This window comes from Micromonospora sp. LHW51205 (assembly GCF_003315815.1).
In the GTDB taxonomy this organism is placed as follows: domain Bacteria; phylum Actinomycetota; class Actinomycetes; order Mycobacteriales; family Micromonosporaceae; genus Micromonospora; species Micromonospora chalcea.
The window spans coordinates 456,838-511,604 of sequence record NZ_QMEZ01000001.1 but is presented as its reverse complement, the minus strand read 5'-3'; the positions used below and the strand labels follow the sequence as shown (position 1 = coordinate 511,604).

The following is a 54,767-nucleotide window of genomic DNA, read 5'->3' as shown; positions in this document are numbered from 1 at the left end:
CCGGACGTCGAGGCCGCGAAGGCGATCGCCGCCCAGCTCTGACGCCCGCGCCGAACCCGGTGGACGGGGTCGGCCGGAGTATGGCTATTATTAGTCCGCGCACCGCCCGGGCAACCGCAAGCGGCGAGCATGGTGGCTGTAGCTCAGTTGGCAGAGCACCGGGTTGTGGTCCCGGTTGTCGTGGGTTCAATTCCCATCAGTCACCCCGATAGTGGATCTGCTCCACTGCCTGATCACGCCCCCTCCTTCGAGGGGGCGTGAGTCGTTTCAGGGGCACCGCAGGGGAGTCGTGGCCCCGCCAGTGCGCGTCTCCCCTGCGGAAGGCGTTCGAACTCCGGCTGGAAATCGACGCGATGTGCTTCCTGCCCGGAGAAGCACGCCTACACTGGGGTGGTACATAGAGCCGATCAGTCCGCGGATGTGGTCGGAAGTCGGGCCGAGGACTCCCGGGGCAGACCGGGACCTCGGCCCCGCGCATGTTCACAGTCAGTGCAGCTCGATCTCGGACATCCTCAGTGTGGGCGTCAGCGGAGCGAGCAGCTGTTGCCCATGAGCTGAGCCGTGTGCGCTGCTGACCGCGCCGGCAACGATGTCCGGCAGCCACAGCAGCGGATCACTCTGCGGTCCGTACGGCCGCACGAAGTCAATCTTGATCCGTCCTGAGATGATCCGCCGCCGCTTGAACTGAGCAATGGCAGCGGTGTCCTTGGCGTTGAGCGACGCCGTGCGGGTCTCGATGCTCGCGTGTTCCACGCCTGCCCGGTCGAGTTGCCACAACATCTGCTCCATGCACAGCCGCCGGGCGCGTTCCTGCCGGGAGCTGTCCATGCCGGTTCCCATGACCACCACATGGACCGCTGCAGTCATGGACGCCACGGCCTGGACCATCTTGCGCCGTTCGCCGTCGGTCGCGTCCCGGTAGTGAACGCGGGCCCGGGGCGTCGGAGCCAGCCTGGCAGCGTCGAACCTGACCATCTCGACCTCGCCGGTCTGTATCACCGCCGCTGCGAGCACGTAGATGCCGCTGCGGTCGGGCCGCTGACGCATCGACTCGTCGAGCCAGGCCGCGCTGCTCATCTGACCACCTCAACGACCGGCTGACGGAAGGTCCATGGCGCGCCCGGCCATGAGGGGAACGAGCGCGGTCCCGACAAGACATGGCCTGTGTGTCTCCTCACGACGAAGCCCCCTCCTTCCGGAGGGGGCTTCGTCGTGAGCGGGGTTCAGGGGGTCGGCTCGACGCTCGGCGTACCGGCGTCCGGCGTGGTGTCGGGGTCCGGGGTGTCGGCGGCCGGCGGCTCGTACGGCAGGGCGCTGCCCTTGACGTACTCCTCCCAGCTCATGTTCCAGTCGGTCCAGCCGTTGCCGTTCTGGAGCTTGCGCTCGGTGCCCTTCACCGTGATCGGGTCACCGATCCGGGTGTTGGCGAACAGCCAGTTGCCTTCCTTCATCGAGACGTTGACGCAGCCGTGCGACACGTTCGACCGGCCCTGCACGCCCTCGGACCAGGGCGCGGCGTGGATGAACTCGCCGCCCCAGGTGAGCCGCTGGGCGTAGTCGATCTCGGTGCGGTAGCCCTCCTCCGGGCCCAGCTCCTCCATGGTGTCGAAGACCGTGTGCCGGAGCTTCTCCATCACCACCATCGTGCCGCTGGACGAGGGGGTGCTCTTCTTGCCCAGGCTCACCGGGATGGTCTTGACCACCTTGCCGTCGCGGGTCACAGTCATCCGCTTGGTGCGGTTGTCAACCGTCATCACGAACGACGGGCCGATCTTGACGTCGACGGTGAGGTCGGACCGGCCGTACCAGCCGCCGCCGAGCGGCAGCCCGCCCGCCTGCACCTTGTAGCTGACGGTGCTGTTCGGCTTCCAGAACGTCTTGGGCCGGTAGCGCACCTCGGTCGGGCTCACCCAGTGCCAGATGCCCTCCTGGGCCGGCTTGGCGGTGACGATCATCCGGCGCTGCACGTCGTCGCGGTAGTCCTCCGGGATGGCCCGGCCGAACTTCACGATCAGCGGCATGGCCACGCCGACGACCTGGTTGTCGCCGAGGAAGCTGGTGACCCGGACCTGCTTGGCCGGCTTCGCCATGGTGGTGAACGTGCTGGTGGCGGTCGCGGGCTTGCCGTCGTCGCCGGTCGCCGTCACGGTCGCGGTGTACGTCTGCCCGTACTCCAGGGCGCCGGCCGGCAGCCAGCTCTTGCCGTCCGCGGCGACCGCGCCGTCAACGGCCTTGCCGGCGGAGTCCTTCACCTCGACTGTCGTCTCCTGCGCCTCGGTCGTGGTGAAGACGATGGCGGTGGAGGCGGGCACATCCTTGGCGTCGGCGGCGGGCTCGCTGATCGTGGCGGCGGCCTTCGGGGCCTTCTCGCCACCGTCGCCGCCGCCCTGCCAGCTCGACGGCTTGCCGCCACCGCCGCCGGTGCAGGCGGAGGTCAGGGCCAACGCGGCGGCGAGCACCCCGGCCGCCAGCGCGCGGCGGCGGCCGACGCGCGGGGCGCTCCCGCCCCTGATCGGTTCGTCCTGGCCAGCTCGCATGATTCCCTCACAAGTGATGCCGTTCGGCGTCGTCTCAGGTCAGACGCGCCGGAGCGCTTACGCGTTGCCGGGCGTGAACCGGAACACCCCGCCGGGATGTAACGATTCCACGGCCGCCCGGCGCTTCGTCGGAGGTGGCGTGTCCGACCACGGTACGCCGGTCAGAACGGGGCGGGCTGCCCGCCCTCCGGCACCGGCAGCGCGCTGCCGGCGACGAACTCCGACCAGCTCAAGCTCCAGGCAGTCCAGCCGTTACCCGGCGCGAGGCGCCGCTCGGTGCCCTTCACCGTGATCGGATCACCGACGAGCGTCTTGCCGAACAGCCACCGCCCGTCGGCCATCGACACGTTGACGCAGCCGTGCGAGACGTTCCGGCGCCCCTGCACGCCCTCGGACCAGGGCGCGGCGTGGATGTACTCGCCGCCCCAGGTGATCCGCTGGGCGAAGTCGATCTCGGTGACGTACCGGTTGGCCGGGTCCGGCTCGCTGCGGGTGTCGAAGACGGTGGACTCCTTCTTCTCCATCACCACCATCGTGCCGCTGGAGGAGGGGGTGCTCTTCTTGCCCAGGCTCACCGGCAGCGTACGGATCACCGTGCCGTTCTCGGAGACCGTCATCCGCTTCGTTGCGTTGTCGACGGTCATCTCGAACGCGCGGCCGATCTTCGCGGTGGCGCTCCGGTCGATGTTGCCGTAGCGGCCGTTGCTCAGCGGGATCCCGGCCAGCGCCAGCCGGACGGTGATCGTGGTGCCGGTCTTCCAGTACTCCGGGGCGCGGTAGTACGCCTGCGTGCCGTTGTCGACCCAGTGCCAGGCGCCGGGCTGCGGCGGGTCCGTCTGCACGAACATCCGCTTCTGCACGGCGGCCCGGTCCTTCTTCGGGATGCCCGGGGAGAACTCGGCGACCACCGGCATGGCCACGCCGTACGTCTTGTCGCTGAACAGGTAGAGCCCGGAGCCGATCATCGACTTCGGCTTGGCCATCGTGGTGAACGTGCTGGTGCCCTCGTACGTCTGGCCGTCGTTGCCGGCGCCGGTGACGGTGGCGGTGTACTTCGTGCCGTACTTCAGCGCGGCCGACGGCACCCAGCTGGACCCGTCCCGTCGCATCCGTCCGGCGACGGCGGTGCCGTCGGCGGTGGCGAGCACCACCTTCGACACGGTGCCGCCGCCCGGGATGCGGGCGCTGATCTCGGTGCTGACCGGCCGGCTCGCCGCGCCGTCGGCCGGGCTGACAGTCAGCGCCGCCGCGGGGGCGCCGCCAGTCGGGGCGGCGCTCGGGTCGGCGGGCGCCGAGGCCGAGACGCCGCCGACCTGCTGCTGGCCGGGCTCGAACGCCGGCTTCTTCCCCTCGTCGCCGCCGCCGCACCCGGTCAGTGCCAGCGACGCCGTGAGGACCAGGGCGCCCACCGTCGCCCCGGCCCGCGAGAACCTGCCCATGCCCACCCCTGTCCTCACATGCCTGGCGGACATCGTGCCGTATCGACGCCATCTGACCCGCCCCGGCGCTGAACAGTCTGACCGTTTTAGTCGCTTTCGCCGGTTAAGCTCGTCCGAAGGGGGGACCCCGGTACCGGATTGGAACCCGGCTCCGCGGGCGTGCTAATCTTCTTCCCGTTGTCAGCGAGCGCCGCTAGCTCAACTGGCAGAGCAGCGGACTCTTAATCCGCGGGTTCGGGGTTCGAGTCCCTGGCGGCGCACCAACGAGCAAGGCCCTGAGCAGGCGTTCCACGCCGCTCGGGGCCTTTTTCGCGTACGCCGCCCGCCGGGGCCGCGGGGCGATCGTCCGTGGGTGGAACACCATCGGTGTCAAACGGGCCGGGAGGCACCCATGACGTTCCACCGAGCGCGGCCAGCCTGGTGGCGGGGTGGAACCGGCCCGTCGGGGCGCCTTGTGCCGCCGACCTAAGCTGATCATGGTCGTGCGACCACGATGGACGGTCGGGCGACGATGATGAGAATGGGAGAAGACGTGAAAGCCTTCCGACGGCCGCGGATCCGCAGCCTCGTCGCCGCCACCTCGGTCGCGGGCGCCCTGGTGCTCGGTCTGGGCGTGCCCGCGTACGCGGACTACTCGAGCCCGACCTACCCGACCCTGAAGGCCTGCAACGAAGCCCGGCCCAAGTACCAGTCGTCGTGGACGAAGCCGCAGGCGTGCCGCCCCATGTACAACTGGGACGGCACGAAGGTGATCGGGTACGCGTTCCTGGTGATCACCCGGGCCTAGTAGCCCGGAGCGCCCGGGCCGGGTCGCCCGTCGGACTGCCAGGGGCAGCGCCGGCGGGCGACCGCCGCCGTCGGCATCCGACCGCGGCAGCCGAAGCCAGGGAGGCGCCGTGCCCGCTGAGACCACCGGGAGCCCGGACACGGTCCTCGTCTGCATCAGGGGCAACTCCGGCTCGGGCAAGAGCAGCATCGCCCGTGAGCTACGACACCGGCACGGCCGGGGATGCGCCCTCGTCGAACAGGACTACCTGCGCCGCGTCGTCCTGCGCGAACGGGACACGCCCGGCGGCGTCGCGCCCGCCCTGATCGAGCAGACCGTCCGGTTCGCGCTCGACCACGGCTACCACGTGGTCCTGGAGGGCATCCTGTACACCGGCCGCTACCGCGACATGCTGACCTCGCTGCGGGACGGCCACCGGGGGCGGTCGCTGTTCTGCTACCTCGACGTGTCGCTGGCCGAGACGCTGCGCCGGCATCTGACCCGCCCGCAGGCCAGTGACTTCACCGCCGAGCAGATGAGCGGCTGGTACGCCGCGCACGACATCCTGGGCTGGCCCGGCGAACTCGTCCTCCCGGAGAGCACCGGCTTGGAGCAGGCGGTCGAGACGATCGCGGCCGCCGCCGGGCTGCCCCAGCATTAGGCGGCGGCGCTTGACCTTGCGGTTACTGAAGGGGGCAGGCTGGGATCATGTTGTCGATCAGCGAGTTCAGCCAGATGTGTCACCTGTCGCCGCAGGCGCTGCGCTTCTACCACGCCGAAGGGCTGCTCGTGCCCGCCGAGGTCGACGACCGGACCGGCCACCGCTCGTACGCCTTCGAGCAGGTGGAACGCGCCATGCTGATCACCCTGCTGCGGGACACCGGGATGAGCGTGAAGCTCGTCCGGCGTGCCCTCGACGAACCGGACCAGGCGCTCGCCCTGCTCGATCGGCACAGCGACGAGGTCAGCCGGGAACGCCAGGCGCAGGCGGACGCGATCGCTGCCGCCCGCGCCGTCTTCGAGGCGCAGCCGGAGCCGCGGCTGCGGCACGTGCCGGCCACGACGGTGGTGGCGCGGCTCGTGCCGGGCACGCCGCTGGGCCGGGACGCGCAGGAGTGGGACCGGGCCGAGGAGATCATCCAGGCGGCGGCGGCCGAACTGGTCACCGCCGTGCGGCGGGCGGGCCTCACCTGCCTGGGCGAGCCGTGGCGGACGATGGCGCTGGAGACGCCGGAGCAGGACCGGCGCGTACTCGACGGCACCGGGCCGTTCTGGACGGTCAAGGTCGCGGTGACGGGCACCCCGGAGACGCTGCCGTCCCTGCCTGCCGACCTGTTCGTGCAGACGCCGGACGCCCACGACGAGTTGTTCATCTTCATGCCGGGCCGCAACACCATGGCCAAGTACTGCACTGTGGTCCTGCGCCTGCTCGACGCCGCCCCGGTCGACGGCGACCGGTTCGTCAACCTGGCGCGTCTTCGTCAGGAGGTCCGCCCCGACGGCGTGCTCAGCAGCGCGCCGGTCGAGCGACGACCGGCGTGACCGAATGAGCTGCGGACTCGGCGAGCCGCTTGAGGTTCAGCAACTGCCGCGGGCCATCACCAGGTCACCGAGCATCGGCGCGGCCCAGCACCAGCGTGGTCCGCAGGTCGAGCACGACGGTGCCGCCGAAGTCGTCCACCAGCCGGTCCAGGGCGGCGATCCCGCGCTGCTGCTGCTCGGGGGTGCGGGACAGGTACGGCCCGAACGTGCGCATCAGCGCCAGGTACCGCTCCTTGTCCAGCGGCAGTTCCCGCCGGAACACCTCGCGGCGTACGTCGTCGAACTGTCCGCTGTCGAGGATGTCCTGGTGGAACCAGTCGACGGGCCGCTTCCGGACGGTGGGGTCGACGGATCGCAGTGCGGCCCGGACGGCGGCCTGCTGGCCGGCGTCGGCGTAGTCGTAGCGGTGCCCGAAGACGGCGAGCGTGCCGCCGGGTGCCAGGGCGCGCCGGGCCAGGGCGTTGCGGGTGGCGGCGTCCAGCCAGTGCCAGGCCATCGCGCAGGCGAGCACGTCCACCCCGCCGGCCGGCGGCGACCATCGCTCGAACGTCGTCGCCTCGACGCGGGCGTCCGGGAACCGCTCGGCCAGCCGGGCCGCCATCCGCGCGTCGGGCTCCACACAGGTCAGCGGCGCGCCGAGGCGGGCCAGCACGTCGGTGCCCTTCCCGGTGCCCGCGCCGACCTCGACCACTGAGGCCGGGGTACCGCCGTGGTAGGCGAGGATCGACTCGGCGATCTCCGGCGGATAACCGGGCCGCGCGCGCTCGTACAGGTCGGCGACCGTACCGAAGAGCTTCATCACCAGCAGGATACGGCTCCGACCGGTCCCCGACAGACCGCGCGGAAACCGGCCCACCCGCTTCTACAGTCCGCACCATGAGGTGGACCCTGCGGCTGGCTGCGGCGCTCGGCGTACTCGTGACCGCTCTGGCGACCGGGGTGGCGAGCGCCGCCGCGGCGCCCGCCGACGGCGGCCTCGGCCTGGCGCTGCGGCCCGGTCAGGCCGACTACCGCGCCGGGGACCAGGTCCGCCTCGACCTCACCGTCACGAACGCCACCGGCGCGGCCTGCGCGCTCGCCACCAGCGCCGTCGGCACCGTGCAGATCACCGGGGTACGCCGGGACGGGCGCGACGTCACGCCGACGCTCGCCCGCAGCTTCCACGACGACGGGATCGGCGCCGCCGCCACCGCCGGACTGACCACGGTGGAGCCGGGCGCGACCGCCACAGTGACCTCGACCGGGGTACGGCTGCGCGACGGCGAGGTGGTGCTCCGCTCGGTGGCCGCCACGCCGGACGGCGGCGGGCTGGACACGCTCTGGCCGGTCGGCGCACCCGGCCGGTACGAGGTGACAGCGGGCTACGTGACGCTGCCGGTGACCGGCGCGGCGGACCTGTGCGCGGGCGCGACGGTGCTGCGGACCAGCACGTTCACCGTGTCCGACGACGGCGGTCCCGGCCGACGCTGGCTCTGGCTCGTCGGTGGGGGAGTCCTCGCGCTGCTCGTCGTCGCACTGGTGGTGCTGCTGCTGGTACGCCGACGACGCCGGCCGACCGCCGCCGTCGTGGCGCTGCTGCTGGTCGCCGTCGGCGCGTACGTCGGCGGCGGTGCCCGGGCGGCGCGGGCCGACTACGGCGTCGACCCGACCGCCGGGGTGCCGGTCAGCGGCGTCGACTTCCAGGCGGCTGTCGACGGCTGCCTGGCCGGGTTCGCGCTACCCGGCGGCGACCCGTCCGGCCTGCTGCCGAGGCTGCGCGACAAGAAGAGCCCCCGGGTGCGGATCATCCCGACCACTGGTGGCTCCGGCGCGTTCGAGACGCCGGACAGCGCCGACGGCAAGGGCTCCTCGACCGTCACCTGGAACCCGACCTCCACCGACCCGTACGGCGACGGAGTGGCCCGTGACCCCTGCGCCGCGCTCTACCACGAGCTGAACCACGCTGACGACATCTCTCGGAACGCGGTCCCGCAGGGCGCGTGCGGCGGCACCGGCATCCCTACCGCCGAGGTGAAGGCGACGCTCGCGGAGAACCGCTACCGGGCGGCGAAGGGGCTGCCGCCGCGCACCGAGTACAAGGGGAAGACGCTGCCGAAGAGCCTCGACGAGTGCAAGAAGCCGGCCAAGAAGACGCCGCCGCCGAAAGGGCCGGTGAAGCTCTGCGAGGACGGCGCCGACTGCGGCGGCAGCAACGGCGACCCGCACCTGGTCACGTTCGACCGGGTCGCCTACGACTTCCAGGCAGTCGGCGAGTTCACGCTGGTCGCCTCCACCGGTGGCGACCCGCTGGAGGTGCAGGTGCGGCAGGCCCCGATGGCGGGCACGCGGACCGCCTCGGTCAACTCGGCCGTCGCGTTCCGGGTCGGCGCGCACCGCGTCGCGCTGACCCTCACCGACGGCGGCACGCGGGTACACGTCGACGGCGCGCCGCTCGCCGTACCTCCGGACCGCACCGACCTGGCCGGCGGCGGCACGCTCACCCGCCGCCCGTCGGACACCGGCCCCACCGACGGGTACGACGTGACGTGGCCGGACGGGTCCGCGGCGGCGGTGGACCAGATCGGCCGGTACGGCTACCGGATCCTGGTGCGGCTGGCCGAGACCCGGGCCGGAAAGGTACGCGGACTGCTCGGGGACTTCGACGGCGACCCGGCCGACGACATCGCGCCCGCCTCCGGGGCGCCGTTGGCCCAGCCGGTGCCTTTCGGCAAGCTCTATCCCGCGTACGCGGACAGCTGGCGGATCGCCGCGGACCGCTCGCTGCTGCACTACGACGACGGGCAGGACACCGGCACGTTCACCGACCGCGCGTTCCCGGAACGGGAGGTCACCGTCGCCGACCTCGACCCGGCCCGGCGCGCCGCCGCCGAGCAGGTCTGCCGCTGGGCCGGCGTCACCGCGCCCGCCCAGCTCGCCGAGTGCGTCTTCGACGTCGCGGTCAGCGGGCGCCCCGAGTTCGCCGTCGTCGGCGCGAGCACGGAGCGGGTCGCCCCACCGGCGGCCACCCCGATCACCGCCGTACCCGTCGCCACCGCCACGCTCGCCCCCGGCGGCGCGCCGCTGACGTTCACCGCCCGCGCCGGGGACGCCGTCTTCGTCGACGCCACCGCGCCCGGCATCGGCGACCGCTGCTCGCCGTACGTGCTCACCGAGCCGGGCGGCCGGGAGATCGCCAGCGGATGCAACATCAAGGGCAACGGGTACGTCGACCGCGTCGACCTCACCGCCACCGGCACGTACGCGCTGCGGGTCGTCGCCGCGCCCGGCGACACCGGCCGAGCCGCCGTGCGGGTGTACGCGGCGCGGGACAGCGACGGCACGCTGCAACCGAACGGCCCGGCGGTCACCGCCACCGTCGAGCAGCCCGGCGCGCGGGCGCGTTACCGGTTCACCGGGCGCGCGGGCGAGCGCGTCTACGTGGAGGTGCCGACGAGCACGCTCACCGACCAGTGCTCGCCGCTGGAACTGCGGGACGCCGAGGGGCGGCTGCTGCGCAGCGGCTGCGTGATCAACGGGACCGGCGAGATCGACGGCACGGTGCTGCCCGCCGACGGGACGTACACGGTGGTGGTCGACCCCACCGAACGCGGCACCGGCACGACCACGCTGCGGCTGGTCACCAGCCGGGACCGGGAGGCGGCGATCACGCCCGGCGGGCCACCTGTCGTCGCCGTCGTGGAACGGCCCGGCGCGGTCATCGGCTACCGGTTCACCGCCGTCGCCGGCACGTCGGTGACGGTGAGCGCGACCGCCTCCGACCTGCCGGACCAGTGCGGCGTGCTGGCGCTGCGCGCGCCCGACGGCAGCACCGTCGGCAGCGGCTGCGTGATCAACGGGGCCGGTGAACTCGGGCCGACCGTGGTGCCGGCCTCCGGGGCGTACACCCTGGTGGTGGACCCGTCGGGGGCCGCGACCGGGCAGGTCACGCTGGCGGTGCGGTGAGGCCGACCCTGGATTTCGGGGGTGGCGGGCGGGCGTGCTAACGTCTCGTCCCGTTGTCAGCGAGCGCCGCTAGCTCAACTGGCAGAGCAGCGGACTCTTAATCCGCGGGTTCGGGGTTCGAGTCCCTGGCGGCGCACCAACGATCAAGGCCCTGGTTCGGTCACCCGTACCAGGGCCTTTTCGTCGTGCCTGCTCGGACGCGGCAGCCTCGCCGACCCCGGACCCATCGACGGCCGGGCGGGACGGATCATATTCTGACCCGTCGAAGGAGGCCGTCGTGTCCGCCACCCGGAGCGTGCTCACCCCGGCTACCTCGGCCGGTCCGGTCGGGCTGCGCCCCCGCACCTGGACCGCGCTGATCGTGCTCGGGCTCGTCGGGCAGATGGCCTGGACCATCGAGAACATCTACCTGAACCTGTTCGTGTACGACACGATCACCGACGATCCCAACGCGATCGCCACGATGGTCGCCGCCAGCGCCGTGACCGCCACTGTCGCCACCCTGCTGCTCGGGGCCCTCTCCGACCGGACCGGGCGGCGCCGGTCGTTCATCGCGGGCGGCTACCTGCTGTGGGGCGTCTCCACCGCCGCCTTCGGCTTCCTGACAGTGGGTTTCGTGGAGGACATCGCGCCCGTCGCGAACGTCGTGCTGGTCACGGCGATCGCGGTCATCACCCTCGACTGCCTGATGTCCTTCCTCGGCTCGGGCGCAAACGACGCGGCGTTCCAGGCGTGGGTCACCGACGTGACCGAGCCGGCCAACCGTGGCCGGGTCGAGTCGGTGCTCGCCATCATGCCGCTGGTCTCGATGCTGGTGATCTTCGGCGGGTTCGACGGGCTGGCCCGCGCCGGGAACTGGCGGCTGTTCTTCGTGGTCATCGGCGCGATCATGGCCGTGGCCGGTCTGCTGGCCTGGTTCCTGGTGGAGGACAGCCCGTCACTCGTCCGGCACGAGGGCGGCTACCTGCGCGCCGTCGTCCACGGTTTGCGCCCGGCCGCCGTCCGGGCCAACCCGGGGCTCTACCTCGCCCTGGCGGCCTGGTCGATCTGGGGGATCTCCACGCAGGTGTTCCTGCCGTATCTGATCATCTACCTGCAGCGGTACCTGCGGATCGAGGGGTACGCGATCGTCCTGGCCGTCGTCCTCGTCACGGCGTCGGCAGTCAGCGTGGTCGGCGGGCGGCTCATCGACCGCGTCGGCAAGGTGCGCTTCCTCCTGCCGGCAGTAGTGGTGTACGGCGCCGGCCTGGCGCTGATGTTCTTCGCCCGCGGCATGGTTCCCGTGATCGCCGCCGGGATCGTGATGATGTCGGGCTTCATGCTCGTCCTCGCCCCGATCGGCGCCATCGTGCGCGACTACTCGCCACCGGATCGGGCCGGCCATGTCCAGGGGCTGCGGATGGTCTTCGCCATCCTCGTTCCGATGCTCGTCGGCCCGTACCTCGGCGCTGCCGTGATCACCGGCGCCGGCGAGGTCTACGAGGATCTCGGCGTGGTGAAGCAGGTTCCGACGCCGGGCATCTTCCTCATGGCGCTCGCAGTGCTGGTCCTCATCGCGGTGCCGGCCGTGGCGCTGCGGCGGCGGGAGCGGGAGGCCCGGGCATGACACTGCTGACCCCGTGGGGCTCCACGCTCGACCCGGAGCGGGTCCTGCCCGAGTACCCCCGCCCGCAGTTCGCCCGGGACAGCTATCTCAACCTCAACGGCCGGTGGGAGTACGCGATCACCGGTTCGGCCACCGAGCCGGAACGCTACGACGGCGAAATCCTCGTGCCGTTCTCCCCGGAGTCCACGCTCTCCGGCGTCGGGCGGCAGCTCCAGCCGGGCGAGACGCTCTGGTACCGCCGACCGCTGACCCTCCCGGTGGGCTTCCACGCGGCCGGCTCGCGCCTGCTGCTGCACTTCGGCGCGGTCGACCAGACCTGCCAGGTCTACCTGAACGGCGTTGCGGTCGGCGGCCATACCGGCGGGTATCTGCCGTTCACCTGCGACATCACCGACGCGCTCCGCGAGGACGCCAACGTCCTGGTCGTGGCGGTCCGGGACGACAGCGACACCGGCCACCACTCCCGGGGCAAGCAGCGGTTGCGCCGCGGCGGCATCTGGTACACCGCCCAGTCCGGGATCTGGCAGACGGTGTGGGCCGAGAGCGTGCCCGCCGTACACCTGCGGCACCTCACCCTGACCCCGCTCCTCGACGAGCGGTGCGTCGAGGTGACGGTGCACGCGACGGCGGATGCCGGCGACGCCGGCATCCGGATCCTGGCCGACGGGGTCGCGGTGGCCGAGGCCACCGCACCCGTCGGCGTGGCCGTTCGCATCCCGATCCCCGAGGTACGGCAGTGGAGCCCCGAGGATCCGTTCCTCTACGACGTGACCGCCGAGTTGGGCGCGGACCGGGTTCGCAGCTACTTCGGCATGCGTTCGTTCGGTGTCGGACCGGACGGGGACGGCGTGCCCCGCCTGCTGCTCAACGGGCGGCCGTACTTCCACGCCGGCATCCTCGATCAGGGCTACTGGTCGGACGGCATGTACACGGCGCCCTCCGACGAGGCGATGATCGCCGACATCGCCACCATGAAGCGGCTCGGGTTCACCATGCTGCGCAAGCACATCAAGATCGAGCCGCTGCGCTGGTATCACCACTGCGACCGGCTGGGGATGCTGGTCTGGCAGGACATGGTCAACGGTGGCAGCAGTTACCACCCGCTGGTCGTCACCGCCCCGGCGGTGACGCCGTTGCGGCTGCCCGACCGGGGCCGGTGGCGGCGCTGGTTCGGCCGTGCCGACGCCGGTGGACGGGACCGGTTCCGGGCCGAGCTGCGCGACACCGTCGAGCACCTGCGCAACGTGGTGAGCCTCGCCGTGTGGGTGCCCTTCAACGAGGGCTGGGGGCAGTTCGACGCGGCCCGGATCGCCCGCGAGGTCGCCGAACTCGACAGCACCCGTACTGTCGACCACGCCAGCGGCTGGCACGACCAGGGCGGCGGCGACCTGCGCAGCCTGCACGTCTACTTCCGCCGCTTCCGGGTGCCGCGGCGACGCGGCGACCGCCGGGTGCTGGTGCTGTCCGAGTACGGCGGCTACAACCTGCGCGTCGACGGGCACGCCTTCAGCCGCAAGGATTTCGGTTACCGGCGCTACCGGAGCGCCGAGGACCTGGCGGAGGCGTTCACGCGGCTGCACACCGAGCAGATCGTGCCCGCGGTCCGGGCCGGTCTGAGCGCGACCGTCTACACCCAGCTGTCCGACGTGGAGGACGAGCTGAACGGTCTGCTCACGTACGACCGGCGCGTGGTCAAGCTTCCCGAGGACGTGGTCCGGCAGGTCAACGAGCGGCTGCGTCACCAGCGGTTCTGAGCTTCCTCCGCCCAGCCGACCAGGCCGTCCAGAGCCACCCGTTCGCCGTCGTCCGCCTGGGCCCAGCCGGAGAAGTGCCCGAAGCACTGGTGGGTCTCGCTGGCCACGACGCCGAGGTTGGTGCGGGAGACCTTCTCGTGGAACGGGTGGAACTCCACCTCGACGCGATCACCGCTGATCCGCCACGGCCGCAGCCAGTCGCGGCGGTCGTAGCTCCAGCGCAGTTCGGCGCCGAGCTTGTGCAGCCGACCGCCGGTGAACAGAGCGTTCTCGGTCGAGCCGGTGCCGTCGGTCCACTTGCCGCCGAGCTGGATCGACACGTCCGGTCCGCTGCCCGCCGCCCAGTTCCACGTGATCGCGTACGGCCACTTGCCCCGGCCGTGGTCGAGCACGGCGAACGAGTCCCGCTCGTCCACGACGTGCGTCGTACCGTTCACCCGCAGTGAGCCGCGCACCGGGCGCCCGACGTCCTTGACCGTGTACTGGAACCGGCGCGTGCTCCACGGGACCACGACGCCGAGCGACTCGTGGCCGGGCGGGAGCGGCACCACGAGGTCGATCTGGATGCCCGGCGCGGTGGCACGGATCGTGCTGCCCTCGGTGGTCTGGTCGATGTCGATCGACAGGCCGCCTCCGTGCGCGTGCACGGCGCCCACGCCGCTGATCGGCGGCATGACGACGCCGCGGGCGAACGGGACCACGGCGTCCGTGCCGGTCTCGACCTTCGTGGCGCGGTCGAGCACGTAGACGCCGTGCACCCCGGCGTAGTCCAGCGACGACGCGACGAGGCCGACGATGTGGGTCGGCGTCACTATCCCCCAGTACTCCCAGCGCTTGGTTCTACCCCAACCGCGTAGGTTCGCCCGGTGCAGCGGCCGGCGGGTCCAGCCGACCGCGGCGGGGTTGAGCCGCCCGTCCGGAAGGCACAGGTCGACCGGCTCGACGATCTCCTTCTCGTGCGTCATCGGGGGAGCGTAGCGACCGCCTCAGTAGTCGATGTTGATGGCGGCGACCTGGCGGCTGCCGTTGAACACGATCGCCGGGCCGGCGAAGCGGGAGCTGGCGTACGTCAGCGCCGTCTTGTGCCCAGGGCTGTTGAACCACGCCTCGATCATCTGCTCCGGCGAGGAGTTGCCCGACGAGGCGAACAGCACCTCGTGCCCGCAGTGCTGCAACCCGCTCGCGTTCAGGTTCCGCCGTACGCAGGACTCCGCCTCCCGGTGTTGCGCCGCGCCCAGCTTGACCTCGGTCAGCCCGAGCGCGCGGCGCCGCTCGTTGAGCAGCACCAGCAGCCGCCGTTCCGCTGCTGACAAGCCGTTGGACGTGGCGGTGGACTTGACCGGCGACGGGGTCGGCTTTGGCGACTTGCTGGGCTTCGCCGCCCGGCTCGGGGTGGGGCTCGGGAGGGCGGCGGTCGGGGAGGCGGCGGTCGGGGAGGGTGTGAGCGCGGGAGCGGTGGTCGCGGTCGCGGGCTGCGAGGCCGCCACGCTCGTCGGCTGCTGCTTCGATCCGCTCGGGTAGTTGGCAAGGATCAGACCACCCCCGCCGAGCACGGCAACGGCCGCGGCGACGCCGACCAGGGTCTTGGACAACGAGAGCCCGGACCTCGCTCCGGCCGCCACGGCGTGCGTACCGGCCGGGGTGACGGGCGACACGGAGGCGACGGGGTGCAGCTTCTGCGTGACGTCCGAGGCGAGTGCGGCCGGGGGCGGCGTGAGCGCCAGGCCGGCGAGCAGCCGTTCGGCGGGCACCAGGTCGTTCGTCGCGTCCGGGCAGTGCGCGCAGTCCCGGAGATGCCGCGCGAACCGCTTGCGCCACAGCGGCGCCGGCTGACCGTTCCAGCCCGACGCGGTGTCGCGCAGGCCGGCGCAGCCGGGCCGCGCGGTGAGGGCTCGCACCACCAGCCGGGCGGTGTCCAGTTGCGCCTTCATCCGGGACACCCGCACGGTCACGTGATGTGGCTCCAGGCGCAGGGCGTCGACCAGGTCGGCGCGGGTGAGGTGACCGGCCTCGACCAGCCACCACAGGGACAGCAGGTGGCGGTGGTCGTCGTCCAGCCAGCGCGTGGCCAGCACGACCTCGCGGCGCTGGTCGGCGAGGCGGAGCTGGGTCAGGGTCAGGTCCTCGAAGTCCGCGCGCGGGTCGATCACGTTGTCGATGTCCTCCGGCGGCGCCGGTGTGGTCGGCCGGCGCTGCGTGTGGGTGCGGATCTCGTTCATGGTGACGGCGACCAGCCACGACCGGAACAGCCGCGGCTCGCGGACGCCCGGCAGGCCGCGTACGACGCTCAGCATCGTGTTCTGCACCACGTCGTCGACGTCGGCCGACCGGTTCAGCGCCCGGCCCACGATGTTGTAGACCAGCGGCAGACAGTGCGAGACCACCTCGTCCGTCGCCGCCCGGTCGCCGCGGCGCGCCGCGTCCACCACCGCCGACATGTCGGCCCTGTTCGGGTACGCGGGATAGGACACGCTCACAACCTCGCCTTCACGGAATGATCTCGTACACCGTGGAGACTGTCCGGTACGCGGTCAGGTCACACAAAATGCTGAGGTGTCGGAGGGAAGCGTTACCTTCTCCGCCATGCCATTGATCACAGTCACCGACGAGGTGGTCGGAGCTCCGGGCGGGCCCGCGTGGACCATTGAGGTCTTCGAGGAGACGCTGCCCCTCGCCGAGTTGATCCGCCGTCGGGTTTCCCTCGAGATCGCCGAGTCCGGCGCGGACGCCGATCCCGAGGAGCGGACGCGGATGACACTCGACGCGTTCGGCCGCAACGCCTTCGTGGTGCTCGTGGACGACCACCAGGTCACCGACCTGGACGAGAAGGTCCGCCTGCACGCGGGATCGCGCGTCACCTTCCTCAAGCTCGTCCCGCTGGTGGGTGGCTGAGTGGACACGTACGACCCCGAGTCGGCCCTGCGCGATGTGGCCGCCACCGCCAAGAGGTGGTGGGGCCCGAGCGCCCAGAACCTCAACGAGACCGGCAAGCAGGAATTCGTCGACCGGGTGGTGACGGTGTGCGGCTGGGCACCGGCGGGAGCGGTTCCGTCGCTGCTCGCCGCGCTCAAAGATTCGCACGGGCCCTACTATCTCGCTGCGCCGTTGGTCGAGCTGCTGCCGGAGGCCACCCGGAAGGTCGAGTCGGTCGCCGCCGCCGTGGCCGACCTGACCGGCGACGACGCGGATCACGACAGGCGTGTCGTCGCCGCCTCCACCCTGATCGACAGCCTGCCGAACCTGCCGTACCAGCACGAGGAGCCGTGGGACCGGGCCCGGGGCGTGGCGTGGCGCCGCACGAAGGAACTCCTGGCCGCACAACCGGCGCCGGTACGGCAGGTGGTGTTCGACGCGTTGGCCGTGCCGGGCTCGGGCAAGGACGGGTGGGCCACGCTGATCCGTGCCGTGTGTTCCGGCGGCGGCCTCGACGGCTCGGCCTGGCTCGGCCGGCTGAGCACTCAGGCCTGGCTGGGATTCAACTACTGGAGCTCCCATCTCGAGCGGTTCACCTGGGAGTCCCTCCAGGCGGAGGCCTCGGCCGGGCGGGTGAACCCGGCGGCGCTGGCGACCTGGCGTCGGACCGGGATCGAGCGCTCGCTGAGCTACATCAGCGACGAGGCCGACCGGATGTGGCCGATCCCCAACGTCGGTGAGCAGTGGGCCGACCGCGCCGTAGCGGACATCGAGGCGATGCCGGCGGATCGCCGGTCCGCGTGGGAGGCGCTGCTGGCGCACTGCCCGGTCGAGGCGGACAAGGCGAAGCCGACGGCCGCCTGGCGCAAGCAGGCCCGGTCGCTGCTCGACGCGGTGGGCGTCGACGAGTTCACCGCCCGGCTCGACGACTGGCTCCCGCTCGTCGGGCAGTCCCGCAGCCTGCCACTGCGCATGACCACGTGCTGCGCCGGCCACATCAAGGACATGCCACCACGGATGATCGACCGCTACAACGTCAGGCTGCTGTGGGGCCTGCTCTGGATGCGGACGATGTGCCCGCCGTCCGAAGAGACCCTGCGTAGCCTCGGCCAGATCGCGGAACGGGCCGCCCGCAAGATCTCCGGCCACGGCCCGGCGAGCCCGAAGCTGGCGAACGCCGCGGTCGCGGCGCTCGTCGACACCGATCACCCGGCCGCGCTCGCCCAGCTGGCGCGGCTGTCCTCGCGGCTGACCTACAAGAGCACCCTGCGCCTGGTGGAAAAGGGGCTGACCCGGCACGCCGAGGCGCGCGGCGTCAGCCGGGAGGACGTCGAGGAGATGGCCCTGCCCGGCTTCGGGCTGCCGCTCGCGGACAAGCTGGGCGACTGCTCGTACGAGCTGGAGGTGCGCGGTGTCGACGCCGTAGTGGTGTGGCGCAACGCGGACGGCAAGGTGGTCAGGACGCCTCCGGCGCAGGTGCGCAAGGAGCACGGCGAGGAGGTGAAGGAGCTGAAGGCGACTGTCGCCGACGTCGCCGCGACGCTCGTCGCCACCCGCGACCGGCTGGAAGGGCTGCTGCGGCGCGACCGTTCGTGGACCGTCGAGCAGTGGCGCGAACGGCTCCTGGACCATCCGCTGGCCCGTACGCTGGCCCGGCGGCTCGTCTGGACGGTCGACGGCGTCGCCTGCTGCTGGGCCGGTGAGGCGCTGCGCACAGTGGACGACACCGTGTTCGAGCCGGCCGGCGACGCGACGGTCCGGTTGTGGCATCCGGTGCTCGACCCCGACGCGGTGGGGCCGTGGCGGGAGTTCCTGACCCGGCACGCGATCACCCAGCCGTTCAAGCAGGCGCACCGGGAGCAGTATCTGCTCACCGACGCGGAGCGGGCCACTGGCGTGTACTCCAACCGGTTCGCCGCGCACATCGTGCGTCAGCACCGGCTCAACGCGCTGCTGTCCCGGCGCGGCTGGTCGTACGTCCAGCACCGCAACGACGGGGCGTCCTACAACCTGCCCTGGCTGGCCCTCCCGGACTGGGGGCTGCGCGCCGAACTGGGTGTCGCCGGGATCGAGCACCGGGACGACGACCTCGTGTTCGACACGATGGGAACCGACCAGCTGTTCTTCATCCGGGGCGAGCGCCTGCCGGTTCCGCTGGCGCAGGTTCCGCCGGTCGTGCTGAGCGAGGTGATGCGCGACGTCGACCTGTTCGTGGCCGCGGCCGGGGTGGGCGCCGACCCGAACTGGTACGACGGTGGGCCGGAGGGCCGGTATCGCGACTACTGGGCGCAGAACAGCTTCGGCGAGCTGAACCCGACCGGCCGGACGCGCCGGGACGTGCTGGCGGAGCTGATCCCCCGGCTGGCGATCGCCGGTCGCTGCACGCTCACCGACAGGTTCCTGGAGGTACGCGGCGACCTGCACACGTACCGCATCCACTGCGGCTCGGGCAACATCCTGATCGCCCCGGACGAGCGGTACCTGTGCGTCATCCCGGACTCGGCGAAGGCGAAGGAGCCGGAGATGTTCCTGCCGTTCGAGGGTGACAGCCGGCTCGGCGAGATCATCAGCAAGGCGTTGCTGCTTGCCGCCGACAAGAAGATCAAGGATCCGGTGATCCTGCGCCAGCTGTGAGGCGGCCGGCGGGCGCCGGGCCCGTAGTCAGCTCGGCGCCCGTTTCGGCAGCAGCAGTTCCTCGTGGTCGAGTTCGCGTTCCAGCACGCGCAGTCCCTCGTCCGGCAGCCGGCCGGAGTCGCGCCACCGCAGCAACTCCTCGCGCTGTGCCTCCAGCGCGGTCCGGTGGACCCGCAGCGCCGTCTCGTACTCGGGTGAGGTGGGCAGCTCCGACGATCCGCTCTGCTGGAGCAGGTCGAGCCGCCCCCGGTAGCGGGCCAGCCGGGTCAGCAGTTGGGCGCGTGTGATGTCGACCGCCACCCGCGTGTCCGGTTCCTCGGCGGCGACGGTGTCGAGGCGGGCCAGGGCGGCCTCGACGGCGGCGGAGCGGGCCTCGTTGCGTACCCGGGCCTGGTCTGCCTCGTCGGCGCGCAGGCCGAGCATCCGCACGAGCGGCGCGAACGTCAGGCCCTGCCCGACCAGCGTCACCAGGACCACCACGAAGGTGCAGAACAGCAGCAGGTCGCGGTCGGGGAACGGGTCTCCGCTGTTGGTGGTGAGCGGCAGCGTGAAGATGGCGGCCAGACTGATCACGCCCCGGGTGCCGGACCAGCTCAGCGCCACCACCTCGCGTGCGGTCAGTCCGCGGGCGTTGCGGTCGGCTCGCCCGGTTCGCCGCGCCGCGCCGGGTGGGTCGGTGTCGTCCTGTTCGGCGACGCCGCCCAGCCGGGTGTGCAGCGACCGGGGGAGCCACTGGGTGAGGATCAGCCAGGCCGGGCGCAGGAGCAGGACCACGCCGACGGACACGGCGACGGCGACGGCGATGGTGGACGTCTCGTACTGGCGCAGGCCCCGCACGACGGCGGGGAGTTGCTGGCCGATGAGCAGGAAGACGAAGCCTTCGAGCAGGAAGTCGACGAGCCGCCACACGGCGTTGGTCTGGAGGCGGGCCGCCCCGGACCCGAACTGCGGCGTCTGGTGGCCGACGATCAGGCCGGCGACCACCACTGCGAGTACGCCGGAGACGTGCAGCGCCTCGCCGAGCAGGTACGCCACGAACGGTGTCGCGAGCGAGATGGCGTTGGACAGCAGCGGGTCCGCGGTGAGCGGCCGGACCAGCCGTTTGGCCCGGGCGACGACGACACCCACGGCGATTCCGCCGGCCGCCGCGAGCACGAACTGCCCGACCGCTGCGTGGAACGAGAATTCGCCGCCCACGGCGGCGGCCACCGCGACGCTGAGCATGGTCAGCGCGGTGGCGTCGTTCAGCAGCCCTTCGCCCTGGATGATCGTGACCATCTTCGGCGGCAGGTTGACCCGGCGGCCCACGGCCAGGGCGGCGACCGGGTCGGGCGGGGCGACGGCGGCGCCGACCGCGATGCCGGCGGCCAGGGTCGCGCCGGCGACGAACAGGTGGAACCCGACGCCGACGAGCAGTCCGGTGAGGAGCACCAGCAGCACCGAGAGGCTGACCACGATCCGCAGGTTGCGCCGGATGTCCAGCAGGGACGAGTCGAGCGCGGCGCTGTAGAGCAGCGGCGGCAGCACGACCATGAGCACGAGGTCGGGATCGAGGCCGATGTTGGGGCCGGGGAGCAGCGCGTACGCGATGCCGATGAGCGGCAGGAGCGCGGCGGCGGGCAGGCCGGTGCGGGAGGCCACCCACCGTACGGCGATGACGACCGCGACGGCGGCGAGCACGAACAGCAGTGTCGAATGGGTGCTCACCCCGGTCGACACTACCGGGATCGAGATCATCGCGCGATGGGAAAGGGGTCGTCAACCGAGGGTTGACGCATCCGTATCGTCAACCTATGGTTGACGCATGGAGGAGACGGAACCGCACAAGATGACCCACCCGGTACGCCTCGACGACCTCATCGACGGCATCAAGAAGGCACACACCGACGCGCTCGACCAACTGGCCGACGCCGTCCTCGTCGCCGACCACCTGGGCGACGTCGCCGATCACCTGATCGGGCACTTCGTCGACCAGGCGCGCCGCTCCGGCGCGTCGTGGACGGAGATCGGCCGCAGTATGGGCGTGAGCAAGCAGGCCGCCCAGAAGCGTTCCGCGGCCAAGGCGGAGACCGCCGCCGCGCTCGACCCGAACTCCGGGTTCGGCCGGTTCACCCCGCGCGCCCGCAACGTCGTGCTGGCCTCGCAGGAGGAGGCGCGGGCGGCCGGCAACGCCGAGATCACCCCGGGACACGTCGCGCTCGGGCTGCTCGCCGAGCCGGAAGGGCTGGCCGCCGCCGCGATCGTGGCGCAGGGCGTACCCCTGGAGCGGCTGCGGGAGGTCGTCACCGCGACGCTGCCGGCGAAGGCCGGCCAGGTCCCGGACCTGATCCCCTACGACGCGCGGGCCAAGAAGGTCCTGGAGCTGACGTTCCGGGAGGCGCTGCGGATGGGACACAACTACATCGGTACGGAGCACATCCTGCTCGCCCTGCTGGAGGAGGAGGGCGGCGACGGTGTGCTGACCGGACTCGGGCTGCGCAAGGACGCGCTGGAGTCGGCGTTCGAGGCGGCGCTGGCCGAGATCACCCGAAAAGGGGCCTGACACCGGGCCGGGCACGCGCCACGGGGGCGCGTGCCCGGCCCGCGTGTGTCAGTCGGCGGTGGGGAACCCGTAGCGGGCCGCGTGCTCCGGGTCGGCCGGGTCGACCTGGCGGATGCCGGCGTCGGCGAGGCGCTTGTTCACCTCGTCCAGGCGTTCCCGGACCAGCCGGGCCTCCTCCTCGGTGACGCGGCCGCGGTGCGGGCGCCCGGCGTGCTCGATGGTGCCGTAGTCGATCTTCTCGGTGGCGCGGCGTGCCTTGGGCGGCTTGACCCGCTCGGCGGTACGCAGCAGTTGCGCCATCGGCACGTCGGTGGCCATCGCGTCGAACTCGCTGGCGGTCAGCACCACCCGGCGCGGCTCGCCGTGGCCGTGCCGGTCGTGGATCTCCACCACCGCGACGTCCAGTGCCGCGTCGTCGATGCTCTCCACGTCGACCGGGGTGGCGTCCAGTTGCACGGGCCCGGCGACCAGGTCCGGGTGCTCCAGTACGACGACCTTGACCACCTCGTCGTCGGCGCTCAGCACCTGGCCGGTGAAGTCGGAGACGTGGATCGTCTTCTTGCCCATGCGCGGAGCTTCTCCTGTCGTAGGCCGGAAATCGGACCACAAGACGCTACCGCACAGGTGTGCGAAGACCGGTGCGCCGCCGGCCGGTGTGTCGCCGCCCGCGTTCCTAGAGGCTGCCTTTCGGGGCGACCCACTCGGTGGGCTGGTGGGTGAGCGCGGCGATCCGGTCGTAGTCGGCGTCGTAGTGCAGCACCGTGGCACCGTGCAGCTCGGCGGTCGCCGCGATGATCAGATCAGGCAGCCGAAAGTTGCGGTGCTGGCTCTCGGCGGCCAGTAGGCGGTGCACCGCCATGGCGCGGTCCATCGCCTCGGCGGTGACATCCAGCCAGCGGTGTCCCCGGAGCGCCTGCCACAGGATCTCGTATCCCTTCGGTGTGGGGGCGTTGTTCAGATATTCCAGCGAGGTCATCTGGCACGCGGCGAGGCGCCCTTCTGCCAGCAGCGTCTCGAAGCGCTTCCGGACGGCCTGGTGCCGAGCCTGAAGCACGTACACCGACGTGTCCGCCAGGTAGACCTGGCCGGCCATCAGGCCGCGGCCTCGCCGTCGCGGGCGTCCTCGGCGAGCCGGCTCAAGTCGCGCCCACCGCCGTAACGCCAGCCCTCGTCCGACTCGGCGAAGTCCATCTCGACCTGATCGAACGCGGCGACGATCTCCTTCGCCTGCCGCCGGACGGCGAAGGCGTGCAACGCGGCGTTGATGGTGGCGACCTTGGTGTCGGTGCCCAGCACCTCGCGGGCGGACTCCAGCCACTCATCGTTGACGTCCACCGTGATGCGGGTCATGCGTTCGACCGTACACCAGGAAGTGCTGGATCTGCGCACCAAGCTGCGCTTGAAATTGGTGCGTCAGGCGGCCGCCGACCCGCGCCAGGCGGCGGCGCCCGATGGTTGCGTGTTCAGCTCGGCCCAGGAGAGCCCCCGGCTGCGGGCTTCGCGGTACGCCCGCTGCGCCGGGAAGCGTCCGGCGTCGCCGGCGGCCCGCCAGCTCCGCTCCGGGTCCTGCTGGAATCGGTCATTCGGTTCGTGAGGCATGACCACTACCGTCCCAGAAAAACTTGTCCATGTATGGAAATGAATATGACGCAGGGTCGATGCCTCGGGTTCCCGTGAAGCGTCAAATTCCTGCGGCCCTCCGCCGGACCACACATCGTCATCCGTCGCTGGCGTGCCGCCCCACTACCCATCCGCCGCGGGTCTCAACCCCGGTGGGATCAGTTGATTACGCGAGCACGGGCGGTCCGGCCCGGCGTACCATGATCACGTGCTCGACCGGCGGGTCTTCCTCCATCTGGCGACCTGGCTGGGACAGTGGCCGGCGGGCCCGGGACTGCACGTGGTGCGGTCCCACCGCCGCGCCCGTCCGGCCTGGGACGGCCGCCTGCGCCCGGCCCTCGCGGTGACCGCCCACGGCAGCACCGTCCTCTCGGTCGCCGTCGATCGGGTGGAGGCGGTCCGGGCGCTGGTCCGGGGACGGCCGCCCGGCGAGTGGCTGCCCGCCCTCCCGGCGGCGGTCGGCACGCCCGACTTCATCTCGCACACGTCCGTCTTCCGCTGGTGCGCCGACCCGGCGCCGCTGCCCGAGGTGGGGGAGTGGGTGCCGCCCACGCTGCCCGGGCTGCCGCCGTGGCTGCGGCTGTTCGACCGGGAGGTGCTCGTGGTCCGGGGCGCCGACGGCGCGTACCGGGCCGGGGTGGGGATCAAGCGGCACGACTCGTACGGGCACGAGCTGGCGGTGGGCACGGTGCCGGCCGCGCGCGGGCGCGGCCTGGCCCGGCGGCTGGTCGCGCAGGCGGCGCGCCGGGTGCTGGACGAGGGAGCGATCCCCACCTACCTGCACGACCCGGGCAACGCGGCGTCCGGCCGGGTGGCCGAGGCGGCCGGGTTCCCGGATCGCGGCTTCACCGCGTTCGGCGTGTTCCCCCGCTGAGCCGGCCCGGCTCGGCGCGGACCGTGGATCCCGGGCCGGATCCACGGTCCGCAGCTCTCCCCCAGGCCCCGACACCGGTAACGCTATGTGTATTACCGACCGTGAACAAGGGGTGTGTTGCTGTCCGGTTGCGGACTCTCACCTGCGAAATCGCTGGCAGGTGCGCGGGCGAGGTCAGTGACGCAGCGTATGGATGAGGGCGAGCGCCTGCCGGGTGGCCGGCCGCAGCACGCGCAGCCGGGACAGCCCCACCAGCCGGTCCACGAGCGGCACCACGCCGTCGATGAGCTGGCGGGTCTTGACCTGCCCGTCCGAGCGGTCGTGCACCCAGTAGAGCACCACACCCATGTAGCCGAGCCAGAGCAGCTCGGGCAGCGCCTCGCGCAGCTCGTCGTCGAGCTTGACGGTGGATCCGGTGAGGGCCTCGCGGAACAGCGCTATCGACATGTCCCGCGGCTCCGACGACTCGGCGGAGAACGGGCTGAGCGGCGAGGTCGGCTCGGCCGCCGTCTTGAAGAAGGCGCCCGCGAACGCGTGGTACGGGCTCAGCACGTCGATGCCCGCGTGCAGCACCCCGGCCAGCCGCGCGGCGAACTCCCGCTCCCGGGCGAGCACCGGGCCGGCCGCCTCCCGGTGATCGCGCTGGGTGCCCGCGTAGAACTCCTGGACCAGGTGCTCCTTGGAGCCGAAGTAGTAGTAGGCGTTGCCCACCGCCACGCCGGCCTCCTGGGCGACCGCCCGCATGGTGGTGCGCGCGTACCCGCGCTCGCGGAACAGCCGCATCGCGGTGTCCAGGATCAACTGGCGGGTCTGCTCACCCCGGGCCGTCGACCCCTGCCCACCCGCAGCGGTCGTCGGCGCACTCTGCTCGGTCATCGTCGTCACCGTATCCCGGTTCCCGGATCCGTTCGCGGACCGCGGAGGCCGCCGCCACCACCCGCCGGGCCAGCGGCAGCAGGTGCGGGCGGGCCAGCCGCTCGGCCGTACCCCGATGCTCGGCGAGCGCCCAGAGGCAGGCGAACCAGGCGCCGTCGCCGCTGTAGACCGCGCCCGTGTCGGCCACCACCGTCAGGTCCCGCAACGTCGCGTCGTGGTCGAGGCCGGGGAAGCGCCGCCGGGCCTCGGCGGACCCGGCCGGCACGAACTCCAGGGGTACGAGCTGGGGCCGCGAGGCGAGCCACCGCCGGGCGCCCCGGCACATCGGGCAGCCCGCGTCGAACAGGACGGTGAACCCGCGGATCCCACCGGCCCCGTGCCCGGTGGGATCCGACGGGCGCCCGCCCGGGGCGGACGTCACCGGGCCGGCGGGTTCGGGCCGCCTGCCGGTACGGGCCCACCCTGCGGCGGGAGGATACGGACCGGCGGCAGCGGCGGGTGGGTGGCCTGCTGCCGCAGGCGGCCGCGCCGGTAGCGGCCGAGCGCGAAGACGTTGAAGAAGTGCAGCGCGCCCAGTACCAGCAGGACCAGGCCCACCTTCATGGAGAGCTGCTCCAGCGCCTGGCTGGTGTCGCCGACCGGGCCGGACTCCTTCATTGCCACCGTGACGTAGCCGAGGTTGAGCAGGTAGAAGCCGACCACGAGCAGGCTGTTGACCGCCTCGGCCAGCCGGCTGTCGGCGAACACGTCCTGCAGGAACACCAGCCCGTTGCGGGACAGTGCCCGGGCCACCCAGATGGTCAGACCGATGCTGACCGCCAGGTAAGCCAGGTACATCCAGACCTTCACGTCCATCCCCGTCGCCTCTCTTGAACGTGTTCAAATCAAGGACGCCCTGAGCGTACGACAGATTTTGAACGTGTTCAAGGGTGATGCGGTCAGCCGGTCAGGCCCAGCGTCTGCGCGGCGGCGCGGCCGTTGGCGTGGCTGGCGCCGTGGGTGGCGACGAACGCGCGCGCGCCAGCCGGCCGCCACGCGCCCGGCCAGCCCATCTCGACCACTGTCACCTGATGCGTGGCGGCCAGCGCCTCGACCAGCTCCCGCGCGCCGGGCAGCCGGTGCAGGTGCCGCCCGACCAGCACGACCGGCCGGTCCCCGGCGAGCCGCCGCAGCTTCTCCGGGTCGGTCTCGCCCGCCACCGCGCGGGCCTGCTCGATCCCGGCGGCCAGGTGCGGGCCGAGCCCCCACGGCACCCGCCCCTCGGCGACGGTGGAGGTGGCGTGCACCTGCACCACCAGGGGTGCGGCGGCGCGGGTGAGGTCGCCCTCGACCCGTACCGCCCGCAGCGCGGCGGCGTAGCCGAGGCCGTCGGTGGCGGGCGGCGGGGCGTCGGCGGGGCCGGTGGCGGCGAGCGTGGCGGTCCGGCCGGCCGCCTCCTCGACCCGCTCGCGCGCCAGCCGCCCGTCGCCGATCGCCGCGACGATCTCGGCGGCGACCGACTCGACCAGCTCGGCGTCGACCCGGGCGCCGATGCAGAGCAGGTCCGCGCCGGCCGCCAGCGCCCGGACCGCGCCCGTGCCGACCCCGCCGGCGGCGAGCACCGCGCCCTTCATCTCCAGCGCGTCGGTGACTACCGCGCCGGTGAAGCCGTACTCGACGCGCAGCAGGTCGTGCAGGACCGCGCGGCTGAACGTGGCCGGGCCGTCGCCGGTCAGCGCCGGCACCCGGATGTGCGCGGTCATCACCGCGCGGACGCCCGCGTCGACCACCGCGGCGAACGGCGGCAGGTCCCGTTCCCGCAGGACGGCCGGCGGCACGTCGACTGTGGGCAGCTCGTGGTGGGAGTCGGCGACTGTGGCGCCGTGCCCGGGGAAGTGCTTGGCGCAGGCGGCCACGCCCGTCGACTGGAGGCCGGCGACGGCGGCGGCCGAGTGGACCGCCACCCGCTTCGGGTCGGCGCCGAACGAGCGGGTGCCGATGACCGGGTTCTCGTCGGCGGTGTTCACGTCGACGGTGGGCGCCAGGTCGAGCGTGACGCCGAGCGCGGCCAGCTCGGCGCCGATCGCCGCGTACACCTCGCGGGTCAGCGCGGGGTCGTCGACGGCGCCGAGCGCGGCGTTGCCCGGGTACGGGCTGCCGGTGGCGTGGGCCAGCCGGGTGACGTCGCCGCCCTCCTCGTCGATCGCGACGATCACGTCGGGGCGGCCGGCGCGCAGCGCCGCCGTGGACGCCGCGACCTGGGCCGGGTCGTGGATGTTGGTGCCGAACAGGGTGTGCCCGGCGAGCCCGTCGGCGAGCAGGTCGACCGCCCAGTCCGGCGGGACCGGACCCGGGTACGCGGCCAGCAGCGTGCCCAGCGCGAGCCGCCGGAGTCCTGGATCCTGACCCACGAGTATCCCCTTTCCCTGCCGGGTCGTCCGACCTTCGCGGATCGGGGCGGCCGATACGCTAACGGACGCCCCTCGGCAGGCGTTTTGTGGTTAGAAAACTTTACTGAAAATTGAGGACGACGGCATGAGTGCGACCCGGCTGCCCGGTACCCCCCGACTCCTGCGGGCGCTCAACGATCGTGCGGCGCTGGAGCTGCTGCTCGAACGCGGCCCGCTGACCCGGGCCCGGATCGGTGAGCTGACCGGGCTGTCCAAGGTCACCGCGTCCCAGCTCGTCGAACGGCTGGAGGAGCGCGGCCTGGTCGCCCGGGTCGGCGAGCAGGCCGGCGGGCGGGGCCCGAACGCCCAGCTCTACGCCGTCCGGCCGGGCAGCGCGTACGTGGTGGGCGTGGACGTCGGCGCGGAGCGGGTGGTGGCGGCCTGCGCCGACATCACCGGCACGGTGGCCGGCCGGGTCGAGCAGTCCACGAAGGACACCGACGACCCGGTCGGGGTGGTGCACAACGCGGTGGTCCAGGCGGCCAGCAGCGCCGGGGCGGAGCTGTCCGCCGTCCGGCGCGTCGTGCTCGGCACCCCCGGCCTGGTGGACCCGCAGACCGGTGACATCACCTTCGCGTTCAACCTGCCGCGCTGGCACAGCGGCCTGCTCGCCGCGCTGCGCGAGGACCTGGACACCCCGGTCGTGTTCGAGAACGACGTGAACCTCGCCGCGGTGGCCGAGGCGCAGTCCGGCGCGGCCCAGGGCACTTCCGACTTCGTGCTGGTCTGGGTGGACGCCGGCGTCGGCCTGGCGATCATGCTGGGCGGGCGGCTGCACCACGGCAGCAGCGGCGCGGCCGGCGAGATCGGCTACCTGCCGGTGCCCGGCGCGCCCATCCCGCGCGACGTGTCCAAGCGGGCCAAGCCGGCATTCCAGCAGCTCGTCGGCGCCGACGCGGTACGCGCGGTGGCTGCCGAGCACGGCTTCGCCACCCCCAAGGCGGCGGAGCAGGGCGTCGCGGCGGCCCGGGCGGCCGAGGTGGTACGCGCGGCGATCGCGGCCGGCACCGCCGGTGGGCCGATGCTGGACGAGCTGGCCCGCCGGCTGGCGCTCGGCGTGGCGAGTACCTGCGTGGTGCTGGACCCGCCGCTGGTGGTGCTCGCCGGCGCGGTCGGGCAGGCGGGCGGGGCGGCGCTGGCCGAGCGGGTGCAGCACGAGGTCGCCGCGATCACGCTCGTCCGGCCCCGGGTGGTGACCACCGGGCTGACCGAGGAGCCGATCCTGCGCGGCGCGCTGCGTACCGCGCTGGACGCGGTGCGCGACGAGGTGTTCGGCTCGACGGTCGGCTGACCGCGTCGTGCGCCCTGACGCCATGTGAAGGAATCCTTCATCATGGCGTCAGGGTTTGCAAGGAGTTGCCGGGCCTGCCCTTCCGTCACATGAGGTCGCGGCGGCGGAACACCGTGAACGCCGCGGCCACGAGCGCGCCGGTGAGCCCGAGCAGCACCACCAGACCCGACGGCCAGGTCACCGTGTACGAGCCGTCGCAGTAGCCGGAGATCCCGGGGCCGCAGGCGTTGCCGTCCCAGAGCCGCACCTCACCGGAGAGCCAGGCCGCCAGATAGCTGGACAGCATGTACCGGTCCGGCCGGCCCACCTGGAGGATCTGGAACACCAGCCGCGCCCCCAGCTCCCACACCACCACGTACGCGGCCACCGCGCCGAGCGCCGCCGACGTCAGCCGGCCCAGCGTGGCGACGGCGAAGCCGAGCGCCGCGGCGAGCAGCACCAGCACCAGGCCGCGCCCCCAGATCGCGGCGAGCGACGGCCAGAAGTCGCCACCGGTCCGCCCCACCAGACCGGACGCCTGGCCGATCAACCAGAACGCCCCGAGGTACGCCACCGAGGCCAGCACCGACAGGCCGACCAGCCCGCCCAGCAGGGTGCCCAGCTTCGCGGCGAGCACCGTCGACCGCCGGGGCCGCCACAGCAGCAGGTTGACCACCCCGCCCGAGTTCAGGTCGGCCCCGATGTACGAGGCGCCGACCAGGAACCCGAACAGCGTCAGGAACGCGATCAGGAAGTAGAGCAGCGGCTCGGCCTCCTTGGCGAAGACGAAGACACCGCTGAGGTAGTCGGCCGCGGTCGGCAGCTCGTCGAGCTGGGCCGGGTCGATCTGGGCGCAGTCGCGCGGCAGGTAGTCGTTCTCGGCCGGCGGGAGCGAGCCCTCCCGGATCCGCAGGCAGCGGTCGTACGTCATCTCCATCTCGCGGACGCTCTCCGCCGCCTGCGCCTGCGCGCGGCTCAGCTCCGCCGGGCTGGGCCGGTGCGAACCGGCGAGCGTGGTCACCACCGTCACCGCGAAGGCGGCAGCCAGCAGCACCACCATGAGCTGCACGAAGCGCCGGGCGGCCAGCCGCTCCAGCTCGGCACGGACCAGGTTCACGCGTCCACCTCCCGGCTCTCCCGGACGTCGAGGTCGATCACTCCGTCGCTCGGCGGCGCGCCGTCGACCTGCCGCGGCACCTCCACGCCCATGTGCTCGTGGTCGCCGGTCAGTTCCAGGAAGACGCTTTCCAGGTCCGGCCGCAGCGGGACCAGCTCGCGCACCCACACGCCCTGCTCGCCGAGCGTCCGGCTGATCGTCTCCGGATCCTCCACGCCGGTCACCACCAGGTGGTCCGGCCCGGCCGTCACCGACAGACCGGCCCGGCCCAGCAGGTCACCGGCCTGCTCCGGGTCGGCCACCCGCACCCGCCACTGGTGCTGGTCGAAGCCGGCCAGCACCTCCTCCACCGGCCCGTACGCGACCCGCCGCCCCCGGCTGACGATCGTCACGTGGTCGCAGATCAACTGGATCTCGGCCAGGATGTGGCTGGAGAGCAGCACCGTCACCCCGGCCTCGGCGAGCGATCGGGTCAGGTCGCGCATCTCCCGGATGCCGGCCGGGTCCAGCCCGTTCGCCGGCTCGTCCAGGATCAGCAGCTCCGGGTTCTTCAGCAGGGCCGAGGCGACCGCCAGCCGCTGCTTCATGCCCAGCGAGTAACCCTTGACCCGCTCGTGGCCCCGGTCCCGCAGCCCGACCTGCTCCAGCACCTCGTCCACCCGGACGGTCGGCACGCCACCGGCCACGGCCAGCAGCCGCAGCGTCCGGTGCGCGGTGAAGTTGGCGAAGAACTGCGGGCTCTCCACGATCGCGCCGACCCGGCCGGCCACGTCCGGCAGGCGCTCGGGTGAATCGGCGCCCAGCACGCGCATCCGCCCGGCGTCCGGCCGGACCAGCCCGAGCAGCGCACGCAGCGTGGTGGTCTTGCCGGACCCGTTCGGCCCCAGGAAACCGTGCACCTGACCCGCCTCGACCAGCATGTCGAAGCCGTCGACGGCGACCCGCCGCCCCTGGCGCAGCGAGTGGAACGTCTTGCGGAGGCCGGCGATCTCGATGACCGCGCTCATCAGCGCGCCTTCCGGCAGCGGTCGGGCATGGGTGTCCTTCCGGAAGCGGTGACCAACGACACGGCGCCCCACCCTATGGTGGCGACGCCTCCCGTGGGGGGCACCGTGCCGGATGCGTGATTGGATGGTGCGGTGACTGGTGACCTGATCCCCGGCGCCCCGGGCGCCCCCGCCCCCTCGACCGTGGACGCGGATCTGGTGGTCAGCCTCGACGGGGTCGGCGTCAAGCGTTCCGGCACGGCGCTGGTGCACGACGTCGACTGGCGGGTCGAGCTGGACGAACGGTGGGTGGTGCTCGGGCCGAACGGCGCGGGCAAGACGACACTGCTCAACCTGGCCTCCGGCCGGCTGTACCCGACCAACGGCGTCGCCCACGTGCTCGGCGAGCGCATCGGCCGCACCGACGTCAACGAGCTGCGTACCCGCATCGGCCTGTCCACCGCGACGCTCGCCGAGCGGATCCCCGCCGACGAGCGCGTCACCGACGTGGTGGTGACCGCCGCCTGGTCGGTGGTGGGCCGCTGGCGGGAGAGCTACGACCGCACCGACGAGGCGCGCGCCGCCGCGCTGCTGCGCCAGCTCGGTGTCGGGCACCTCGCCGACCGCGCGTACGGCACGCTGTCCGAGGGCGAGCGCAAGCGGGTGCAGATCGCCCGCGCCCTGATGACCGACCCGGAGCTGCTGCTGCTCGACGAGCCGGCCGCCGGGCTCGACCTGGGCGCGCGCGAGGACCTGGTGGCCCGGCTGGCCGAGCTGGCGTACGACCCGGACGCGCCCGCGATGGTGCTGGTCACCCACCACGTCGAGGAGATCCCGCCGGGCTTCACGCACGCGCTGCTGCTGCGCGAGGGCGGCGTGGTGGCGCAGGGCCTGCTCGGCGACGTGCTCACCGCCGACAACTTGTCGAAGACGTTCGGCCTGCCGCTGGTGGTCACGCGGTCCGGCGACCGCTGGGCCGCCCGCGCCGCCTGAGCGACGGGACGGACACCGTGCCGCAGACCCGGATCGCCGTCGTCGGCAGCGCCAACATGGACCTGGTCGGCATCGGCGCCGCGCTGCCCCGGCCGGGTGAGACGGTGCTGGGCAGCGACTTCGTCATGCTGCCCGGCGGCAAGGGCGCCAACCAGGCCGTCGCCGCGGTACGCGCCGGCGCCTCCTGCGTCTTCCTCGGCGCGATCGGCTCGGACTCGTTCGGCGTGACGCTGCGGGCCCGGATGACAGCGGCCGGCGTGGACACCGGGCACCTGCGCGTGGTCTACGGCCCGTCCGGCGTCGCCCTGGTCATGGTCGGCGGCGCGGGGGAGAACGCCATCCTGGTCACGCCGGGCGCGAACGCCGCCTTCACGTCGCCGACCGCCGACGAGCTTTCCGCCGTACGCGATGCGGACGTGCTGGTCGCGCAGCTGGAGGTGCCGGTCGAGACGGTGACCGAGGCGGCGCTCGCGGCCCGTTCGGCGGGCACCCGGGTGGTGCTCAACGCCGCGCCGGCCCGGCCGGTGCCGGCCGAGCTGCTGGCGGCCACCGACCTGCTCGTGGTGAACGAGCCGGAGGCGCAGGCGCTGACCGGTCGCGGCCGGGACGAGCCGGCGGCGCTGCTGGATCTGGTGCCCCGGGCGGTGCTCACGCTCGGCGGCGACGGCGCCTGGTACGTCGACCGGGAGCGACCGGCGACGCACGTGCCGGCGGTGCCGGTGGACGTGGTCGACTCGACCGCCGCCGGCGACGCGTTCACCGCGGCGCTCGCCGTGGCCTGGGGTGAGGGGCGGGACCTGGCCGACGCGGTGCGCTGGGCGGCGGCCGCCGGTGCGGCGTGCGTACGCAAGCTCGGCGCCTCGGTGGCGCTGCCGCACCGCGCGGAGATCGACGAGCTGTTCGCCGACTGTTAAGAAGGGCCCCTTTCACTACCGGAGGCGTTAACAAGGGGCCCTTCCTTACACCTCGTCGGTGAGGCGTTCGCCGCGGCGGCGCAGCATGCCGAGCCCGGGGATGCCGGCGACCGCGAGCTTGAGGTCGCGGGTGACGTCCAGCAGGTCGTGCAGGTCCGGGCCGACCCGGTCCAGCGTGGCCAGGATCGGCAGCACGTCCGAGGTGAGGTGGTCCTTGAGCTTCGGCAACTCGTCCACGAGACGGATCGCTGCGGTCACCTCCTCCGGGCTGAGCTGCTCCACGAAACGCGCCGCCATCGGTGCGGCCCGGCGCAGCGTCGACTCGTACGCGGCCAGCAGCTCGTTCGCGACGCCGGTGGCCTTCTCGGCGGTGGCGAGGGTGCCCGCCGCCCGCGCGGTCACCGTCTCCGCCTCGGTGACCACACCGGCCGCGCTGCGGGCCACCCGGTCCGCCTCGCCGACCACGGTGGCCGCCGCCGCGGAGACCCGCTGCGCCTCGCCGACCACCACCGTCGCGGCGGCGGCCACCTCGGTCGCCGTGTCGATCGCCGCGGTCGCGGCGGCACTGATCACCGCCACCTCGCGGACCGCCGTCTCGGCGTCGGCCAGCACCCGGTCGGTGCGGTCGAGCGTGCCCTCGATCCGGTCCACCACTCCGTCGATCCGCCGGACCAGCGCCTCCACCTGGTCGAGGACGGCGAAGGCGCGAGCGGGTACCGAGGCCATCGTGGCGGCGGAGCCGAGCGCCTGGTCCACTGCGGTACGGGTGAGGCCGAGCAGGGCGCCGGGCCGGGGAAGAGGGATCGCCATGGCATCCAGTGTGCGGCGTCGCGGCCAGTGCCGCCCGGCGGCAGCCGGGCGGCGAAGGTCACGCCGGGCCGCCGACGCGGCGTAGGGTGCCGGCATGCCCACCCCCGGCCCGGCGTCGCGGCGAACGCTCGCCTGCGGCGTGGTCGCGCTGCTCGCCGTCGTCCTCGGCGTCCTGCTCCTGGTCCGCGCCGACGCCGGGCTGAGCACCGCGCGGGCGACGGTGGCCGGGGTGCCGCTGACCGAGGTACGTGCCGACGGCGGGGCCGGTGACCTGCGGCCCGGGGTGGTGATCGCGCACGGCTTCGCCGGGTCGGCCCGGCTGATGCGGCCGCTGGCCGACTCGGTGGCCCGCCAGGGCGGCGTCGCGGTGCTGCTGGACTTCGCCGGGCACGGCGCCAGCGGGTCCCGGCTGCCCGCGGGCCGGGCGGGACGAGGAACGTGCCCGGGCGCGGCTGCGGCACGACCTGGACGTGGCGGTCGGGTGGCTGCGCGGGCGTCCCGGCGTCGACAGGGACCGGATCGTCCTGGTCGGGCACTCGATGGGCGCCGGCGCTGTCGTCCGGTACGCGGTGGCGCATCCGGAGATCGACCGGACGGTGGCGATCTCGCTGCCCGACGGCGGTGACGTGCCGGCCGGCTGGCCGGGGAACCTGACGCTGGTGGTGGGCGGGCTGGAGTTCGCCGGCTTCCGCCAGGCCGTCGACGAGGCGACCCGGGACGCGCCACCGGGTTCCCGGACGCGGGTGGTGGCGCCCGGCGTCGAGCACGTGTCGGTGCTGTTCGCGCCGCGTACCCACGCCGCGGTGCTCGACGCGCTCCCGGGCCGTACCGGCGGGCCGGAGCCGTCCCCGCTGACCCGGCCGGGCGGCGCCGGGCTGCTGCTGGCCGGGCTCGCGCTGGGTTTCGTGCCGCTTGCGGCCCTGCTGCCGCGCCGGACGCGGCCGGGCGCGGGCGGTCCGCGTACCGGCTGGTGGCTGGCCGCGACGGTGCCGGCGGCCGGGCTGGGCGCGGTGTTCGCCGCGCTGCTGCCGACCACCCGCCTGCCGCTCGCCGTGGGGGGATACGTCGCCGTGTTCCTGCTGCTCACCGGCGTGCTGCTGGCCGCCGCGGCACGCTACGCGCGCCCCGGTGGGACACCGCCGACCGCGAGCGGCGTCCGGTCCGCGGTGGTCGCTGTCGCGTTCCTCGGGTACGCGGTGCTCGCGGTCGCGCTGCCGCTTCATCTCGGGCTCACCTCGACCGTGCCGGTCGGGGCCCGGTGGTGGCTGCTGCCCCTGGTGGCGTTCTGCTGCCTGGTGTTCCTGCTCGGCGCCGAGCGGCTCGCGGGCGGCGACGGCCTCCGCTACGCGGCCACCGGCGGCATCGCCGTGCTGGTGCTGGCCGCCGCGGCGGTGCTCGGCCTGGCGCCCGGGTTCGTGCTGCTGGTGGTGCCGCTGTTCGCCGCGCTGGTGGCCTGGCAGGCGGCCTGGGCCGCGGTGTTGCGCCGCCGGGCCGCGCCGTGGTGGCTGGCGCCGCTGCTCGGGGCGGTGCTGCTGGCCTGGCCGATCGCGACCACGCTGCCGCTGGCCTGACCGGCGCCGGTCGGCTCAGCGCCGGTCGGTCTGCTGTTCCACGGCGCGTTGCACGGCCCGGTAGATCTGCCCGAACCGCAGCGCGTCGGGCGTGCGGACCAGCATCGTCTCCCGGCCGTGGTGCTGCACCCACAGTTCGTGCACCCGGTTGCCGCGCTCGTAGGAGCGGTCCAGCCAGCCGAGTGGCACCTCCAGGAACGGAGTGAGCGCCAGGCCGATCACCACGAACGCGGCCAGGATGATCAGGGCCAGTTTCCACTCGCCGCGGTCCTGCGCCGACCAGGCGAGGGAGAGCACGCAGACCACGGCGACGAGTGGTGGCAGCGACAGCAGCAGGACCAGCACCCCGCGTCCCAGCACCCGTCCCCGGACCGCGAGGGTGGTGGCGCCGCGCTCGTGCCAGACGTACGTGACGTCGGCGAGCGCGACGACCCGACCACCCGCGTGGATCGCGTCCGAGGTGACCTGCACCGCGTCGTCCCGGTAATAGAGGGCCATGAATCAGCCTAACCGCGTGTGTCGACACCGGACGGTCGAGCGTCGGTAGGGTGACGGTATGGCGGACCGGAACGGGGCCGGAACCGGCGGCGACGAGCAGGCGCGCAACGTCGAGGTGGTCAAGCGCTACCTGCGAACCTTCGTGACGAAGGACCTGACCGAGCTGGCCGAGGTGGTCGACGAGGACGTGGAGATCTACGGTTCCGGCGTGGCGGTACGCGGTCGCCGCTATCCGGAGGCCACCGTCTCCTCGCCCGGCCTGACCGTGCTCGACCAGGAGATCCAGGAGATCTTCGCGGCCGGGGACCGGGTGGTGGTGTCGCTGGCGCAGACGTACCGGCGGGACGCGACAGGGGCGACCACCGTGCAGAGCGCCTGCAAGATGTACCGCCTGGCCGGCGGCCGGATCGTCCAGTTCTGGGGCGAGCAGGACACCTACGGCCTGTTGCGCGGGCTGGGCCTGCTGCCGGACGAGCCGATCACGTTCTGACCCGTCGCGGCAGGACCGGTCGCGGCAGGGTCGGCCGCGGGACGACCGGGCGCGGCCGGCAGGCTCTCCATGGCCCGCTGCACCGCCCGGTAGATCTGGCCGAAGCGCATCGCGTCCCGGGTGTGCAGCAGCCGCACCGGACGACCCCGCCAGTCGGCCCACATCTCCATCTCCCGGCTGCCCCGGGCGTAGGAGCGGTCCAGGTACTCGAAGAGGAAGTCGGCCACCGGCCCGACGGCCAGGCCGATCAGCACCGAGATCCCGACGATGGCGATGGTGACCACCGCCGAGCGTTGCAGCCACACGGCCAGCCCGATGCCCAGCACGGCGGTGACCAGCGGCCCGGCGATCGCGGCCCCGATCGCGCCGCGCCCGGCGAGCACCCGCCACGAGCGTTCGCCCCGCCGGTGCCACACCGTGGTGAGTTCGGCGAGCGGGTAGGTGCGCCCGTCCACCCGTACCGTGGTGGAGGTGACCTGGACGGACCGGTCGTCGAAGTAGGTGATCATGACCTCACTCCCGGTGGCGGGGCGGCGGCGACTCCGGCGGCTACCTGGGGAGTCGCCGACACCACACTGTCTACCCCAACGAGGCGAGCCGTAAGGTTGGCACGCGACTTCGACGAGGAAGTGAGGGCAGCGTGGGCGAGTTCGTCAAGCTGGAATCCAAGGACGGCATCGGCACCATCCGGCTGGAGCGGCCGCCGATGAACGCGCTCAACACCCAGGTGCAGGAGGAGTTGCGCGCCGCCGCTGCGGCGGCCACCGCCGACGCCGAGGTCCGCGCCGTCATCGTGTACGGCGGCGAGAAGGTCTTCGCGGCCGGCGCGGACATCAAGGAGATGGCCGACATGTCCTACGTGGACATGGCGGAGCGCGCGGCCGACCTGTCCAGCGCGCTCGGCGCGATCTCCCGTATCCCGAAGCCGGTCGTGGCCGCGATCACCGGGTACGCGCTCGGCGGCGGCTGCGAGCTGGCGCTGGCCTGCGACTGGCGGATCGTGGCCGAGGACGCCAAGCTCGGCCAGCCGGAGATCAAGCTCGGCATCATCCCGGGCGCGGGCGGCACGCAGCGGCTGGCCCGCCTGGTCGGCCCGGCCCGCGCCAAGGACCTGATCATGACGGGTCGGATGGTCGACGCCGCCGAGGCGCTGCGGATCGGCCTGGCCGACCAGGTGGTGCCGGCCGCGGAGGTCTACGACGCCGCGGTGGCGTACGTGAAGCCGTTCCTGACCGGGCCGGCGCAGGCGCTGCGGGCGGCGAAGGCGGCCGTCGACGCGGGTCTGGACATGGACCTCACCTCGGGCCTGGCCTGGGAGAGTCAGCTCTTCGCGGCGCTGTTCGCCACCGACGACCGGCGCGAGGGCATGACCGCGTTCGTGGAGAAGCGCAAGCCGGGCTTCACCGGCCGCTGACGCGAGAGCTGTTCACATCTGCTGTACCGGCCAGTAACGTGACCCCGGTCGGTCGATGAAGGGGAATGGCATGACGGAACGGGTCGAGGGCCACGGCGGCGATCTGGCGCTCGCGGCACTGCGCGCGCACGGCGTACGGGAGATGTTCACGCTCTCCGGCGGGCACGTCTTCCCGCTCTACGACGCCGCCCACAAGGCGGGCTTCCCCCTCTACGACGTGCGGCACGAGCAGTCCGCCGTGTTCGCCGCCGAGGCGGTGGCCAAGCTCCAGCGCCGCCCCGGCCTGGCCGTGCTCACCGCCGGCCCCGGCGTCACCAACGGCGTCTCCGGCCTGACCAGCGCGTTCTTCAACGCCTCGCCGGTGCTGGTGCTCGGCGGGCGGGCCCCGCAGTTCCGCTGGGGCTCGGGCAGCCTCCAGGAGATGGACCACCTGCCGCTGGTCGCGCCGGTGACCAAGCACGCCGAGACGGTGTTCAGCGCCGACGACATCCCGCGCGCGGTGTCGGCGGCGCTGACCACCGCGCTCACCCCGCACCGCGGCCCGGTGTTCCTGGACTTCCCGCTGGAGGCGGTCTTCTCGGTCGGTGACGCCGACCTGCCGGCGGTCACGCCGCCGGCACCGATCGAGCCGGACCCGGACGAGGTCGCGAAGGCGGCCCGCCTGATCGCCGGCGCGTCCCGGCCGGTGATCATCGCCGGCTCCGACGTGTACGCGGGCGACGCCGTCGAGGCGCTGCGTGCCGCCGCCGAGTCGCTGCGGGTGCCGGTGTTCACGAACGGGATGGGCCGGGGCGCGCTGCCGCCGGAGCACCCGCTCGCGTTCGCCAAGGCCCGCCGGGTCGCGCTCAAGGGCGCCGACGTGGTCGTGGTGATCGGCACCCCGCTGGACTTCCGGCTCTCCTTCGGCGACTTCGGCGACGCCCAGGTGGTGCACGTGGTGGACGCGCCCAGCCAGCGGGCCGGGCACGTGCAGCCGGCCGCCGCGCCCGCCGGTGACCTGCGGCTGATCCTCGGCGCGTTCGCCGACCACACCGGTGACCGGGCCGACCACGCCGACTGGATCGCCGAGCTGCGTACCGCCGAGGACGCGGCGAAGGCCCGCGACGCCGAGGAGATGGCCGCCGAGAGCGACCCGATCCGCCCGGCCCGGATCTACGGCGAGCTGCGCAAGGTGCTCGCCCCGGACGCCGTCACCATCGGCGACGGCGGCGACTTCGTGTCGTACGCCGGGCGCTACCTGGAGCCGGCCCAGCCCGGCACCTGGCTCGACCCCGGCCCGTACGGGTGCCTCGGCACCGGCATGGGCTACGCGATGGGCGCCCGGATCAGCCACCCGGACCGGCAGATCTGCGTGCTGATGGGCGACGGCGCGGCCGGCTTCTCGCTGATGGACGTGGAGTCGCTGGTCCGGCAGAAGCTGCCGGTGGTGATCGTGGTCGGCAACAACGGCATCTGGGGGCTGGAGAAGCACCCGATGCGGGCGATGTACGGCTACGACGTGGCCGCCGACCTCCAGCCCGGGCTGCGCTACGACAAGGTGGTCGAGGCGCTCGGCGGCGGGGGCGAGACGGTGGAGAAGGCGGCCGACCTCGGGCCCGCGCTGGGGCGCGCGTTCGACTCGGGCGTGCCGTACCTGGTGAACGTGCTGACCGACCCGGCTGACGCGTACCCCCGGTCGTCGAACCTGGCCTGACCGCGGCGCGTGCGGGGCCGTCCGCCGGGTGACCGGCGGGCGGCCCGCGGCGCGTGTCAGACCTCGGGGCGGTCCCGGTCGTCCGGGCGGCGCAGCTCCTCCTCGCGGCGGCGCAGGTCCTCCTCCCACAGCCGCAGCCGTTCCTGGTCCTCGCGGCGGGACCGCTCGTCGAGCGAGGCGAGGAACTCCGGGTCGTCGTCCGGGGCGAGCGGGCGACCGGCCGGGGCGGCGGGCCGGGCCGCGCCGGTGACGCCGGTGGTTCCGGCCGGGCGCTCGCGGCCCACCAGGAACCAGGCGATCGAGCCGACCAGCGGGAAGAACAGAATGATCAGCACCCAGATCATCCGGGGCAGCGCCTTGACCTTCTCCTCGTCGGCGGAGAGGCAACTGATCAGCGCGACGACCGCGAGGACGATCTGAACCAGGAAGAGCAGCACGTAGAGGCGGGCCATGCCCCATGATGGCTCACCCGCGCACGTCAGCGCACCCCGCCCAGCACGTGCGCCACGCCGAGCACCGCAAGTCCGGCCGCCCCGATCGCGGTCAGCGGCACCGACCAGCTGTCGAACCGCCGCGGCCCTGCGCCGGTGGCCCGGTGCCACGTCACCACGAGCACGGCGAGCCAGACCAGGAGCGCTGCTCCGGTCAGCAGCGCGTCGAGGACCCGGCCGGTGAACGCCAGCCGGAGCTGCAGCAGCAGCACCGCGGTCAGCGTGAGCAGCGTCCGCCGCCAGGCCAGCCGGGTGCGTTCGGGTTGCAGGCCGGGGTCGCGGGTCATCCCGCGCCACCCAGCAGCACGGCGGCCACCAGCAGCAGCGCGCCGATCGCGACGATCAGCGCCAGCACGGCCGGGAAGCGGGACGCGGGCAGTTCCTCGTCCAGCCGCATGGCCCGTTCGGTGCGCGCCCAGTGGTCGACCGCCCGGATCGAGACGGTCGCGCCGAGCAGCAGCAGCGCGATCGCGAGCGCCTCGCGCAGGTGGGCCAGGCGCAGCGGCGGGAGGAACTGCGCCGCGGCGAGCCCGCCCGCCACCAGCGCCAGGCCGGTACGCAGCCAGGCCAGGAACGTCCGTTCGTTCGCCAGCGAGAAGCGGTAGTCCGGCGGGTTGCCGACCGAACGCAGCTCACGCGGGTCGAACCAGTTCTTGATCGACTCCCACACGCTGCCGATTATCCGCTTTGCCCCGCGCCTAGCCTGGGGGGATGACCGATCTTGACGCGCGTGAGCTGCGCGCCGCCTACGACGCACAGATCCGACCGGAGCTGCCGGACCCGCTGCCGGACGGGGTGACGGTGGAGCGCGACGGCCCGCTGTTCCGCGTGCTCGGCCTCGACCACCGTGGCTTCCTCACCTACCGGACGCTGGACGGCCTGGCCGGCGCCGAGCTGGACGCGCTGATCGCCCGGCAGGTCGAGGTCTTCCGGGCCCGGGGCGAGTCGGTCGAGTGGAAGCTCGCCGGTCACGACGAGCCGGCCGACCTGGGCGACCGACTGCGCGCCGCCGGCTTCGTGCCGGAGGACCAGGAGACCGTGGTGGTCGGGCCGGTCGCGCCGCTCGCCGCCGCCGTCCCGGTGCTCCCCGAGGGGGTACGCCTGCGCGAGGTCACCAGCCGGGCCGACCTGGAGCCCATCGCCGCCATGGAGGAGGAGGTCTGGCGGGAGGACCGCAGCCACCTGGTGTACGGGCTGGCCCGGGAGATCGAGGCCGATCCGCAGTCGATCACGATCGTGGTGGCCGAGGCCGGGGAGACGGTGGTCAGCGCCGGCTGGATCCGCTACCAGCGCGGCACCGGCTTCGCCAGCCTCTGGGGCGGCTCGACGCTGCCGCAGTGGCGCAAGAAGGGCATCTACCGGGCGCTCGTGGCGTACCGGGCGCGGCTGGCGCAGCAGCGCGGCAAGACGCTGCTGCAGGTGGACTGCTCGCCGGACAGCCGGCCCATCCTGGAGCGGCTCGGACTCGTTGCGGTCACCACCTCCACGCCGTACGTCTACACTCCGTGATCATGGAACGGTTGACGGCGGACGAGCGGCTCATCCTGAAGACCGGTGCGTTCGGCGCGGTCTTCCTGGTCTCCAACGCCGTACCCGGGGTGCTGGCGATGGTGCGGGAGAGCTTCGCCGCCTCCGGCGCGCTCGCCGAGGTGGGGGGCGTGGTCAAGGAGGCGCTCACCACCGGCCCGCTGCCGCAGCTGCCCCGGGACTCGGCCCTGGAGGTCGAGTCCGTGGTGCTGCCCGCGCTGGGCCGGTCGATGGAGATCCTCCGGGCCAAGTCGCCCGCCGACGCCGAGACGTACCGGTCGGTGGTGCTGGCCGCCGCGGAGCGGGTGGCGCAGGCGCACCGGGGGATCGAGCCCGCCGAAGCGGCGGCGATCGAGAAGATCACGCAGGCGCTGGCCGGATCGGTCTGATGCCGGTGACCTGCGTCACTGCGGGCGGCCGGGGCCGTCATGCTACTTGCGGGTAACATTGCGCTCGTGGGGAAGTGCACAGCTGCCCGCGGTTGACCCACGTTCCGTCACGCGGGAGGCTGCGCCCGTGACCGGGCGAGTGATCGCTACACCAAACAGGAGGGTCGTCGAAGCGCGATGAATATCGTCGTACTCGTCAAGCAGGTGCCTGATTCGGGCGCGGACCGCAGCCTGCGTTCTGACGACAACACCGTCGACCGCGGTTCGGCGAACAACGTCATCAATGAGATGGACGAGTACGCCATCGAAGAGGCGTTGAAGATCAAGGAAGCGCATGGTGGTGAGGTCACCATCCTGACGATGGGTCCGGACCGGGCGACCGAGTCGATCCGTAAGGCGCTGTCGATGGGCCCGGACAAGGCCGTGCATGTGGTGGACGACGCCCTGCACGGTTCCTGCGCGGTGGCCACCTCGAAGGTGCTCGCCGCGGCGCTCGGGCAGTTGGGCGCCGATCTGGTCCTGTGCGGTGCGGAGTCGACCGACGGCCGGGTGCAGGTGATGCCGCACATGATCGCCGAGCGGCTGGGTGTGGCCGCGCTGACCGGCGCGCGGAAGCTGACCGTGGACGGGTCGGCCCTGACGGTGGAGCGGCAGACTGAGGAGGGCTACGAGGTGGTGACCGCCTCGACCCCGGCTGTGGTCTCCGTGTGGGACACGATCAACGAGCCGCGGTACCCGTCGTTCAAGGGCATCATGGCGGCCAAGAAGAAGCCGGTGCAGACGCTCTCCCTGGCCGATGTGGGCGTGGCCGCGGCGGAGGTGGGCTTCGACGGCGCCACCAGCGCGGTGGTGGAGCACTCGAAGCGGCCGCCGCGTTCCGGCGGGGAGAAGATCACTGACGAGGGCGACGGCGGCGTGAAGCTGGTCGAGTTCCTCGCCTCCGAGAAGTTCGTGTGAGAGGTCGCTGACATGTCTGAGGTTCTCGTCGTCGTCGAAGCCACGAAGGAATTCGGCGTCAAGAAGGTCACCCTGGAGATGCTCACCCTCGCCCGCGAGCTGGGCACCCCGAGCGCGGTCGTCCTCGGTGGCGCCGGCGCCGCCGAGGCGCTGAGCGCCAAGCTCGGCGAGTACGGCGCGGAGAAGATCTACGCGGCCGAGGGTGAGGAGATCGACGGCTACCTGGTGGCCCCGAAGGCGACTGTGGTCGCCGACCTCGTCGCGCGGGTGCAGCCGGCGGCGGTGCTGCTGGCGTCGTCGCAGGAGGGCAAGGAGATCGCCGCCCGCCTCGCGGTCAAGCTGGACAACGGCATCCTGACCGACGTGGTCGGCCTGGCCGCCGACGGCACCGCCACCCAGGTGGCGTTCGCCGGCTCCACCATCGTCAAGTCCAAGGTCACCAAGGGCCTGCCGCTGGTCACCGTCCGGCCGAACTCGCTCAACCCGGCCCCGGCCGCCGCCACCCCGGCGGTCGAGCAGCTCACCGTGTCGGTCACCGACACCGACAAGCTCGCCAAGGTCGTGGAGCGGGTCGCCGAGCAGAAGGGCTCCCGCCCCGAGCTGACCGAGGCGTCCGTGGTGGTGTCCGGCGGGCGGGGTGTCGGTAACGCGGACAACTTCAAGCTGGTCGAGGAGATGGCCGACCTGCTCGGCGGCGCGGTCGGCGCGTCCCGCGCGGCAGTCGACTCCGGCTACTACCCGCACCAGTTCCAGGTCGGCCAGACCGGCAAGACCGTCTCTCCGCAGCTGTATGTCGCCCTCGGTATCTCCGGGGCGATCCAGCACCGGGCCGGCATGCAAACCTCGAAGACCATCGTCGCGGTCAACAAGGACGCCGAAGCGCCGATCTTCGAACTCGCCGACTACGGCGTGGTCGGCGACCTGTTCAAGGTCGTCCCCCAGGCCGCCGAGGAGATCCGCAAGCGCAAGTGAGCGTCGCGTGAAAAGGCCGCCGCCCGGTGCACCGGGCGGCGGCCTTTCTCGTAGGGAGCTGATCGGCGGGCCGGGGAGCTGAGCCGGCCCGCCGATCAGCCCGTCAGGGTGCCCCTCAGCAGGCTGTCGCCGGAGTGGCCGGGCTTGTTGTCGTACTGCTCCGCGCTGACGTCGACAACGGTGTAGGTGCGCAGGTCGACGTTCGGGGGGATCGGCAGCAGCGCGTCCCCCGAACCGTTGCTCAGCGTACCCACGGAGAACATCTTCATCGTGTTCGGATCGATCAGCCAGACCTCGTAGTACCCCGGAACGCTCGGGAGATTCGCCACGTGCAGATGCAATCGATTGTCACCGAGCACCCGGGCGTCGCCGGAGGCGTCCTTCGGCGTCGAGCCGAACGCGGCGAGCGGCGCGCTGGCCACCACCGGCGGGTCGGGGTCGGCCGGCTCGCCACCGCCGCCGCCGAGCACCGCGGCCGTGCCGGCCACGCCGATCACCGCGGCGGCGGTGGCGGTGACCGCCGTGGTCGCCCACCCCGGCCAGCGCCGGCTCCGCCGCGGACGACGTGCCACCACGGGTACGGCAGCCGGCTCCACCGGGTCGGCCGGGCGCGGCAGGCGCCGCTCGGTCAACGCCGGCAGCTCCTCGGCGGCCCGGATCTCGGCCACGATGCCCTGCCAGATGTGCTCCGGCGGGTCGGGCAGCTCCGCCAGGCCCTGCGTGCCCGCGCCGAGCCCGGCGACGTGCTGGAGCGTCTCCATCTCGCCCCGGCAGTGGTCGCAGGTGCCCAGATGGGTGGCCTCGCCGTCAGCCGCCTCGCTCTCACCGAGCGCCAGAAAGACCAGCCGGTCGTGGTCCAGGTGCTGCACCGTCCACCTCCCATCTGCGTTTCAGGCTCTGCATGCCGCGTCTGATGTGACTCTTGACGGTGCCGAGCGGCACTCCGGTCACCGCCGCGATCTGCTGATGTGTCAGGTCGTCGTAGAACGCCAGCTCCAGCATCCGGCGCTGTTCGTCGGGGAGCCGGGCCAGCTCGTCGGCGACCACCAGCCGGTCGACCACCGTGTCCGGGTCGGGGCCGGTGGAGACCGGTTCCGGCAGTTGCTTCACCGTCTCGACCACCCGGGTCTCCCGGGCCGAGGCCCGGATCCGGTCGACCACCTTGCGCCGCCCGATTCCGAGCAGCCAGCCGACCAGTGAGCCTTTCGCCGGGTCGAACGTCTCCCGGCCGAGCCAGGCGGCGACGAACGTCGCCTGGGTCACGTCCTCGGCGTCACTGCGGTTCACGAGCGTCGTGGTGGCCAGGTGCAGCACCGCCCGCCCGTACCTGTCGTACGCCTCTCGCAGGGCCGCCTCGTCGCCGTCGCGGAACCGGGTGGCGAGGTCGTCCTCGCCCGGCGGTTCGGGGCCCTGCCTGGCCGCCGTCACCGGGCGGCTCGCCTTCCGTGGGGCATGCCCGACTGTAACTCCCACAGCCCCCGCCCCACTCTCCCGGTGTGTCCGCCACGACCCTCGTCACCTCTCCTTCGTCGCCGGAGGCTCCGGCGGATGCGCCCGGAGACGGGAAAAAGAAATCGGATCCGGGCGCATCCGGGGGCCACGGAGCCGGCGTAACCCGTTCTGCAAGCCAGGCCTGACGAATCAGCATGAACTACCAGGAGGCAGACAATGCAGTACGCGATGTTCCGTCGGGTCGCCGCGGGCGGCGCGGTGGCCGCCCTCACCTTCGCCGGCGTCGGCGCCGCCACCATGAGCCCGGCCTACGCCGCCTCGTCGAAGGTCTCCGTGGTCCACGGCATTCCGGACACCCCGGTCGACGTGTACGTCAACGGCGAGAAGACGCTTAACAACTTCAAGCCGGGCGACGTGGCCGGCCCGCTCACCCTGCCCGAGGGGGAGTACGACATCGCCCTGACCAAGCCCGGCGAGGCGATCGACAAGGCGATCCTGAAGGTGGACGACGCCGCGGTGCCGGGCGGGGCGAACATCAGCCTCGCCGCGCACCTGAGCGCCGACGGCAACCCGCAGATCACGCCGTTCGTCAACGACGTGTCCAAGGTGGGCGCCGGCAAGGCCCGGCTGATCGTCCGGCACACCGCGGCCGCCCCGGCCGTCGACGTGCGGGCCGGCGGCAAGCCGGTCTTCGAGGATCTGACCAACCCGAAGGAGGCCAAGGCGGACGTGGCCGCCGGCTCGGTGAAGGCGGACGTGGTGCTCGCCGGCACCGACACCGTCGCCATCGGCCCGGCCGACCTGAACCTCAAGGAGGGCACCGCCACCATCGTCTACGCGATCGGCTCGGCCGAGGCGAAGAACCTGAGCGTGGTCGCCCAGACCATCACCGGCCTGCACTCGGCTCCGGGCGGCGTGCCCAGCGGCACCGGCGGCCAGGCCGGCACTGGCGTGGACACCTGGTGGTACGTCCTGGCCGGGGCCGGCGTGCTGCTCCTGGTCGGCGGCGGTGCGCGGGTGGCGGCAACCGCCCGGGCCGGTCGCCGGTGACGGTGCGCAACCGCGGGGCGCTGGCGGCGATGGCCGCCGGCGCCGCCGCGCTCACCCTGGCGGGCGTGGTGGCGTGCGGATCCGAGCCCGCCGAGGACGTCGGCGGCGACGAGGTGACGGCCCTGGCCAGTGCCACTCCCACGCCGGCCCCGGCGGCGACCGGCGGCGGTTCGGTTCCGGTGAACCCGGGCACGCTGCCCGCCGGCAGTGAGATCGTGCCGCCGGTGAAGCTCAGCATCCCGCCGATCCGGGTCACCGCCACCGTCAATCCGGTGGGCGTCAACGAGCGCACCGACGAGTTCGAGGTCCCGCCCAGCGTGGACCAGGTCGGCTGGTACCGCTACGGCCCGGGCCTGGAGGCCGACGCCGGCTCGGTGGTGATCGCCGGGCACGTGGACAGCGCCGAGCAGGGCAAGGGCGCGTTCTTCCGGCTGCGCGAGCTGGGCCAGGGCGACAAGCTCACCGCCACCGGCGCGGACGGACGCGAGCGCTCCTACCGGGTGGTGGCCCGGGAGGAGTACCGGAAGTCGAAGATCCCGCTGGAGCGGTACTTCGCGCGCGACGGCAAGCCCCGGCTCACGCTGATCACCTGCGGCGGGCCGTTCGACGCGAAGACCCGCAGCTACCGGGACAACATCGTGGTCACGGCGGTTCCCGCGTGATTGCGGCCGTTCGGTCGTGAGCGGGCCGGACCGCCCCGGGTGGGACGGGGCGGTCCGGCCCCCGGCCGCGGGTTCGCAGGCCGTTAGGCTGAACGGTGATGGCATACCTTGATCATGCGGCGACGACCCCGATGCTGGACGAGGCACTCGAGGCGTACGTCGCGACCGCCCGCGAGGTGGGGAACGCGTCGTCGCTGCACGCGGCGGGCCGCCGTGCCCGGCGGCGGGTGGAGGAGTCCCGCGAGCGGGTGGCCGCCGCGCTCGGTGCCCGGCCCTCCGAGGTGATCTTCACCGGTGGCGGGACGGAGAGCGACAACCTCGCCGTGAAGGGCGTGTTCTGGGCCCGTCGCGCGGCCCGGGCCGACCGGGTCCGGGTGGTCTCCAGCTCGATCGAGCACCACGCCGTACTGGACGCGGTGGACTGGCTGGTCGAGCACGAGGGCGCCCAGGCCGGTCTCCTTCCGGTCGACGCGGTCGGCCGGCTCGACCCGGAGCGGTTGCGCGCCGAGCTGGCCGAGCACGGCGAGCGCGTCGCGGTGGTCACCGCCATGTGGGCGAACAACGAGGTGGGCACCGTCCAGCCGGTCGCCGAGCTGGCCGCTGTCGCCGCCGAGCACGGGGTGCCGTTCCACACCGACGCCATCCAGGCGGTCGGGCAGGTGCCTGTCGACTTCGCCGCCAGCGGCGTGTCCGCGCTCACCGTGACCGGGCACAAGCTCGGCGGGCCGACCGGCGTGGGCGCGCTGCTGCTGGCCCGCGACGTGGCCGCCACCCCGCTGCTGCACGGCGGCGGCCAGGAGCGCGACGTCCGCTCCGGCACGCTGGACACCGCCGGCATCGTCGCGTTCGCGGTCGCCGTCGAGGCCGCGGTGAAGGGCCAGCAGGAGTACGCGGCCCGCGTCGCCGCGCTCCGCGACGAACTGGTCGAGCGGGTCCGGCAGGCGGTCCCCGAGGTGATCTTCAACGGGGACCCGGCCGACCGGCTCCCCGGCAACGCGCACTTCTCCTTCCCCGGCTGCGAGGGGGACGCGCTGCTGCTGCTCCTGGACGCCCAGGGCATCGCCTGCTCCACCGGGTCGGCCTGCTCGGCCGGGGTGGCCCAGCCCTCGCACGTGCTGCTGGCCATGGGCGCGGACGACGACCGGGCCCGGTCCTCGCTGCGCTTCACGCTCGGGCACACCAGCACCGGCGCGGACGTGGACGCGCTGATCGCCGCGCTGCCCGCCGCTGTGGAGCGGGCCCGCCGCGCGGCCGCCCTCCGTACGCCCCGCTGACCCGGATACGCTCGGTGAGGACGAGGGGAGTGGGCCGGTGAGGGTTCTGGCGGCGATGTCGGGCGGGGTGGACTCCGCCGTCGCGGCGGCGCGGGCGGTGGAGGCCGGGCACGACGTGACGGGCGTGCACCTGGCACTGGCCCGCAACCCGCAGACCTACCGCACCGGGGCCCGGGGCTGCTGCACGCTGGAGGACTCCCGGGACGCCCGGCGCGCCGCCGACGTGCTCGGCATCCCGTTCTACGTGTGGGACATGGCCGACCGGTTCCACGACGACGTGGTGGACGACTTCGTGGCCGAGTACGCCGCCGGGCGTACCCCGAATCCCTGCCTGCGCTGCAACGAGAAGATCAAGTTCGCGGCGGTGCTGGACCGGGCCGTGGCCCTGGGCTTCGACGCCGTGGTGACCGGCCACCACGCCCGGCTCGGCGCGGACGGCCTGCTGCGGCGCAGCGTCGACGCGGCCAAGGACCAGTCGTACGTGCTGGCGGTGCTGAGCCGCGCGCAGCTCGACCGGTCGATCTTCCCGCTCGGCGACTCGACCAAGGCCGAGGTGCGCGCGGAGGCCGCCCGGCGCGGTCTCGCGGTGGCCGACAAGCCGGACTCGCACGACATCTGCTTCATCGCCGACGGCGACACCCGCGGCTTCCTCGCCGAGCGGCTCGGTGAGGCGCCCGGCCAGGTGGTGGACGCGCTCACCGGCGCGGTGGTGGGCAGCCACAGCGGCGCCTACCAGTACACCGTCGGGCAGCGGCGCGGCCTGCACCTCGACCGCCCGGCGCCGGACGGCCGGCCCCGCTACGTGCTGTCCATCACCCCGACCACCAACACGGTGACGGTCGGCCCGGCCGAGGCGCTGGAGGTCTCCGACGTACGCGCGACCCGCCCGGTGTGGACCGGCGGGCCGCGCCCGGACGGGCCGGTCGAGTGCGAGGTGCAGCTGCGGGCGCACGGCGACGTGGTGCCGGCCGCCGTCGAGGTGGACGCCGACGGCCTGCGCGCGTCGTTGCGCCGCCCGGTCCGGGGTGTCGCCGCCGGCCAGGCGATCGTGGCCTACCGGCCGGACCCGGCCGGAGACGTGGTCCTCGGCTCCGCCACCATCACCGCCGCCTGACCTCGCATCGGCAGCGGATAGGCTGCGGCCGTGACTGAGCAGGCGTGGCCCTGGCCCACCGGAGCGGCGACCGGCATCGGGTCGCTGCCCGGCACCGACATCGCCGAGGCGCAGCGGATCGTGCTCGGCGAGCTGCCCACCCTGCCGCACCTGCCCGAGCTGCCCGCCCGGGGACCGGGTGCGGACCTCGTCGGCCGCACCGCCGGCCTGCTCGTCGAACTGCCCGTCGAGCTGTACGCGGCCCGCTGGCGGATCGCCCCGCGCCCCGGCCGTGACCTGCGCCGCGCCCGCGACCTGATGGAACGCGACCTGGACCAGCTCGCCGAGCAGGCCGAGGAGTACGCCGGCCCGGTAAAGGTCCAGGCCGCCGGCCCGTTCACCCTGGCCGCCGCGCTGGAGCTGCCAATCGGCGGCCGGATGCTGCGCGACCCGGGCGCGGTACGCGACCTCGCCGGCTCGCTCGGCGAAGGGTTGCGCGGGCACGTCGAGGCGGTCGCCCGGCGGCTGCCCCGCGCCTCGGTGCTGCTCCAGCTCGACGAGCCGTCCCTGCCGACCGTGCTGGCCGGGCGGGTGCCCACGGAGAGCGGCTTCGGCACCCACCGCCCGGTGGAGACCGAGGTAGCGCGGGGACTGCTGCACGACGTGATCGACGCGGCGGGCGTACCGGCTCTGGTGCACTGCTGCGCGCCGGACGTACCGCTGGAGCTGATCCGCTCGGCCGGTGCGGTGGGCGTCGCGCTCGACCTGTCGCTGGTCACCGACCTCGACCCGCTCGGCGAGGCGATCGACGCCGGGCTCGGGCTGCTGGCCGGCGCCGCGCCGACGCTGCCACCGGCCTCCGGCCGGGCGCCGACGTCGGCCCAGGTCGCCGACCGGGTGCGGCGGGTCTGGGACCAGCTCGGCTTCCCCCGCCGCCGGCTGGCCGAGCAGGTGGTGGTCACTCCCGCGTGCGGCCTGGCCGGCGCCACCCCGGCGTACGCCCGCGCGGTGCTCACCGCCTGCCGTGACGCGGGCCGGCGGCTGGCCGAGGACTGACGTTTTCCGTCGTACCCGCCGGGCACGATGACCGGCATGATTGGACGACTGCGTTCCACAGTGATCGACTGCCCCGATCCGCGCGCGCTCGCCGCCTTCTACTCCGAGCTGCTCGGCCTGCCCGTGGTGGAGGAGAACTCCGACGGCGACGAGTGGGTGGTGCTCGGCGGGCCACCCGGGCACCAGCCGCGGGTGGCCTTCCAGCGGGCGCCGGGCCTGCGCACCCCCGACTGGCCCGACCCGGCCCAGCCGCAGCAGTTCCACCTCGACGTGAGCGTCGACGACATCGAGGCGGCCGAGAAGGCGGCGCTGGCGCTGGGCGCACGGCGGCTACCCGGCGAGGGGGAGGGCTTCCGGGTCTACGCCGACCCGGTCGGCCACCCGTTCTGCCTCTGCTGGGACTGATCTTCCCGGGCTTGCGCGGCGGAGGCATGATCGCCACCGTGACCGCCTCCACCGCCACCGGCCGCGTCGCCGGCTCGCTGTTCGGCCTGGCCTACGGCGACGCCCTGGGCAAGCCGACCGAGTTCCTCACCGTCACCGAGATCGTCCGGCGCTACGGCCCGGGCGGTCCGCGCGAGCTGACCGGCGACCCGGCCCTGGTCACCGACGACACGCAGATGGCGCTCGCAGTGGCGTGGGCGCTGCACGAGGCGCCCGCGTACACGGCCGAGGCGGTGGAGCCGCTGCTGCGGCAGCGCTTCGTCGACTGGTCGGTCAGCCCGGAGAACAACCGCGCGCCCGGCATGACCTGCCTGCGGGCCTGCGCCGAGCTGGCCCGGGGCGCCCGCTGGCAGGAGGCCACAGTCGCCGGCTCGAAGGGCTGCGGCGCGAACATGCGCGTCACCCCGGTCGGGCTGCTCGACGTCGACCTCGACACCATGGCCGGGCTGGCCCAGCTCCAGGCCGGGCTCACCCACGGCCACCCGACCGGGCTGGCGGCGAGCGAGCTGACCGCGTACGCGGTCCGGCTGCTGCGCGACGGCGCGGCGCTGCCCGAGCTGCCCGGCCTGCTCACCGAGCGGGCGCGGGAGCAGCGCACCGTCTACCGGGAGGACTGGCTGGGCGACCTGTGGCAGCGGCCCGGCGAGAGCGACGCGGCCGGGTTCGTCGCCCGCGGCTGGGACGACTGCCTGCGGGTGCTCGACCGGCTGGAGGCGGCACTCGCCCGTCCCGACGACGGAGGCGACCCGTGCCGGTTCACCGGCGAGGGTTGGATCGCCGAGGAGGCGCTCGCGACCGCGCTGCTCTGCGCGTTGCGTCACGCGGACGACCCGGTCGGCGCGCTGGCCCGGGGCGCCACCACGGCCGGTGACTCGGACTCCATCGCCGCGCTGGCCGGCGCGTTCGCCGGTGCCGCGTACGGCATGGCCGCCTGGCCGGCCGGGTGGGCCGACCGGATCGAGTACGCCGGTCAGCTCGCCGCGCTCGCCGACGCGCTCGACGCAGGGGCGTCGCAGCGCTGAGGTCCGGAGGCCGCCGGGGTCAGCCGGTGAGGTGGTTCAGGCGGCGCACACCCCGCCACAGGTCCGGGTCGCACGTGCCGGCCCGGTCGGCGAACGCGGTGAGCGGCACCGGGATGGGCTCGCTGATGTCCAGGTAGCTGTCGTGGTCGGCGTCCGGGTCCCAGCTCCGGGTCGGGATCGGCAGGTGGTCGTCCCGGTCCGACTTGTCCTGACTGGTGATCTTCAGGACCTCGGCGTCCCCGCCGTCGACCCGCAGCACCAGGCAGGGCCGCACCTTGGAGCCGGTCCCGTCGGCGTAGGGCACGTCCGCCCACCAGATCTCCCCGGGCCGGGGCTCGTCCCGGTCCGTCCGCCCGGCGCCGCGCGGCCGTGGCGGCGCCCCGCCCCGGTCACCCCGTGCGCCGGCGCCGGTCCGGCCACCGCGCCCGGAGCCCGGCCGTCGCCCGTCGGCCCGGCCGCGCGCCCCGGCGGAACGGTCGGCCGACCGGCGACGCCACTCGTTCCAGAGCCAGCCGGCCGCGACGCAGGCCACGATCACCAGCGCCCAGAGAACCCCGTCGCGCATCAGTACCCGCCTTCCGACCGTTCCCGCACAGCGCCGCCGAGGCGATGGTCGCACGCCCGGGGCCGGACCGCGCGGAGGCGTGACGCGCGCCGGTTCGCCCTGCTCGTGCGGGTGGCCGGACTGTTGTCACAGCCGACCGCTACGGTTCTCGGGTAGCGCGAGCACGGGAGGCGACAGCGGTGTCCGAAGGCGGCGGCGTGTCCGAAGAAGCGGTTCCCACTGCGGCCGACGCGGCCCAGGAGGCGGCGGCGGGGGCCGAGCCGACCCCGGCGGCCCGGGAGCGGCACGCCACGCTCAGTCAGGAGCTGACCGAACACCAGTACCGCTACTACGTGCTGGACGCGCCGACGATCACCGACGCGGAGTTCGACGCGCAGCTGCGGGAGCTGGAGGCGCTGGAGGCGGAATACCCGGCGCTGCGCACCCCCGACTCGCCCACCCAGCGCGTCGGCGGCACCTTCTCCACCGACTTCACGCCGGTCGCCCACGCCGAGCGGATGCTCTCGCTCGACAACGCCTTCGCCGACGAGGAGCTGGCCGCCTGGGCCGAGCGGGTCGAGCGCGACGCCGGCGGCCCGGTGCCCTACCTGTGCGAGCTGAAGGTCGACGGGCTGGCCATCAACCTGACCTACTCCAAGGGCCGGCTGGTGCGCGCCGCCACCCGGGGCGACGGCCGCACCGGCGAGGACGTCACCGCGAACGTGCGCAGCATCAAGGGCGTGCCGGCCCGGCTGACCCCGGCCGACGACTTCCCCGACGTGCCGGATCTGATCGAGGTGCGCGGCGAGATCTACTTCCCGGTGGCCGCGTTCGCCGACCTCAACGCGAGCCTGGTCGAGCAGGGCAAGGCGCCGTTCGCCAACCCGCGCAACGCCGCCGCCGGCAGCCTGCGCCAGAAGGACCCGCGGGTCACCGCCTCCCGCCCGCTGCGCCTGGTGGTGCACGGCATCGGCGCCCGCACCGGCTTCCGGCCGGCGGCGCAGTCCGAGTCGTACGCCGCGCTCAAGGCGTGGGGGCTGCCCACCAGCGACCGCTGGCGGGTGGTGGACGACCTCGCCGGCGTCGCTGACTACATCGCCTACTACGGCAAGCACCGGCACGACGTCGAGCACGAGATCGACGGCGTGGTGGTCAAGGTCGATCCGGTCTCCATCCAGGGCCGCCTCGGCTCGACCAGCCGGGCCCCCCGCTGGGCGATCGCCTTCAAATACCCGCCGGAGGAGGTGAACACGAAGCTGCTCGATATCGACGTCAACGTCGGGCGCACCGGCCGGGTCACCCCGTTCGCCGTCCTGGAACCGGTCCGGGTCGCCGGCTCCACGGTCGCGCTGGCCACGCTGCACAACGCCCGCGAGGTCGAGCGCAAGGGCGTGCTCATCGGCGACACGGTGGTGCTGCGCAAGGCCGGCGACGTGATCCCCGAGGTGCTCGGCCCGGTGGTCGAGCTGCGCCCGGCCGACGCCCGTCCGTTCGTCATGCCGACCACCTGCCCGGCCTGCGGCACGCCGCTCGCGCCGGCCAAGGAGAGCGACGTCGACATCCGCTGCCCCAACGGGCGCGCCTGCCCCGGGCAGATCCGCGAACGGGTGTTCTACCTGGCCAGCCGCAAGGTGCTCGACATCGAGGTGCTCGGCGAGAAGGGCGCGGCGGCGCTGCTGGACGCGCAGATCATCACCAACGAGGGCGACCTGTTCCAGCTCGACGCCGAGCAGTTGAGCCGGTCACCGTTCTTCGTCAACAAGGACGGCAGCCTGGGCAGCAACGCGGTCAAGCTGCTCGACAACCTGGCCGAGGCCAAGGAACGCGACCTGTGGCGCGTGCTGGTGGCACTGTCCATCCGGCACGTCGGCCCGACCGCCGCCCAGGCGCTCGCCCGGCACTTCCGGTCGGTCGACGCCATCGAGGCCGCCGGCGAGGAGGAGCTGTCCTCGGTGGATGGCGTCGGCCCGACCATCGCCGCGAGCGTCAAGGAGTGGTTCGCCGTCGACTGGCACCGCGACATCGTGCGCAAGTGGGCCGAGGCGGGCGTACGGATGGCCGAGGAGGCCGCCGACGAGGGGCCACGACCGCTCGACGGCGTCACCGTCGTGGTCACCGGCACGCTCAGCGGGTTCAGCCGCGACCAGGCCGCCGAGGCGATCCAGGTCAGGGGCGGCAAGGTGACCGGCTCGGTCTCCAAGAAGACGGGGTTCGTGGTGGTCGGCGACAACCCGGGTTCCAAGGCCGACAAGGCGGCCACCCTGAAACTGCCGATCCTCGACGAGGACGGCTTCCGGGTGCTGCTGGACTCCGGCCCGGACGCGGCCCGCGAGGTGGCCCGGGTGGAGGACTGACGGGCTGGTCACGGCGATCGTCCGCGGATACCAAGTTAATTACGACTCCGACCGATTCGTGACTGTCGTGTCGGGGAAACCGCCTCGGAGGGCGTTTCATTGGCGTACGGCGCGTGACGGCGCGCGCCACGACGTTGCCCCCGGGAGGTGCGATGGAGACCGGCGACCCGCGTAACTCCGTCCCGCCCGGGCGGAGCGGGCCGTTCTTCGGCTTCGTCGGCGCGGTCGGCGTGGTGGCCGTACTTGTCTC

General features: G+C 73.1%; 57 protein-coding genes and 3 tRNA genes (2 of these 60 only partly in view). 34 read left to right on the top strand and 26 right to left on the bottom strand.

Annotation, left to right across the window (positions count from 1 at the left end):
* Together orn and DQE82_RS02305 are read left to right on the top strand one after the other, a co-directional pair.
* On the top strand, positions 1-42 hold the final stretch of the coding sequence (gene orn / locus DQE82_RS02310; protein ID WP_082931010.1) for an oligoribonuclease. The gene continues 549 nt to the left of window position 1, outside the view; the window shows 42 of its 591 coding nt (coding positions 550-591); its start codon lies off the left edge, out of view; its stop codon occupies positions 40-42.
* 90 nt (positions 43-132) lie between these two features.
* Positions 133-205, top strand: a tRNA-His gene (locus DQE82_RS02305).
* Between the two features lie 281 nt (positions 206-486).
* Here the strand turns inward: DQE82_RS02305 and DQE82_RS02300 are convergent.
* The 3 genes from DQE82_RS02300 to DQE82_RS02290 all read right to left on the bottom strand — a co-directional run bounded on the left by DQE82_RS02300 (position 487) and on the right by DQE82_RS02290 (position 3,976).
* The gene (locus DQE82_RS02300; RefSeq protein ID WP_113971880.1) at positions 487-1,077 is read right to left on the bottom strand and encodes a hypothetical protein; all 591 of its coding nucleotides are present in this window, start codon (positions 1,075-1,077) and stop codon (positions 487-489) included.
* Positions 1,078-1,223: 146 nt separating this feature from the next.
* A complete protein-coding gene (locus tag DQE82_RS02295) occupies positions 1,224-2,537 on the bottom strand; it encodes an Ig-like domain-containing protein (protein WP_113971879.1) in 1,314 nt (437 codons plus the stop codon).
* 161 nt (positions 2,538-2,698) lie between these two features.
* Positions 2,699-3,976, bottom strand: a complete 1,278-nt coding sequence (locus DQE82_RS02290; protein WP_113971878.1) for an Ig-like domain-containing protein — start codon at positions 3,974-3,976, stop codon at positions 2,699-2,701.
* A 187-nt stretch (positions 3,977-4,163) separates the two neighbouring features.
* Between DQE82_RS02290 and DQE82_RS02285 the strand changes: the two genes are divergently transcribed.
* The 4 genes from DQE82_RS02285 (at position 4,164) to DQE82_RS02270 (ending at position 6,284) form a co-directional block, all read left to right on the top strand.
* Positions 4,164-4,239, top strand: a tRNA-Lys gene (locus DQE82_RS02285).
* Between the two features lie 269 nt (positions 4,240-4,508).
* Positions 4,509-4,763: a hypothetical protein gene (locus DQE82_RS02280; RefSeq protein ID WP_043326130.1), complete on the top strand. Its 255-nt coding sequence runs from the start codon at positions 4,509-4,511 to the stop codon at positions 4,761-4,763.
* A 109-nt stretch (positions 4,764-4,872) separates the two neighbouring features.
* Complete coding sequence (locus DQE82_RS02275) at positions 4,873-5,403, top strand: kinase (RefSeq protein ID WP_113971877.1); 531 nt, start codon at positions 4,873-4,875, stop codon at positions 5,401-5,403.
* Between the two features lie 47 nt (positions 5,404-5,450).
* The gene (locus DQE82_RS02270) at positions 5,451-6,284 is read left to right on the top strand and encodes a MerR family transcriptional regulator (RefSeq protein ID WP_113971876.1); all 834 of its coding nucleotides are present in this window, start codon (positions 5,451-5,453) and stop codon (positions 6,282-6,284) included.
* Positions 6,285-6,348: 64 nt separating this feature from the next.
* Here the strand turns inward: DQE82_RS02270 and DQE82_RS02265 are convergent, their stop codons facing one another.
* Entirely contained in the window at positions 6,349-7,083 is a 735-nt protein-coding gene (locus tag DQE82_RS02265) for a trans-aconitate 2-methyltransferase (RefSeq protein WP_116962582.1), read from the bottom strand.
* A gap of 77 nt (positions 7,084-7,160) precedes the next feature.
* Between DQE82_RS02265 and DQE82_RS02260 the strand changes: the two genes are divergently transcribed.
* The 4 genes from DQE82_RS02260 to DQE82_RS02245 all read left to right on the top strand — a co-directional run bounded on the left by DQE82_RS02260 (position 7,161) and on the right by DQE82_RS02245 (position 13,586).
* Positions 7,161-10,226, top strand: coding sequence for a VWD domain-containing protein (locus DQE82_RS02260; protein ID WP_113971874.1), 3,066 nt, complete (start codon positions 7,161-7,163; stop codon positions 10,224-10,226).
* A gap of 63 nt (positions 10,227-10,289) precedes the next feature.
* Positions 10,290-10,365 (top strand) — tRNA-Lys (locus DQE82_RS02255).
* Between the two features lie 138 nt (positions 10,366-10,503).
* A complete protein-coding gene (locus tag DQE82_RS02250; RefSeq protein ID WP_113971873.1) occupies positions 10,504-11,832 on the top strand; it encodes an MFS transporter in 1,329 nt (442 codons plus the stop codon).
* A complete protein-coding gene (locus tag DQE82_RS02245; RefSeq protein ID WP_113971872.1) occupies positions 11,829-13,586 on the top strand; it encodes a glycoside hydrolase family 2 protein in 1,758 nt (585 codons plus the stop codon). Before DQE82_RS02250 ends, DQE82_RS02245 begins: the two co-directional genes overlap by 4 nt.
* Here DQE82_RS02245 and DQE82_RS02240 read toward each other — a convergent pair.
* Positions 13,571-14,551, bottom strand: coding sequence for a DUF2804 domain-containing protein (locus DQE82_RS02240; protein WP_113971871.1), 981 nt, complete (start codon positions 14,549-14,551; stop codon positions 13,571-13,573). The two genes, DQE82_RS02245 and DQE82_RS02240, sit on opposite strands and share 16 nt — an antisense overlap.
* Before the next feature lie 21 nt (positions 14,552-14,572).
* Positions 14,573-16,057 (bottom strand): sigma-70 family RNA polymerase sigma factor, encoded by a 1,485-nt coding sequence (locus DQE82_RS02235; protein WP_233514567.1) that lies wholly within the window; start codon positions 16,055-16,057, stop codon positions 14,573-14,575.
* Between the two features lie 112 nt (positions 16,058-16,169).
* On the opposite strand from DQE82_RS02235, the gene DQE82_RS02230 reads away from it, so the two are divergent.
* Together DQE82_RS02230 and DQE82_RS02225 are read left to right on the top strand one after the other, a co-directional pair.
* Positions 16,170-16,478, top strand: coding sequence for a hypothetical protein (locus DQE82_RS02230; RefSeq protein WP_051611207.1), 309 nt, complete (start codon positions 16,170-16,172; stop codon positions 16,476-16,478).
* The gene (locus DQE82_RS02225; RefSeq protein ID WP_233514566.1) at positions 16,479-19,133 is read left to right on the top strand and encodes a DUF4132 domain-containing protein; all 2,655 of its coding nucleotides are present in this window, start codon (positions 16,479-16,481) and stop codon (positions 19,131-19,133) included.
* Positions 19,134-19,160: 27 nt separating this feature from the next.
* Here the strand turns inward: DQE82_RS02225 and DQE82_RS02220 are convergent, their stop codons facing one another.
* Positions 19,161-20,870 carry a Na+/H+ antiporter gene (locus tag DQE82_RS02220; RefSeq protein ID WP_113971869.1) on the bottom strand — a complete coding sequence of 570 codons (1,710 nt, stop codon included), beginning with the start codon at positions 20,868-20,870 and terminating at the stop codon, positions 19,161-19,163.
* A 67-nt stretch (positions 20,871-20,937) separates the two neighbouring features.
* Between DQE82_RS02220 and DQE82_RS02215 the strand changes: the two genes are divergently transcribed.
* On the top strand, positions 20,938-21,675 hold the full coding sequence (locus DQE82_RS02215) for a Clp protease N-terminal domain-containing protein (RefSeq protein WP_043326103.1): 738 nt from the start codon (positions 20,938-20,940) through the stop codon (positions 21,673-21,675).
* A gap of 48 nt (positions 21,676-21,723) precedes the next feature.
* Here DQE82_RS02215 and DQE82_RS02210 read toward each other — a convergent pair whose 3' ends face one another.
* The 4 genes from DQE82_RS02210 to DQE82_RS02195 form a co-directional block, all read right to left on the bottom strand.
* Entirely contained in the window at positions 21,724-22,242 is a 519-nt protein-coding gene (locus tag DQE82_RS02210) for a hypothetical protein (protein ID WP_043326101.1), read from the bottom strand.
* A 106-nt stretch (positions 22,243-22,348) separates the two neighbouring features.
* Complete coding sequence (locus DQE82_RS02205; protein ID WP_043326099.1) at positions 22,349-22,768, bottom strand: PIN domain nuclease; 420 nt, start codon at positions 22,766-22,768, stop codon at positions 22,349-22,351.
* Positions 22,768-23,025 (bottom strand): type II toxin-antitoxin system VapB family antitoxin, encoded by a 258-nt coding sequence (locus DQE82_RS02200; protein WP_043326097.1) that lies wholly within the window; start codon positions 23,023-23,025, stop codon positions 22,768-22,770. Before DQE82_RS02200 ends, DQE82_RS02205 begins: the two co-directional genes overlap by 1 nt.
* A gap of 63 nt (positions 23,026-23,088) precedes the next feature.
* Positions 23,089-23,274, bottom strand: coding sequence for a hypothetical protein (locus DQE82_RS02195; RefSeq protein ID WP_043330580.1), 186 nt, complete (start codon positions 23,272-23,274; stop codon positions 23,089-23,091).
* 229 nt (positions 23,275-23,503) lie between these two features.
* On the opposite strand from DQE82_RS02195, the gene DQE82_RS02190 reads away from it, so the two are divergent.
* Positions 23,504-24,169, top strand: coding sequence for a GNAT family N-acetyltransferase (locus DQE82_RS02190; RefSeq protein WP_113971868.1), 666 nt, complete (start codon positions 23,504-23,506; stop codon positions 24,167-24,169).
* Positions 24,170-24,343: 174 nt separating this feature from the next.
* On the opposite strand, the gene DQE82_RS02185 is transcribed toward DQE82_RS02190, so the two are convergent.
* From DQE82_RS02185 to DQE82_RS02170, 4 genes are all read right to left on the bottom strand, one after another.
* Positions 24,344-25,045, bottom strand: coding sequence for a TetR family transcriptional regulator (locus DQE82_RS02185; protein ID WP_043326093.1), 702 nt, complete (start codon positions 25,043-25,045; stop codon positions 24,344-24,346).
* Positions 24,984-25,466 carry a thiol-disulfide oxidoreductase DCC family protein gene (locus tag DQE82_RS02180; RefSeq protein ID WP_043326091.1) on the bottom strand — a complete coding sequence of 161 codons (483 nt, stop codon included), beginning with the start codon at positions 25,464-25,466 and terminating at the stop codon, positions 24,984-24,986. Before DQE82_RS02180 ends, DQE82_RS02185 begins: the two co-directional genes overlap by 62 nt.
* The gene (locus tag DQE82_RS02175; protein ID WP_043326089.1) at positions 25,463-25,900 is read right to left on the bottom strand and encodes a hypothetical protein; all 438 of its coding nucleotides are present in this window, start codon (positions 25,898-25,900) and stop codon (positions 25,463-25,465) included. Before DQE82_RS02175 ends, DQE82_RS02180 begins: the two co-directional genes overlap by 4 nt.
* Before the next feature lie 83 nt (positions 25,901-25,983).
* Positions 25,984-27,435: a glycoside hydrolase family 3 protein gene (locus tag DQE82_RS02170; RefSeq protein ID WP_113971867.1), complete on the bottom strand. Its 1,452-nt coding sequence runs from the start codon at positions 27,433-27,435 to the stop codon at positions 25,984-25,986.
* 124 nt (positions 27,436-27,559) lie between these two features.
* On the opposite strand from DQE82_RS02170, the gene DQE82_RS02165 reads away from it, so the two are divergent.
* Positions 27,560-28,765, top strand: a complete 1,206-nt coding sequence (locus tag DQE82_RS02165; RefSeq protein ID WP_069087605.1) for an ROK family transcriptional regulator — start codon at positions 27,560-27,562, stop codon at positions 28,763-28,765.
* An 85-nt stretch (positions 28,766-28,850) separates the two neighbouring features.
* Here DQE82_RS02165 and DQE82_RS02160 read toward each other — a convergent pair whose 3' ends face one another.
* Entirely contained in the window at positions 28,851-29,861 is a 1,011-nt protein-coding gene (locus DQE82_RS02160; RefSeq protein WP_043326085.1) for an ABC transporter permease subunit, read from the bottom strand.
* A complete protein-coding gene (locus DQE82_RS02155) occupies positions 29,858-30,868 on the bottom strand; it encodes an ABC transporter ATP-binding protein (RefSeq protein ID WP_043326083.1) in 1,011 nt (336 codons plus the stop codon). The genes DQE82_RS02160 and DQE82_RS02155 overlap by 4 nt, the downstream gene beginning before the upstream one ends.
* Before the next feature lie 132 nt (positions 30,869-31,000).
* Between DQE82_RS02155 and DQE82_RS02150 the strand changes: the two genes are divergently transcribed.
* Together DQE82_RS02150 and DQE82_RS02145 are read left to right on the top strand one after the other, a co-directional pair.
* Positions 31,001-31,840, top strand: a complete 840-nt coding sequence (locus DQE82_RS02150; protein ID WP_064446967.1) for an ABC transporter ATP-binding protein — start codon at positions 31,001-31,003, stop codon at positions 31,838-31,840.
* Between the two features lie 17 nt (positions 31,841-31,857).
* Positions 31,858-32,754, top strand: a complete 897-nt coding sequence (locus DQE82_RS02145; RefSeq protein WP_069087606.1) for a ribokinase — start codon at positions 31,858-31,860, stop codon at positions 32,752-32,754.
* 45 nt (positions 32,755-32,799) lie between these two features.
* Here the strand turns inward: DQE82_RS02145 and DQE82_RS02140 are convergent, their stop codons facing one another.
* Positions 32,800-33,564: a hypothetical protein gene (locus DQE82_RS02140; protein WP_064446969.1), complete on the bottom strand. Its 765-nt coding sequence runs from the start codon at positions 33,562-33,564 to the stop codon at positions 32,800-32,802.
* A 470-nt stretch (positions 33,565-34,034) separates the two neighbouring features.
* Here DQE82_RS02140 and DQE82_RS02135 point away from each other — a divergent pair, with 470 nt between their 5' ends.
* Positions 34,035-35,135, top strand: coding sequence for a dienelactone hydrolase (locus DQE82_RS02135; RefSeq protein WP_233514564.1), 1,101 nt, complete (start codon positions 34,035-34,037; stop codon positions 35,133-35,135).
* A gap of 15 nt (positions 35,136-35,150) precedes the next feature.
* Here DQE82_RS02135 and DQE82_RS02130 read toward each other — a convergent pair whose 3' ends face one another.
* Positions 35,151-35,633 (bottom strand): DUF6232 family protein, encoded by a 483-nt coding sequence (locus DQE82_RS02130; RefSeq protein WP_064446971.1) that lies wholly within the window; start codon positions 35,631-35,633, stop codon positions 35,151-35,153.
* A 58-nt stretch (positions 35,634-35,691) separates the two neighbouring features.
* Here DQE82_RS02130 and DQE82_RS02125 point away from each other — a divergent pair, with 58 nt between their 5' ends.
* Positions 35,692-36,123 carry a nuclear transport factor 2 family protein gene (locus DQE82_RS02125; protein WP_113971866.1) on the top strand — a complete coding sequence of 144 codons (432 nt, stop codon included), beginning with the start codon at positions 35,692-35,694 and terminating at the stop codon, positions 36,121-36,123.
* On the opposite strand, the gene DQE82_RS02120 is transcribed toward DQE82_RS02125, so the two are convergent.
* Positions 36,069-36,632 carry a DUF6232 family protein gene (locus tag DQE82_RS02120; protein WP_043326076.1) on the bottom strand — a complete coding sequence of 188 codons (564 nt, stop codon included), beginning with the start codon at positions 36,630-36,632 and terminating at the stop codon, positions 36,069-36,071. The two genes, DQE82_RS02125 and DQE82_RS02120, sit on opposite strands and share 55 nt — an antisense overlap.
* Before the next feature lie 131 nt (positions 36,633-36,763).
* Between DQE82_RS02120 and DQE82_RS02115 the strand changes: the two genes are divergently transcribed.
* The gene (locus DQE82_RS02115) at positions 36,764-37,537 is read left to right on the top strand and encodes an enoyl-CoA hydratase-related protein (RefSeq protein ID WP_043326074.1); all 774 of its coding nucleotides are present in this window, start codon (positions 36,764-36,766) and stop codon (positions 37,535-37,537) included.
* 70 nt (positions 37,538-37,607) lie between these two features.
* Positions 37,608-39,230, top strand: a complete 1,623-nt coding sequence (locus tag DQE82_RS02110; protein ID WP_043326072.1) for an acetolactate synthase — start codon at positions 37,608-37,610, stop codon at positions 39,228-39,230.
* A gap of 56 nt (positions 39,231-39,286) precedes the next feature.
* On the opposite strand, the gene DQE82_RS02105 is transcribed toward DQE82_RS02110, so the two are convergent.
* Genes DQE82_RS02105 through DQE82_RS02095 form a run of 3 tightly spaced genes read right to left on the bottom strand, consistent with a single transcriptional unit; the run spans position 39,287 to position 40,391 of the window.
* Positions 39,287-39,682 (bottom strand): PLD nuclease N-terminal domain-containing protein, encoded by a 396-nt coding sequence (locus DQE82_RS02105; RefSeq protein WP_030500922.1) that lies wholly within the window; start codon positions 39,680-39,682, stop codon positions 39,287-39,289.
* 26 nt (positions 39,683-39,708) lie between these two features.
* A complete protein-coding gene (locus DQE82_RS02100) occupies positions 39,709-40,008 on the bottom strand; it encodes a DUF202 domain-containing protein (protein WP_030500921.1) in 300 nt (99 codons plus the stop codon).
* Positions 40,005-40,391 carry a YidH family protein gene (locus tag DQE82_RS02095; RefSeq protein ID WP_030500920.1) on the bottom strand — a complete coding sequence of 129 codons (387 nt, stop codon included), beginning with the start codon at positions 40,389-40,391 and terminating at the stop codon, positions 40,005-40,007. Before DQE82_RS02095 ends, DQE82_RS02100 begins: the two co-directional genes overlap by 4 nt.
* A gap of 41 nt (positions 40,392-40,432) precedes the next feature.
* Here DQE82_RS02095 and DQE82_RS02090 point away from each other — a divergent pair, with 41 nt between their 5' ends.
* The 4 genes from DQE82_RS02090 (at position 40,433) to DQE82_RS02075 (ending at position 43,566) form a co-directional block, all read left to right on the top strand.
* A complete protein-coding gene (locus tag DQE82_RS02090; protein ID WP_113971865.1) occupies positions 40,433-41,230 on the top strand; it encodes a GNAT family N-acetyltransferase in 798 nt (265 codons plus the stop codon).
* A 2-nt stretch (positions 41,231-41,232) separates the two neighbouring features.
* Entirely contained in the window at positions 41,233-41,637 is a 405-nt protein-coding gene (locus tag DQE82_RS02085) for a hypothetical protein (protein WP_113972343.1), read from the top strand.
* Positions 41,638-41,814: 177 nt separating this feature from the next.
* On the top strand, positions 41,815-42,594 hold the full coding sequence (locus DQE82_RS02080) for an electron transfer flavoprotein subunit beta/FixA family protein (protein WP_069090197.1): 780 nt from the start codon (positions 41,815-41,817) through the stop codon (positions 42,592-42,594).
* A 12-nt stretch (positions 42,595-42,606) separates the two neighbouring features.
* On the top strand, positions 42,607-43,566 hold the full coding sequence (locus DQE82_RS02075; RefSeq protein ID WP_113971864.1) for an electron transfer flavoprotein subunit alpha/FixB family protein: 960 nt from the start codon (positions 42,607-42,609) through the stop codon (positions 43,564-43,566).
* A 95-nt stretch (positions 43,567-43,661) separates the two neighbouring features.
* Here the strand turns inward: DQE82_RS02075 and DQE82_RS02070 are convergent, their stop codons facing one another.
* Positions 43,662-44,435, bottom strand: coding sequence for an anti-sigma factor (locus DQE82_RS02070; protein ID WP_064446974.1), 774 nt, complete (start codon positions 44,433-44,435; stop codon positions 43,662-43,664).
* The gene (locus DQE82_RS02065; protein WP_013284457.1) at positions 44,389-44,994 is read right to left on the bottom strand and encodes an RNA polymerase sigma factor; all 606 of its coding nucleotides are present in this window, start codon (positions 44,992-44,994) and stop codon (positions 44,389-44,391) included. The genes DQE82_RS02070 and DQE82_RS02065 overlap by 47 nt, the downstream gene beginning before the upstream one ends.
* A 240-nt stretch (positions 44,995-45,234) precedes the next feature.
* Between DQE82_RS02065 and DQE82_RS02060 the strand changes: the two genes are divergently transcribed.
* From DQE82_RS02060 to DQE82_RS02030, 7 genes are all read left to right on the top strand, one after another.
* Positions 45,235-46,068, top strand: a complete 834-nt coding sequence (locus DQE82_RS02060; RefSeq protein WP_069087611.1) for a DUF4397 domain-containing protein — start codon at positions 45,235-45,237, stop codon at positions 46,066-46,068.
* Positions 46,065-46,730 carry a class F sortase gene (locus tag DQE82_RS02055; RefSeq protein WP_064446976.1) on the top strand — a complete coding sequence of 222 codons (666 nt, stop codon included), beginning with the start codon at positions 46,065-46,067 and terminating at the stop codon, positions 46,728-46,730. The genes DQE82_RS02060 and DQE82_RS02055 overlap by 4 nt, the downstream gene beginning before the upstream one ends.
* A gap of 98 nt (positions 46,731-46,828) precedes the next feature.
* A complete protein-coding gene (locus DQE82_RS02050) occupies positions 46,829-48,004 on the top strand; it encodes a cysteine desulfurase family protein (protein WP_113971863.1) in 1,176 nt (391 codons plus the stop codon).
* Between the two features lie 37 nt (positions 48,005-48,041).
* A complete protein-coding gene (gene mnmA / locus DQE82_RS02045) occupies positions 48,042-49,118 on the top strand; it encodes a tRNA 2-thiouridine(34) synthase MnmA (RefSeq protein ID WP_069087612.1) in 1,077 nt (358 codons plus the stop codon).
* 30 nt (positions 49,119-49,148) lie between these two features.
* Positions 49,149-50,153 (top strand): methionine synthase, encoded by a 1,005-nt coding sequence (locus DQE82_RS02040; protein WP_113971862.1) that lies wholly within the window; start codon positions 49,149-49,151, stop codon positions 50,151-50,153.
* Between the two features lie 36 nt (positions 50,154-50,189).
* Entirely contained in the window at positions 50,190-50,558 is a 369-nt protein-coding gene (locus DQE82_RS02035; RefSeq protein ID WP_199495910.1) for a VOC family protein, read from the top strand.
* A gap of 26 nt (positions 50,559-50,584) precedes the next feature.
* Positions 50,585-51,619, top strand: coding sequence for an ADP-ribosylglycohydrolase family protein (locus DQE82_RS02030; protein ID WP_043326052.1), 1,035 nt, complete (start codon positions 50,585-50,587; stop codon positions 51,617-51,619).
* A 19-nt stretch (positions 51,620-51,638) separates the two neighbouring features.
* Here DQE82_RS02030 and DQE82_RS02025 read toward each other — a convergent pair whose 3' ends face one another.
* Entirely contained in the window at positions 51,639-52,184 is a 546-nt protein-coding gene (locus DQE82_RS02025) for a type II toxin-antitoxin system PemK/MazF family toxin (RefSeq protein ID WP_113971860.1), read from the bottom strand.
* 179 nt (positions 52,185-52,363) lie between these two features.
* Here DQE82_RS02025 and ligA point away from each other — a divergent pair, with 179 nt between their 5' ends.
* Both ligA and DQE82_RS02015 read left to right on the top strand, forming a co-directional pair.
* Positions 52,364-54,517, top strand: coding sequence for an NAD-dependent DNA ligase LigA (ligA, locus tag DQE82_RS02020; RefSeq protein WP_083296931.1), 2,154 nt, complete (start codon positions 52,364-52,366; stop codon positions 54,515-54,517).
* Positions 54,518-54,669: 152 nt separating this feature from the next.
* Positions 54,670-54,767 carry the start of a bifunctional diguanylate cyclase/phosphodiesterase gene (locus tag DQE82_RS02015; protein ID WP_113971859.1) on the top strand. The gene runs 2,482 nt beyond the window's last position, so the window shows 98 of its 2,580 coding nt (coding positions 1-98); it begins with the start codon at positions 54,670-54,672; the stop codon falls past the right edge of the window.

Excerpts from the sequence above, each read along its gene's own strand:
- DQE82_RS02195 (WP_043330580.1), bottom strand. The coding sequence starts at position 23,274 with ATGCCTCACGAACCGAATGACCGATTCCAGCAGGACCCGGAGCGGAGC.
- DQE82_RS02105 (WP_030500922.1), bottom strand. The coding sequence starts at position 39,682 with ATGGCCCGCCTCTACGTGCTGCTCTTCCTGGTTCAGATCGTCCTCGCG.
- DQE82_RS02230 (WP_051611207.1), top strand. The coding sequence starts at position 16,170 with ATGCCATTGATCACAGTCACCGACGAGGTGGTCGGAGCTCCGGGCGGG.
- DQE82_RS02240 (WP_113971871.1), bottom strand. The coding sequence starts at position 14,551 with ATGACGCACGAGAAGGAGATCGTCGAGCCGGTCGACCTGTGCCTTCCG.
- DQE82_RS02185 (WP_043326093.1), bottom strand. The coding sequence starts at position 25,045 with ATGACCGAGCAGAGTGCGCCGACGACCGCTGCGGGTGGGCAGGGGTCG.
- DQE82_RS02140 (WP_064446969.1), bottom strand. The coding sequence starts at position 33,564 with ATGGCGATCCCTCTTCCCCGGCCCGGCGCCCTGCTCGGCCTCACCCGT.
- DQE82_RS02220 (WP_113971869.1), bottom strand. The coding sequence starts at position 20,870 with ATGATCTCGATCCCGGTAGTGTCGACCGGGGTGAGCACCCATTCGACA.
- DQE82_RS02155 (WP_043326083.1), bottom strand. The coding sequence starts at position 30,868 with ATGAGCGCGGTCATCGAGATCGCCGGCCTCCGCAAGACGTTCCACTCG.
- DQE82_RS02090 (WP_113971865.1), top strand. The coding sequence starts at position 40,433 with ATGACCGATCTTGACGCGCGTGAGCTGCGCGCCGCCTACGACGCACAG.
- DQE82_RS02060 (WP_069087611.1), top strand. The coding sequence starts at position 45,235 with ATGCAGTACGCGATGTTCCGTCGGGTCGCCGCGGGCGGCGCGGTGGCC.
- DQE82_RS02085 (WP_113972343.1), top strand. The coding sequence starts at position 41,233 with ATGGAACGGTTGACGGCGGACGAGCGGCTCATCCTGAAGACCGGTGCG.
- DQE82_RS02110 (WP_043326072.1), top strand. The coding sequence starts at position 37,608 with ATGACGGAACGGGTCGAGGGCCACGGCGGCGATCTGGCGCTCGCGGCA.
- DQE82_RS02205 (WP_043326099.1), bottom strand. The coding sequence starts at position 22,768 with ATGGCCGGCCAGGTCTACCTGGCGGACACGTCGGTGTACGTGCTTCAG.
- DQE82_RS02030 (WP_043326052.1), top strand. The coding sequence starts at position 50,585 with ATGATCGCCACCGTGACCGCCTCCACCGCCACCGGCCGCGTCGCCGGC.
- DQE82_RS02175 (WP_043326089.1), bottom strand. The coding sequence starts at position 25,900 with ATGGACGTGAAGGTCTGGATGTACCTGGCTTACCTGGCGGTCAGCATC.
- DQE82_RS02100 (WP_030500921.1), bottom strand. The coding sequence starts at position 40,008 with ATGACCCGCGACCCCGGCCTGCAACCCGAACGCACCCGGCTGGCCTGG.
- DQE82_RS02125 (WP_113971866.1), top strand. The coding sequence starts at position 35,692 with ATGGCGGACCGGAACGGGGCCGGAACCGGCGGCGACGAGCAGGCGCGC.
- DQE82_RS02200 (WP_043326097.1), bottom strand. The coding sequence starts at position 23,025 with ATGACCCGCATCACGGTGGACGTCAACGATGAGTGGCTGGAGTCCGCC.
- DQE82_RS02120 (WP_043326076.1), bottom strand. The coding sequence starts at position 36,632 with ATGATCACCTACTTCGACGACCGGTCCGTCCAGGTCACCTCCACCACG.
- DQE82_RS02290 (WP_113971878.1), bottom strand. The coding sequence starts at position 3,976 with ATGGGCAGGTTCTCGCGGGCCGGGGCGACGGTGGGCGCCCTGGTCCTC.
- DQE82_RS02300 (WP_113971880.1), bottom strand. The coding sequence starts at position 1,077 with ATGAGCAGCGCGGCCTGGCTCGACGAGTCGATGCGTCAGCGGCCCGAC.
- DQE82_RS02025 (WP_113971860.1), bottom strand. The coding sequence starts at position 52,184 with ATGCGCGACGGGGTTCTCTGGGCGCTGGTGATCGTGGCCTGCGTCGCG.
- DQE82_RS02130 (WP_064446971.1), bottom strand. The coding sequence starts at position 35,633 with ATGGCCCTCTATTACCGGGACGACGCGGTGCAGGTCACCTCGGACGCG.
- DQE82_RS02260 (WP_113971874.1), top strand. The coding sequence starts at position 7,161 with ATGAGGTGGACCCTGCGGCTGGCTGCGGCGCTCGGCGTACTCGTGACC.
- DQE82_RS02245 (WP_113971872.1), top strand. The coding sequence starts at position 11,829 with ATGACACTGCTGACCCCGTGGGGCTCCACGCTCGACCCGGAGCGGGTC.
- DQE82_RS02165 (WP_069087605.1), top strand. The coding sequence starts at position 27,560 with ATGAGTGCGACCCGGCTGCCCGGTACCCCCCGACTCCTGCGGGCGCTC.
- DQE82_RS02270 (WP_113971876.1), top strand. The coding sequence starts at position 5,451 with ATGTTGTCGATCAGCGAGTTCAGCCAGATGTGTCACCTGTCGCCGCAG.
- DQE82_RS02295 (WP_113971879.1), bottom strand. The coding sequence starts at position 2,537 with ATGCGAGCTGGCCAGGACGAACCGATCAGGGGCGGGAGCGCCCCGCGC.
- DQE82_RS02210 (WP_043326101.1), bottom strand. The coding sequence starts at position 22,242 with ATGGGCAAGAAGACGATCCACGTCTCCGACTTCACCGGCCAGGTGCTG.
- DQE82_RS02050 (WP_113971863.1), top strand. The coding sequence starts at position 46,829 with ATGGCATACCTTGATCATGCGGCGACGACCCCGATGCTGGACGAGGCA.
- DQE82_RS02080 (WP_069090197.1), top strand. The coding sequence starts at position 41,815 with ATGAATATCGTCGTACTCGTCAAGCAGGTGCCTGATTCGGGCGCGGAC.
- DQE82_RS02265 (WP_116962582.1), bottom strand. The coding sequence starts at position 7,083 with ATGAAGCTCTTCGGTACGGTCGCCGACCTGTACGAGCGCGCGCGGCCC.
- DQE82_RS02075 (WP_113971864.1), top strand. The coding sequence starts at position 42,607 with ATGTCTGAGGTTCTCGTCGTCGTCGAAGCCACGAAGGAATTCGGCGTC.
- DQE82_RS02215 (WP_043326103.1), top strand. The coding sequence starts at position 20,938 with ATGGAGGAGACGGAACCGCACAAGATGACCCACCCGGTACGCCTCGAC.
- DQE82_RS02035 (WP_199495910.1), top strand. The coding sequence starts at position 50,190 with ATGATTGGACGACTGCGTTCCACAGTGATCGACTGCCCCGATCCGCGC.